The sequence below is a fragment of the Bradyrhizobium sp. S3.12.5 genome (assembly GCF_040548225.1).
Classification (GTDB): domain Bacteria; phylum Pseudomonadota; class Alphaproteobacteria; order Rhizobiales; family Xanthobacteraceae; genus Bradyrhizobium; species Bradyrhizobium cytisi.
The window spans coordinates 1-55078 of record NZ_JBEPRF010000008.1; the positions used below are offsets into that span (position 1 = coordinate 1).

General features: G+C 64.6%; 57 protein-coding genes and 1 pseudogene (1 of these 58 cut by a window edge). 22 read left to right on the forward strand and 36 right to left on the reverse strand.

The features are described 5' to 3' along the window. Positions 1-161 precede the first annotated feature (161 nt). Together ABIC09_RS13015 and ABIC09_RS13020 are read right to left on the reverse strand one after the other, a co-directional pair. Positions 162-305 carry a hypothetical protein gene (locus ABIC09_RS13015; protein ID WP_187435057.1) on the reverse strand — a complete coding sequence of 48 codons (144 nt, stop codon included), beginning with the start codon at positions 303-305 and terminating at the stop codon, positions 162-164. A gap of 171 nt (positions 306-476) precedes the next feature. Continuing rightward, entirely contained in the window at positions 477-1106 is a 630-nt protein-coding gene (locus tag ABIC09_RS13020) for a ParB-like protein (protein ID WP_354033881.1), read from the reverse strand. Between the two features lie 314 nt (positions 1107-1420). Here ABIC09_RS13020 and ABIC09_RS13025 point away from each other — a divergent pair, with 314 nt between their 5' ends. The 6 genes from ABIC09_RS13025 to ABIC09_RS13050 all read left to right on the forward strand — a co-directional run bounded on the left by ABIC09_RS13025 (position 1421) and on the right by ABIC09_RS13050 (position 6240). After that, positions 1421-1765: a hypothetical protein gene (locus ABIC09_RS13025; protein WP_354033880.1), complete on the forward strand. Its 345-nt coding sequence runs from the start codon at positions 1421-1423 to the stop codon at positions 1763-1765. Positions 1766-2030: 265 nt separating this feature from the next. Then, entirely contained in the window at positions 2031-2318 is a 288-nt protein-coding gene (locus ABIC09_RS13030) for an acyl carrier protein (protein ID WP_007592476.1), read from the forward strand. Between the two features lie 10 nt (positions 2319-2328). Next, positions 2329-2799, forward strand: a complete 471-nt coding sequence (locus tag ABIC09_RS13035) for a 3-hydroxyacyl-ACP dehydratase FabZ family protein (RefSeq protein ID WP_354033878.1) — start codon at positions 2329-2331, stop codon at positions 2797-2799. Then, positions 2796-3998 (forward strand): beta-ketoacyl-ACP synthase, encoded by a 1203-nt coding sequence (locus tag ABIC09_RS13040; protein WP_148753121.1) that lies wholly within the window; start codon positions 2796-2798, stop codon positions 3996-3998. Before ABIC09_RS13035 ends, ABIC09_RS13040 begins: the two co-directional genes overlap by 4 nt. A gap of 20 nt (positions 3999-4018) precedes the next feature. Then, positions 4019-5296 (forward strand): beta-ketoacyl-ACP synthase, encoded by a 1278-nt coding sequence (locus tag ABIC09_RS13045; protein WP_148753122.1) that lies wholly within the window; start codon positions 4019-4021, stop codon positions 5294-5296. Between the two features lie 8 nt (positions 5297-5304). Next, on the forward strand, positions 5305-6240 hold the full coding sequence (locus tag ABIC09_RS13050) for a lipid A biosynthesis lauroyl acyltransferase (protein WP_354085364.1): 936 nt from the start codon (positions 5305-5307) through the stop codon (positions 6238-6240). A 100-nt stretch (positions 6241-6340) separates the two neighbouring features. On the opposite strand, the gene ABIC09_RS13055 is transcribed toward ABIC09_RS13050, so the two are convergent. The 12 genes and pseudogenes from ABIC09_RS13055 to ABIC09_RS13110 all read right to left on the reverse strand — a co-directional run bounded on the left by ABIC09_RS13055 (position 6341) and on the right by ABIC09_RS13110 (position 20538). Then, positions 6341-7465 carry a polyamine ABC transporter substrate-binding protein gene (locus ABIC09_RS13055; protein WP_354109508.1) on the reverse strand — a complete coding sequence of 375 codons (1125 nt, stop codon included), beginning with the start codon at positions 7463-7465 and terminating at the stop codon, positions 6341-6343. 7 nt (positions 7466-7472) lie between these two features. Then, positions 7473-8651 (reverse strand): aminotransferase, encoded by a 1179-nt coding sequence (locus ABIC09_RS13060; protein ID WP_148753128.1) that lies wholly within the window; start codon positions 8649-8651, stop codon positions 7473-7475. Between the two features lie 7 nt (positions 8652-8658). Continuing rightward, complete coding sequence (locus tag ABIC09_RS13065) at positions 8659-8985, reverse strand: rhodanese-like domain-containing protein (RefSeq protein ID WP_148753129.1); 327 nt, start codon at positions 8983-8985, stop codon at positions 8659-8661. Positions 8986-9156: 171 nt separating this feature from the next. Beyond that, positions 9157-11085: a potassium transporter Kup gene (locus ABIC09_RS13070; protein WP_354109509.1), complete on the reverse strand. Its 1929-nt coding sequence runs from the start codon at positions 11083-11085 to the stop codon at positions 9157-9159. Between the two features lie 155 nt (positions 11086-11240). Continuing rightward, the gene (locus ABIC09_RS13075) at positions 11241-13139 is read right to left on the reverse strand and encodes a potassium transporter Kup (RefSeq protein WP_354109510.1); all 1899 of its coding nucleotides are present in this window, start codon (positions 13137-13139) and stop codon (positions 11241-11243) included. A 173-nt stretch (positions 13140-13312) separates the two neighbouring features. Beyond that, entirely contained in the window at positions 13313-14140 is an 828-nt protein-coding gene (locus ABIC09_RS13080) for an OmpA/MotB family protein (RefSeq protein ID WP_148753132.1), read from the reverse strand. A 23-nt stretch (positions 14141-14163) separates the two neighbouring features. After that, positions 14164-14937 carry a motility protein A gene (locus ABIC09_RS13085; protein WP_148753133.1) on the reverse strand — a complete coding sequence of 258 codons (774 nt, stop codon included), beginning with the start codon at positions 14935-14937 and terminating at the stop codon, positions 14164-14166. A 213-nt stretch (positions 14938-15150) separates the two neighbouring features. Further along, entirely contained in the window at positions 15151-15975 is an 825-nt protein-coding gene (locus tag ABIC09_RS13090; RefSeq protein WP_354109511.1) for an SDR family NAD(P)-dependent oxidoreductase, read from the reverse strand. Positions 15976-15990: 15 nt separating this feature from the next. Next, positions 15991-16710 (reverse strand): RraA family protein, encoded by a 720-nt coding sequence (locus tag ABIC09_RS13095; protein ID WP_187435058.1) that lies wholly within the window; start codon positions 16708-16710, stop codon positions 15991-15993. A 120-nt stretch (positions 16711-16830) separates the two neighbouring features. After that, positions 16831-17712, reverse strand: a complete 882-nt coding sequence (locus tag ABIC09_RS13100; protein ID WP_148753181.1) for a CDP-alcohol phosphatidyltransferase family protein — start codon at positions 17710-17712, stop codon at positions 16831-16833. Positions 17713-17799: 87 nt separating this feature from the next. After that, a pseudogene (locus tag ABIC09_RS13105) lies at positions 17800-18525 on the reverse strand (phosphatidylserine decarboxylase); the annotation flags it as partial. A gap of 57 nt (positions 18526-18582) precedes the next feature. Further along, positions 18583-20538 (reverse strand): ABCB family ABC transporter ATP-binding protein/permease, encoded by a 1956-nt coding sequence (locus tag ABIC09_RS13110; protein WP_354109512.1) that lies wholly within the window; start codon positions 20536-20538, stop codon positions 18583-18585. Between the two features lie 200 nt (positions 20539-20738). On the opposite strand from ABIC09_RS13110, the gene ABIC09_RS13115 reads away from it, so the two are divergent. Next, on the forward strand, positions 20739-21344 hold the full coding sequence (locus tag ABIC09_RS13115; RefSeq protein ID WP_187435059.1) for an LOG family protein: 606 nt from the start codon (positions 20739-20741) through the stop codon (positions 21342-21344). 3 nt (positions 21345-21347) lie between these two features. Here ABIC09_RS13115 and ABIC09_RS13120 read toward each other — a convergent pair whose 3' ends face one another. From ABIC09_RS13120 to cysS, 4 genes are all read right to left on the reverse strand, one after another. Beyond that, on the reverse strand, positions 21348-21725 hold the full coding sequence (locus tag ABIC09_RS13120; RefSeq protein ID WP_354109513.1) for a VOC family protein: 378 nt from the start codon (positions 21723-21725) through the stop codon (positions 21348-21350). 124 nt (positions 21726-21849) lie between these two features. Beyond that, positions 21850-23448, reverse strand: coding sequence for a citramalate synthase (gene cimA / locus ABIC09_RS13125; RefSeq protein WP_354109514.1), 1599 nt, complete (start codon positions 23446-23448; stop codon positions 21850-21852). Next, the gene (locus ABIC09_RS13130) at positions 23445-23954 is read right to left on the reverse strand and encodes a GNAT family N-acetyltransferase (protein WP_354085373.1); all 510 of its coding nucleotides are present in this window, start codon (positions 23952-23954) and stop codon (positions 23445-23447) included. The genes cimA and ABIC09_RS13130 overlap by 4 nt, the downstream gene beginning before the upstream one ends. Further along, a complete protein-coding gene (gene cysS / locus ABIC09_RS13135; protein WP_354109515.1) occupies positions 23954-25351 on the reverse strand; it encodes a cysteine--tRNA ligase in 1398 nt (465 codons plus the stop codon). Before cysS ends, ABIC09_RS13130 begins: the two co-directional genes overlap by 1 nt. 290 nt (positions 25352-25641) lie before the next feature. Here cysS and ABIC09_RS13140 point away from each other — a divergent pair, with 290 nt between their 5' ends. Beyond that, positions 25642-25947, forward strand: coding sequence for a hypothetical protein (locus tag ABIC09_RS13140; protein WP_148753143.1), 306 nt, complete (start codon positions 25642-25644; stop codon positions 25945-25947). Positions 25948-26089: 142 nt separating this feature from the next. Then, positions 26090-27277, forward strand: a complete 1188-nt coding sequence (locus tag ABIC09_RS13145) for a DUF2865 domain-containing protein (protein ID WP_354109516.1) — start codon at positions 26090-26092, stop codon at positions 27275-27277. Between the two features lie 136 nt (positions 27278-27413). Here ABIC09_RS13145 and ABIC09_RS13150 read toward each other — a convergent pair whose 3' ends face one another. Genes ABIC09_RS13150 through ABIC09_RS13160 form a run of 3 tightly spaced genes read right to left on the reverse strand, consistent with a single transcriptional unit; the run spans position 27414 to position 30942 of the window. Continuing rightward, positions 27414-29171 (reverse strand): NAD+ synthase, encoded by a 1758-nt coding sequence (locus ABIC09_RS13150; protein ID WP_354109517.1) that lies wholly within the window; start codon positions 29169-29171, stop codon positions 27414-27416. 24 nt (positions 29172-29195) lie between these two features. Further along, entirely contained in the window at positions 29196-29549 is a 354-nt protein-coding gene (locus tag ABIC09_RS13155; RefSeq protein ID WP_354109518.1) for a diacylglycerol kinase, read from the reverse strand. 4 nt (positions 29550-29553) lie between these two features. Continuing rightward, on the reverse strand, positions 29554-30942 hold the full coding sequence (locus ABIC09_RS13160) for a class II 3-deoxy-7-phosphoheptulonate synthase (protein WP_354085379.1): 1389 nt from the start codon (positions 30940-30942) through the stop codon (positions 29554-29556). Between the two features lie 181 nt (positions 30943-31123). Between ABIC09_RS13160 and ABIC09_RS13165 the strand changes: the two genes are divergently transcribed. After that, complete coding sequence (locus tag ABIC09_RS13165; RefSeq protein ID WP_354033853.1) at positions 31124-32020, forward strand: alpha/beta hydrolase family protein; 897 nt, start codon at positions 31124-31126, stop codon at positions 32018-32020. A gap of 3 nt (positions 32021-32023) precedes the next feature. On the opposite strand, the gene ABIC09_RS13170 is transcribed toward ABIC09_RS13165, so the two are convergent. Both ABIC09_RS13170 and ABIC09_RS13175 read right to left on the reverse strand, forming a co-directional pair. After that, on the reverse strand, positions 32024-33331 hold the full coding sequence (locus ABIC09_RS13170; protein ID WP_354109519.1) for an ATP-binding protein: 1308 nt from the start codon (positions 33329-33331) through the stop codon (positions 32024-32026). Continuing rightward, positions 33328-33990, reverse strand: a complete 663-nt coding sequence (locus ABIC09_RS13175) for a response regulator transcription factor (RefSeq protein WP_148753150.1) — start codon at positions 33988-33990, stop codon at positions 33328-33330. Before ABIC09_RS13175 ends, ABIC09_RS13170 begins: the two co-directional genes overlap by 4 nt. A 224-nt stretch (positions 33991-34214) precedes the next feature. On the opposite strand from ABIC09_RS13175, the gene ABIC09_RS13180 reads away from it, so the two are divergent. The 3 genes from ABIC09_RS13180 (at position 34215) to ABIC09_RS13190 (ending at position 36236) form a co-directional block, all read left to right on the forward strand. Next, a complete protein-coding gene (locus ABIC09_RS13180) occupies positions 34215-34964 on the forward strand; it encodes a COG4705 family protein (protein WP_354109671.1) in 750 nt (249 codons plus the stop codon). Positions 34965-35087: 123 nt separating this feature from the next. Then, positions 35088-35426, forward strand: coding sequence for a hypothetical protein (locus ABIC09_RS13185; RefSeq protein WP_354109672.1), 339 nt, complete (start codon positions 35088-35090; stop codon positions 35424-35426). An 18-nt stretch (positions 35427-35444) separates the two neighbouring features. Further along, a complete protein-coding gene (locus tag ABIC09_RS13190; protein WP_354109520.1) occupies positions 35445-36236 on the forward strand; it encodes a COG4705 family protein in 792 nt (263 codons plus the stop codon). Positions 36237-36244: 8 nt separating this feature from the next. Here ABIC09_RS13190 and ABIC09_RS13195 read toward each other — a convergent pair whose 3' ends face one another. Together ABIC09_RS13195 and ABIC09_RS13200 are read right to left on the reverse strand one after the other, a co-directional pair. Then, complete coding sequence (locus ABIC09_RS13195; protein WP_354033848.1) at positions 36245-36508, reverse strand: hypothetical protein; 264 nt, start codon at positions 36506-36508, stop codon at positions 36245-36247. Between the two features lie 189 nt (positions 36509-36697). Continuing rightward, positions 36698-38182 (reverse strand): aldehyde dehydrogenase family protein, encoded by a 1485-nt coding sequence (locus ABIC09_RS13200; protein ID WP_354109673.1) that lies wholly within the window; start codon positions 38180-38182, stop codon positions 36698-36700. A 113-nt stretch (positions 38183-38295) separates the two neighbouring features. Here ABIC09_RS13200 and ABIC09_RS13205 point away from each other — a divergent pair, with 113 nt between their 5' ends. Together ABIC09_RS13205 and ABIC09_RS13210 are read left to right on the forward strand one after the other, a co-directional pair. Then, positions 38296-39378, forward strand: coding sequence for a substrate-binding domain-containing protein (locus ABIC09_RS13205; protein ID WP_354109521.1), 1083 nt, complete (start codon positions 38296-38298; stop codon positions 39376-39378). A 73-nt stretch (positions 39379-39451) separates the two neighbouring features. Further along, on the forward strand, positions 39452-39829 hold the full coding sequence (locus tag ABIC09_RS13210) for a winged helix-turn-helix domain-containing protein (protein ID WP_148753155.1): 378 nt from the start codon (positions 39452-39454) through the stop codon (positions 39827-39829). Positions 39830-39949: 120 nt separating this feature from the next. Here ABIC09_RS13210 and ABIC09_RS13215 read toward each other — a convergent pair whose 3' ends face one another. Continuing rightward, positions 39950-40522, reverse strand: a complete 573-nt coding sequence (locus ABIC09_RS13215; protein ID WP_354109522.1) for a hypothetical protein — start codon at positions 40520-40522, stop codon at positions 39950-39952. A gap of 165 nt (positions 40523-40687) precedes the next feature. Between ABIC09_RS13215 and ABIC09_RS13220 the strand changes: the two genes are divergently transcribed. After that, positions 40688-41626 carry a LysR family transcriptional regulator gene (locus ABIC09_RS13220; RefSeq protein WP_354109523.1) on the forward strand — a complete coding sequence of 313 codons (939 nt, stop codon included), beginning with the start codon at positions 40688-40690 and terminating at the stop codon, positions 41624-41626. Positions 41627-41690: 64 nt separating this feature from the next. Here the strand turns inward: ABIC09_RS13220 and ABIC09_RS13225 are convergent, their stop codons facing one another. The 5 genes from ABIC09_RS13225 to ABIC09_RS13245 all read right to left on the reverse strand — a co-directional run bounded on the left by ABIC09_RS13225 (position 41691) and on the right by ABIC09_RS13245 (position 44528). After that, positions 41691-42224, reverse strand: a complete 534-nt coding sequence (locus ABIC09_RS13225; RefSeq protein ID WP_354109674.1) for a TIGR00645 family protein — start codon at positions 42222-42224, stop codon at positions 41691-41693. A 94-nt stretch (positions 42225-42318) separates the two neighbouring features. Then, on the reverse strand, positions 42319-42957 hold the full coding sequence (locus tag ABIC09_RS13230; RefSeq protein ID WP_354109524.1) for a TerC family protein: 639 nt from the start codon (positions 42955-42957) through the stop codon (positions 42319-42321). Then, on the reverse strand, positions 42954-43316 hold the full coding sequence (locus ABIC09_RS13235; RefSeq protein WP_354109525.1) for a hypothetical protein: 363 nt from the start codon (positions 43314-43316) through the stop codon (positions 42954-42956). The genes ABIC09_RS13230 and ABIC09_RS13235 overlap by 4 nt, the downstream gene beginning before the upstream one ends. Positions 43317-43318: 2 nt before the next feature. Continuing rightward, positions 43319-43780, reverse strand: a complete 462-nt coding sequence (locus tag ABIC09_RS13240; RefSeq protein ID WP_354033840.1) for a TerB family tellurite resistance protein — start codon at positions 43778-43780, stop codon at positions 43319-43321. A gap of 367 nt (positions 43781-44147) precedes the next feature. Beyond that, positions 44148-44528, reverse strand: coding sequence for a nuclear transport factor 2 family protein (locus ABIC09_RS13245; RefSeq protein ID WP_354109526.1), 381 nt, complete (start codon positions 44526-44528; stop codon positions 44148-44150). Between the two features lie 217 nt (positions 44529-44745). On the opposite strand from ABIC09_RS13245, the gene pdxR reads away from it, so the two are divergent. Both pdxR and ABIC09_RS13255 read left to right on the forward strand, forming a co-directional pair. Further along, on the forward strand, positions 44746-46200 hold the full coding sequence (gene pdxR, locus ABIC09_RS13250) for a MocR-like pyridoxine biosynthesis transcription factor PdxR (protein WP_354109527.1): 1455 nt from the start codon (positions 44746-44748) through the stop codon (positions 46198-46200). Between the two features lie 74 nt (positions 46201-46274). Continuing rightward, a complete protein-coding gene (locus ABIC09_RS13255) occupies positions 46275-46901 on the forward strand; it encodes an FMN-binding negative transcriptional regulator (protein ID WP_148753165.1) in 627 nt (208 codons plus the stop codon). Here ABIC09_RS13255 and nhaA read toward each other — a convergent pair. Next, positions 46898-48133 (reverse strand): Na+/H+ antiporter NhaA, encoded by a 1236-nt coding sequence (gene nhaA / locus ABIC09_RS13260; RefSeq protein WP_354085392.1) that lies wholly within the window; start codon positions 48131-48133, stop codon positions 46898-46900. The two genes, ABIC09_RS13255 and nhaA, sit on opposite strands and share 4 nt — an antisense overlap. A 316-nt stretch (positions 48134-48449) precedes the next feature. On the opposite strand from nhaA, the gene ABIC09_RS13265 reads away from it, so the two are divergent. Next, positions 48450-48635, forward strand: coding sequence for a hypothetical protein (locus ABIC09_RS13265; protein WP_354109528.1), 186 nt, complete (start codon positions 48450-48452; stop codon positions 48633-48635). Between the two features lie 13 nt (positions 48636-48648). On the opposite strand, the gene ABIC09_RS13270 is transcribed toward ABIC09_RS13265, so the two are convergent. Next, complete coding sequence (locus ABIC09_RS13270; RefSeq protein ID WP_354109529.1) at positions 48649-48957, reverse strand: hypothetical protein; 309 nt, start codon at positions 48955-48957, stop codon at positions 48649-48651. Between the two features lie 355 nt (positions 48958-49312). Here ABIC09_RS13270 and ABIC09_RS13275 point away from each other — a divergent pair, with 355 nt between their 5' ends. The 3 genes from ABIC09_RS13275 to ABIC09_RS13285 all read left to right on the forward strand — a co-directional run bounded on the left by ABIC09_RS13275 (position 49313) and on the right by ABIC09_RS13285 (position 52925). After that, positions 49313-50452, forward strand: coding sequence for a hypothetical protein (locus ABIC09_RS13275; RefSeq protein ID WP_354109530.1), 1140 nt, complete (start codon positions 49313-49315; stop codon positions 50450-50452). A gap of 131 nt (positions 50453-50583) precedes the next feature. Next, positions 50584-51051 (forward strand): hypothetical protein, encoded by a 468-nt coding sequence (locus tag ABIC09_RS13280; protein WP_148753169.1) that lies wholly within the window; start codon positions 50584-50586, stop codon positions 51049-51051. A gap of 230 nt (positions 51052-51281) precedes the next feature. Next, the gene (locus ABIC09_RS13285; RefSeq protein ID WP_354109531.1) at positions 51282-52925 is read left to right on the forward strand and encodes a porin; all 1644 of its coding nucleotides are present in this window, start codon (positions 51282-51284) and stop codon (positions 52923-52925) included. 50 nt (positions 52926-52975) lie between these two features. Here ABIC09_RS13285 and gor read toward each other — a convergent pair whose 3' ends face one another. From gor to rpiA, 3 genes are all read right to left on the reverse strand, one after another. Further along, positions 52976-54376, reverse strand: coding sequence for a glutathione-disulfide reductase (gor, locus tag ABIC09_RS13290; protein ID WP_354109532.1), 1401 nt, complete (start codon positions 54374-54376; stop codon positions 52976-52978). Positions 54377-54455: 79 nt separating this feature from the next. After that, positions 54456-54968 carry a DUF2059 domain-containing protein gene (locus tag ABIC09_RS13295; RefSeq protein WP_148753172.1) on the reverse strand — a complete coding sequence of 171 codons (513 nt, stop codon included), beginning with the start codon at positions 54966-54968 and terminating at the stop codon, positions 54456-54458. 1 nt (position 54969) lies between these two features. Beyond that, positions 54970-55078, reverse strand: the end of a protein-coding gene (gene rpiA / locus ABIC09_RS13300; RefSeq protein ID WP_148753173.1) for a ribose-5-phosphate isomerase RpiA. The gene runs 617 nt beyond the window's last position; 109 of the gene's 726 nt are visible here — the last part of the coding sequence; the start codon falls outside the window, past its right edge — the gene reads right to left on this strand; the stop codon is at positions 54970-54972.

Below are 55078 nucleotides of genomic sequence, written 5' to 3' on the forward strand. Positions count from 1 at the left end.
CGGCCGGATACGCCGCCAGCAATGGTGGCAAGCACTCGTTCCCGAAGGTCCATCGACAGCGGCTTCGCCATGCCCGCCGGCCTCCCGTCCCGGCGGGTAGCTTGAATCACCAAAACGCTGATTTGTGAATCCCCAACGATTCAGTCAGATGGGCTAACGCTCTAGTGCTTCACCATCAGCGGAAGCGCCGGCGCAAAACGCTCGGCGAAGGTCGGCGTCCTGGCCTGGTGAACTGCGGCGAACGAGGCAGAGATTCCGGCCGAAGCCACTGCGAGCAGGGCAATTATGAAAACCAGACGGCGCATTTTCGCCTCCTGTGTGAGCTCGAAGCACAAGAGATGGGGTAGCTCTGTTTCAGGACGGTTTCGTCGGCGCGGAAAATGATGTCGCTCAAGCGGCTGTGATCGGAACTAGCCTATCGGGGCGCATGTCGTAACCAACTCATAAGGGTCGCGACTGGTGCGAGCGCCAGCGCCTCAATCGTCCGACGCCGGGCCGCACCAGCCGGGCAGATAGACCGCGTCCTTGCTCTTGGCCGCGGCCAGCGCCTTCTCCAGTGCCTTGTCGAAATTGGCATCGACCGCCTTGCGCGTCAGCTTGCGGCGCAGGAAGTCGGCCCAGAGAAACTCGGAGAACGGCGTGGTGTCCTTGGCGAAGCCGCCCATGCGGCGAAGCTCGCCGGCGAGACTGCGATAGGGATCGTCCTTGAGGTCGGCGACAGATTTCGGCAGATCGCGGAATGGACGTCGCTCGCCCTTGGAGTCGTAGGGATAGACCCAGCGCTTGTTGTCCATGACGCCCCAGAACGCTTCGCGGTCGACCATGCGGAGATCGCCGACGACGGTCACCAGCACCTCCTTGATGCCCTCGTCGTGCAGCGCGCGGCCAAGATGATGGTGATCGATGACGTAGTAGCGCCCGTCTGGTCCGGCGACGACCGGGATCATATGGGTGCCAAGCAGGTCGGATTGCTTCTTCTTGCCGTGCTCGCGCCAGCGCTTGCGCTTCTCCTTGACCTCACGCATGCCGACCGTCATCTGCGTCGGCCGAAGCGACAGGATCGACACCGGGTGCACTCTCGGCTCGCGCGCGTTGGTGGTGGTCATGGTCGAGGGCCTCTCGTCTGGTGGCGGCTTGCGGTCCAGGTTCCCGATTATGCCATGGGCGTTGCGGCGGCAATATGCGTTCGGAGCATGCGGCGCCATCGTCCCGGTTGTTGTTGCAGCGCAACCCGCGCGACCCCGACGCCGGAATGACAACCCGCTCCGACGAGCGTTCGCAGCGCCTAGGAAAGCGCCTGAAAAATGATCCGGAAAGATAATGCGAATGCGCAATGCACGTGCGCGCTGAGAAGATTTCCTGCAACGCCTGCATCGCCTATGCTATCTAAAAAACGCTGCTTCGGAGTAATCCCCGCCCCATGAAATCCCAGCGGCCCATAACCTCGGACGACGAGCACCGGGTGCTCCAGTTCAGGCCGCGCAAGACAGCCTCCCCCCTGATGCACCGGGGCGGCGGCGTCGTACAGCCGCTGCACGCAACGGCTCCCGAACCGCTCGACCTGTCCCGTTACGAACAGCCCCGCGATCAGCCGGACGACTTCCGCCATCGCATGCTCGCCAATATCGCCGCGCTCGCCTTCACCATCGCGCTGACCGCGATCGGGATTTGGCTCGCCGTCAGCATCGCCGATTTGCGCCGGACCCAGGATTGCGTGCTGATGGGCCGGCGGGACTGCGTCAAGGTCACGACCCCGCACATCTAGGCAGGCCTTGTCGACAGGCCTTGTCGACGGGCCTTGGCGCCGGAAGCTCCCCTGCCGGCAGGCCACCGGCCGAAACCGCTCCAGAACCGGCATCCCCAGGCCTGTCCCCACCCTGTCCGGCTCCATTGAACTCGGGGCGGCGCTCCGATATACGGGCTTTCGACCCGGCCAGAGGGGGTGAGGGCGTCACTCGGGGCGCGATGCCCGCCTGCCGTTCCACTCTGGACCACATGACAAATACCAACAATATATCAAAGGCTTAGTGATGTCCTCCACATTCGATCAGGTCGCTACGATCATCGCTGAAACCTGCGACATCCCGCGCGACACGATCACGCCGGATAGCCATGCCATCGATGACCTCGGCATCGATAGCCTCGATTTCCTGGACATCGCGTTCGCAATCGACAAGCAGTTCGGTATCAAGCTGCCGCTGGAAAAGTGGACCCAGGAAGTCAACGACGGCAAGGCGACCACCGAGCAGTATTTCGTGCTGAAGAACCTGTGCGCGCGCATCGACGAGCTGGTTGCCGCCAAGGGCGCGAGCGCCTGATCGGGCGATCATGCAACTCGAATACTTCCACATGATCGATCGCATCGTCGACCTCAACGTCGACGAGAAGAAGATCGTCGTCGAGGCCCAGGTCCCCAAGGAGAGCACCATCTTCGAGGGGCACTTCCCGGGCTATCCGCTGATGCCCGGCGTGCTCCTGATCGAATCGATGGCGCAGGCCTCGGGCTTCCTCCTGCTTGGCGTCTTGAAATTCGAGCGCATGCCGATTCTCGCCGCCGTCAAGGAAGCCAAGGTGCGCGGCTCGGTTTTGCCGGGCGAGCTCATGAGCATCGAGGCGAGCCTCGTCCATGAAGGCTCGGGCTACGCCATGACCGAAGCCAAGATCAGGGTCGGCGGCAAGCTGCGCGCGAATTCGACGCTCACCTTCACGCTGATCCCCTTCCCCAATGCAGATATCCGCGGATACATGGACGCGGTCGCAAAACGCGTCGGCTTTCCGCAACAGGCCGTATCGCCATGACCGACACTGCTTCGAAGCCCGGCCAGACGGAAGTCTGGATCACCGGCATTGGCCTTGCCACCTCGCTCGGCGAAGGTCTGGACGCCAACTGGGCCGCGCTCCAGGAGAAGCGCATCAATGTCGACGAGAAGGGCTTTGCGCCCTACATCGTCCACCCGCTGCTGCCTGTTACCTTCGACAGCCAGATCCCCAAGAAGGGCGACCAGCGCCAGATGGAAGCCTGGCAGCGCATCGGCGTCTATGCCGCGGGCCTGGCGCTCGATTCGGCCGGCATCAAGGGTAACAAGGATATCCTGTCGAAGATCGACATGGTGGTCGCCGCTGGCGGTGGCGAGCGCGATCTCAACGTCGACACCGGCGTGCTGACCGCCGAGGCCAAGGGCGCCAATGCGCCCGGCTTCCTCAACGAGCGGCTGATGAGCGATCTCCGGCCGACGCTGTTTCTGGCCCAGCTCTCCAATCTGCTCGCCGGCAACATTGCCATCGTCAACGGTCTCGGCGGCACCTCGCGCACCTTCATGGGCGAAGAAGTTGCGGGCGCCGATGCTGCCCGCATCGCGCTGTCGCGCATCGCCTCTGGCGAGAGCGACATTGCGCTGGTCGGCGGCTCGCATAATGGCGAGCGCAAGGACCTCATGGTCCTCTACGAATTCGGTGACTTCAATCTGAAGGACAAGTTCGCTCCCGTGTGGCAGCGCAAGGACCACGCCGGCTTCGCGCTCGGCTCGGCCGGCGCCTTCCTGGTGCTGGAATCGAAGGCGCACGCCGAAGCGCGTGGCGCAAAACCGTTCGCAAAGCTGTCGAGCGTCGTGACGGATCTGGCCCGCCGCAAGCAGGCCGGTGACATGGAAGCGACGCTGGAGAAGCTTTGGGCCAAGCTGCCGAAGCGCGATGGCAAGGGCGCGATCATCTCGGGCGCAACCGGCGCGGAGCCGGCGACGTCGGAGGAGCGCGGCTTCCTGAAGAAGCACGCCGACTTCCCGGTGCGTTCGACCGGCACGATGTTCGGGCACACCATGGAAACGCAATTCCCGCTCGGCATTGCGCTCGCGGCGCTCGCGATCTCGCGCGGCGCGCTGTTCCCGCCGAACGATTCGACCGGGACCGAGATTGAAATGCAGGGGGCGCCCACCCAGATCGTAGTGGTGGGAGCCGGACACTGGCGCGGCGAAGGCATGGCGCTGGTCGAGGCAGTTTAGCTCATTCGTTTGGGGGACACATGACTGCACCACGCGACAAACTCGGGCGTCCCGTTGTCGTCGTCACCGGCATGGGCATCACGACCTCGCTCGGCGCCGGCAAGGCCGACAATTGGTCGAAGCTCGTTGCGGGCGAATCCGGCATCCGCACCATCACGCGCTTTCCGATCGACGGCCTGAAGACCACGATGGCCGGCACGGTAGATTTCGTCAGCGTCGATCCGTTCTCCTCCACCGGCCTCTCAGAGCGGATGGCGGAGCTCGTCACCCAGGAAGCCCTCGAGCAGGCCGGCATCGGCGCCAGGGGCGATTTTCCGGGCCCCCTCTTCCTCGCGGTTGCGCCGGTCGAGGTCGAGTGGCCGCAGCGTCGCGAGCTTGGCCGCGCCGTCGGCGCCCCCGACTTCACCTATGACGATCTGCTGCGCATCTCCGGCGGCGGCAAGTACAGCGCCTATCACCATCGCTTCATGTTCGGCTCGGTGGCCGCGCATCTTGCCGAGGCCTTCGGCACCAAGGGCTCGCCGATCTCGCTGTCGACGGCCTGCGCATCCGGAGCCACCTCGATCCAGCTCGGCGTGGAGGCGATCCGCCGCGGCGAGACCGATGCCGCTCTGTGCGTCGCAACCGACGGCACCGTGAATCCGGAGGCGCTGGTGCGCTTCTCGCTGCTCTCGGCGCTGTCGACCCAGAATGATCCGCCGCAGGCGGCCTCCCGCCCGTTCTCGAAGAACCGCGACGGCTTCGTCATGGCCGAAGGCGCCGGCGCGCTGGTGCTGGAGAGCTATGAGGCGGCGACCGCGCGTGGCGCAAAAATCCTCGGCGTCATCGCCGGCTGCGGCGAGCTCACCGATTCCTTCCATCGCACCCGCTCGTCTCCCGACGGCAAGCCGATCATCGGCTGCATGAACAAGACGCTGGCCGATGCCGGCATGACGCCGGACCAGATCGACCACATCAACGCGCACGGCACCGCGACGCCCGAGAACGACAAGATGGAGTACAACACGACATCGGCCGTGTTCGGCGATCTCCTGCAGAAGATTCCGGTCACCTCCAACAAGTCGATGGTCGGCCATACCATCTCGGCCGCGGGCGCGGTCGAGGCGATCTTCTCGCTGCTCACGCTCGAGCATCAGCGCATTCCGCCGACCATCAACTACGACAATCCGGATCCCACGATCCTGTTCGACGTGGTCGGCAACAAGGCGCGCGATGCCCGCGTCACCGCGGTGATGTCGAACTCGTTCGGCTTCGGCGGCCAGAACGCATCGCTGATCCTGACCCGCGAACCGGCCTGACCGGACGCATGGCGCTAAGCATTAAGGCCCGCGCGCGGGTGGCCGCGAAGCAGGCTGCCAAATCGCTCGGCGGAACGCTGATCGGGGCTGCCACCGTCGGCATGCTGCGCACCACGCGCTATTTCGATCCGGTCAAGACCTCGGACTTTTTCGCGCGCGTCACCAAGACCATCGGCCCGCGTCTGCGCGAGCACCGCATCGGCCGCGCCAACCTCGCCGCCGCCTTTCCCGAGAAGTCGCCGGAAGAGATCGAGCAGATCCTGATGGGCGTGTGGGACAATCTCGGCCGCGTCGGCGCCGAATTCGCCCATATGGACCACGTCTGGGACTACGACCGCGAGCATCCCGAGAACAGCCGGGTCGAGCTGCCCAAGCGCAGCATCGAGCTGTTCGACCAGATCAGGGACGACGGCAAGCCGGCACTGATCTTCACCTCCCATCTCGCCAATTGGGAATTGCCGGCGATCGCCGCCGTCGCGCATGGACTGGACGCCGCGATCCTCTACCGTCGCCCGAACATCGCATCCGCCGACCGCATCATCCAGGAGATGCGTCAGGTCAACATGGGCACGCTGATCCCCGCGGGCCGCGACGCCCCCTTGCGGCTCGCGCAGGCGCTGCAGGACGGCAAGCATGTCGCCATGCTGATCGATCAGTACCTCACCAACGGCGTCGAGGTCACCTTCTTCGGCCGCAAGACCCGCGCCAATCCGATGCTGGCGCGCCTGTTGCGCCAGGTCGAATGCCCGATCCACGGCGTGCGCGTCATCCGCAAGCCCGGCGGCCGCTTCGCCGCGGAGCTGACCGAAGAAGTCCCGCCGGTGCGCGATGCCGACGGCAAGATCGACATCCAAGGCACGACGCAGGCGATCACGAGCGTGGTGGAAGGCTGGGTGCGCGAGCATCCCGAGCAGTGGTTGTGGCTGCACCGCAGGTGGCGGTGATCTTGTTTCGTCATTGCGAGCGAAGCGAAGCAATCCAGGCTGCCGCCGCGGAGGGATTCTGGATTGCTTCGCTTCGCTCGCAACGACGGTTGCGGCCCCCTCACCGACCCGTCTTCACCTTCGTCCACAGCCGATTGATGATGCGCTGGGTGGCCGGGTCGCGGGCGGTGATGACGAACAGCTTTGCGAGCGTCGCGTCGTCCGGATAGATATTTTTGTCGTTCAAGATTTTCGGATCGACCAGCTTCTGGCTGGCGAGGTTGCCGTTGGCATAAGACAAAAAGTCCGAGTTCTTGGCGGCGACATCCGGGCGATAGAGATAGTTGATCAGCTCGTAGGCTTCCCCGACGTTCTTCGCATCCGCGGGGATCGCGAGATTGTCGAAGAACATCTGCGCGCCCTCCTTCGGGATCGCATAGCCGATCTCGATGCCGCTGCTATTGTCTTTCCTGGCTTCGGCGGCGCGGGCGCGCGCCTGCATGATGTCGCCGGACCAGCCGACCACGAAACAGATCTCGCCGGTGGCGAGTGCGCTCAGATATTCGGACGAGTGAAATTTTCGAACCGACGGGCGAACCTTGGCGACGATGTCGGCGGCCTTCTCCAGATCAGCCTGCTTGGTCGAGTTCGGATCGAGCCCGAGATAGTTCAGCGCCGCCGGAAAGATGTCGTCGGCGGAGTCGAGCATGTGCACGCCGCAGTCTCTGAACTTCGCGAGGTTCTCCGGCTTGAAGACGATGTCCCAGCTGTCGATCCTGGCGTCGGGCCCGAGGATCTGCTTCACCTTGGCGACGTTGTAGCCGATGCCGGTCGTGCCCCACATGTAGTTCACGGCAAACTCGTTGCCGGGATCGTAGGTCGCCAGATTCCTGGTCACCATCGGCCAGGCGTTGGCGAGGTTCGGCAGCTTCGACTTGTCGAGCTTCTGGAAGATGTTCGCCTTGATCTGGCGCTGCAGGAAATAGGCGGTGGGCACCACGACGTCGTAGCCGGACTTGCCGGCCATCAGGCGCGTCTCCAGCGTCTCGTTGGCATCGAACGTGTCGTAGACCACCTTGATGCCGGTCTCCTTGGTGAAGGCCTCAAGGACGTCAGGCGCCATGTAGTTCGACCAGTTGTAGAAGTTGACGACCCGCTCCTCGGCTCCCGCCGGAGGCGAGAGCAACGTCAGCGCTGCGGCGATTGCTAAACCAAGGCAAAGCCTGAAGCGGCTGACGTTCGTCATCTTAGGTCTACCTCTTGCGTCCGCGTACCGCGTCCGACAGCCGATCCAGCGCGGTGTCGAGCGTCTGGTCCTTCTTGGCAAAGCAGAAGCGGACCACCGAGGTCACCGGGTCCTGCTCGTAGAACGCCGAGACCGGAATCGCGGCGACCTTGTAATCCCTGACGATCCGCCAGCAGAACTCGGCATCGCTCTCGTTGAGCCCGAGCGGCGACAGGTCGACGGTGAGGAAGTAGGTGCCCTGCGACTTCAGCACGGGGAAGCCGAGGCTCTCCAGCCCCTTGGTCAGGCGGTCCCTGCTCCGGGCCAGATCCTGGCGCATCGACAGGAAATACTCGTCGGGCTTGCCGAGGCCATAGGCGACGGCGGCCTGGAGGTTCGGCGCCGTCGTGAAGGTCAGGAACTGGTGCACCTTGGCGGCGACGCGCAAGAGCGGCGGCGCGGCGCAGACGAAGCCGATCTTCCAGCCCGTCAGCGAGAAGATCTTGCCGGCCGAGCCGACCTTGATGGTGCGGTCGCGCATGCCGGGGATGGTGATCAGCGGGATGTGCTTGTGCGCGTCGAAGGTGACGTGCTCCCAGACCTCGTCGCAGATAGCGATGACGTCGAACTCCTGGCAGTAGCGCGCCAAGAGCTCGAGGTCCTCGCGCGGATAGACCACCGCGGAGGGATTCAGGGGATTGTTGAACAGCACCGCCTTGGTCTTTGAATTGAAGACGCTTTTCAGCATGTCCTCATTCAGCCGCCAATGCGGAGGCTCAAGGCGCACGAGCCGCGGAATGCCGCCGGCCTGGCGGATGATCGGCAGATAGGAATCATAGACCGGCTGGAAGCAGACCACCTCGTCGCCGGGCTGCACCACCGACAGGATCGCCGAGGTCAGCGCCTCGGTGCCGCCGGAGGTCACCATCACCTCGCTCATCGGATCGAGCTTGAGGTTGTGCCAATGGCCGTAATGGGTCGCGATCGCCTGGCGCAGCTCCGGGATGCCCATCATCGACGGATACTGGTTGTAGCCGTTGAGCGAGGCGTCGGCGGCGGCGCGGCGGATGTCCTCGGGGCCGGGATCGTCAGGAAAGCCCTGGCCGAGATTGATGGCGTTGTTGTCGCGCGCGGCCTGCGACATCGCCTCGAAGATGGTGACGGGAAGATCGGCAAAGACCTTGTTCAGCGAAGAGCTCTTGGTCATCGCGTCGTTAGCCACCGACCTTGCTGGGAAGGCCCGCCGCCTTCCAGCCGAGCATGCCGCCGGCCAGATGCTTGTCGTAAGCCAGGCCCGCCGCCTGCGCCGCCAGCGAGGCCGTGACCGAGCGCTTGCCCGAGCGGCAGGCAAACACGACCTCTTTGCCCTGCGGATCCGGGATCGTCTTGGGATCGAAGGTCGAGAGCGGCACGACCACGCCATAAGGGTAGGCCTCGGCCTCGACCTCGTTCGGCTCACGGACGTCGACGAGAAGATAGCGCCCTTCCGCGACACCCTTGGAGACTTCGTCCGGGGTCAGATCCTGTACTTGATTTGCCACATCATCCTCCAACGTCGCAGGGCGCCGCCGGGGCGATCCCGGCCGGCGGGCAACCTCGCCTCTCGGACGCCGAAAATCAAGCGCTACAAAGGCTTGAGCTGCCTTGCGCAAGTTAAAGCTAAATTGCAGCGACTTGAAGTGCGCTTTGAATCCCGGCCCATCATCGTCAGCCTAGATCGTGACCTGCGTACCGACCTCGACCACGCGGCCGCTCGGGATCTGGAAATAGTCGGTGGCATCGTTGGCGGAGCGGCTGAGCGAGATGAACAGCCGGTCCTGCCAGCGCGGCATGCCGGAATGGGCGGCGGGCTTGAGCGCCCTGCGCGACAGGAAGAACGAGGTCGACATGATGTCGAACTGCCAGCCCAGCTTGCGGGCGATCGCCAGCGCCTTCGGCACGTTGGGCGATTCCATGAAGCCGAACTTCAGCGTCACCTTGGAGAAGGTCGGGCTGATCTGCTCCAGCTTGACCCGCTCGGCCGGATCGATGCGCGGTGTCTGCGCGGTCTCGATGGTGAGAATGACATTCTTCTCGTGAAGCACTTTGTAGTGTTTCAGACTATGCATCAGCGCGGTCGGTGCGCTCAGGGGGTCGCTGGTCAGGAATACGGCGGTGCCGGGCACTCGCTGCGGCGGCCGCTTCTCCAGCATCGCCACGAGGTCGGCGAGCGGGAATTCGAGCTTGCGCGACTTCTCGAACAAGAGCCGGCTGCCGCGGCGCCACGTGTACATCATGAGGATCATGAGTGCGCCGAGCGCCAGCGGCACCCAGCCGCCCTCGAACACCTTGAGCAAATTGGCGGCCAGGAAGGTCAGGTCGAGGAACAGGAACGGCGCGATCAGGGCGGCCGCCGACCACGGCGACCACTTCCAGGCCTTCCAGATCACCACAAAGCCCATCATCCCCGTGACGACCATCGTGCCGGTCACGGAGATACCGTAGGCGGAGGCGAGCGCGCTGGAGGAGCGGAACAGCAGCACCATCATGATCACCGCAACCAGCAGCAGCTGGTTGATGCGCGGGATGAAGATCTGGCCGGAATGAGCTTCAGAGGTATGGCGAATTTCGAATCGGGGCAGCAGCCCGAGCTGGATCGCCTGCCGCGTCAGCGAATAGGCGCCGGTGATAACGGCCTGGCTCGCGATGACGGTGGCGGCCGTGGCCAGCACGACCATGCAGCCGCGAATAATGCCTTGCGGGAAGAGCTGGAAGAACGGGCTCTCGATCGCGCCGGGATCGCCGAGGACGAGAGCGCCCTGCCCCAGATAATTCAGCGCCAGCGACGGCAGCACGATGAACAGCCAGGCGGTCTGGATCGGCCGCTTGCCGAAATGGCCGAGATCGGCATAGAGCGCCTCGGCGCCTGTAACGGCCAGGAACACGGCACCCAGCGTCACGAAGCCGATGATGCCGTGGTGGAACATGAAGGACACCGCGTAGAACGGGTTCAGCGCCAACAGCACCTGCGGCTGCTCGATGATCGGATGGATCGCCGCGACCGCGATCACCGCGAACCAGACGCACATCACGGGTCCGAAGAACGCCGCAACGCGGGCGGTGCCGCGCGATTGCACGGCGAACAGGACGACCAGGATCACCACGGTCAGCGGAACGATATAGGGCTCGAACCGCAGCGTGACGTCCTTCATGCCTTCGAGGGCCGACAGCACCGAGACCGCCGGCGTGATCACGGCATCGCCGTAGAACAAGGCGCCGGAGATGATGCCGAACAGGACGATGGTCGCCCCGCCGGTGCCGACAGCGCGCTGGGCCAGCGCCATCAAGGCCAGCGTGCCGCCCTCGCCGTTGTTGTCGGCACGGAGCAGGATCACGACGTATTTGAGCGTCACCACGACGATCAGCGCCCACAGGATCAGGGACACCACGCCGAGAACAGCCGCCGACGTTGGCGCGCCTTCCGCGCCCGAGGCCGCCATCACCGCCTCGCGGAACGCGTAGAGCGGGCTGGTGCCGATGTCGCCGTAGACCACGCCGATGCTGCCGAGCGTCAGCGCGCCGAAACCGGCGGTAGTGTGGGCGTCGCCATGCCCATTGGCCGCCGCCGTTTCCGGGGCGGGAACTGCTACGTCACTTGTCATGGGAGAGCCTGGTGGCCTCTAAAAATGCTTCACTGCACAATGGCGGAGGAGCGCGCGCGGCTTATAGTCCTGCGCTGGTGGCATAGCCTAGCCCGATTTTGGGCCCTTGGCATGCAAATCCGCATGGGTCCGCCAATTGCGTCCCTATGGAAGGCTCAAATGGTGACTTGGGTTCCGACTTCAACCACCCGCCCGGTCGGAATCTGGAAATAGTCGGTGGCATCGTTGGCTGAGCGGCTGAGCGCGATGAACAGGTGATCCTGCCAGAGCGGCATGCCCGACTGCGCCGACGCCTTCAGCGAGCGCCGAGACACGAAGAACGACGTCGACATGATGTCGAACTGCCAGCCCTGCTTGCGCGCAATCGCGAGCGCCTTGGGCACGTTCGGCTGCTCCATAAAGCCGAAGCGCAGCCGGACCTTGGAGAACTTCTCGCTGATCTTCTCCATCTTGAAGCGCTCGGAGAGATCGACCCGCGGCGTGTGCGCGGTTTCGATGGTCAGGATCACGTTGTGCTCGTGCAGCACCTTGTTGTGCTTGAGATTGTGCAGGAGCGCGGTCGGCACGAAGGCGGGATCGCTGGTCAAAAACACCGCCGTGCCCTTGACGATGTGCGGCGGCCGCTTCTCCAGGCTGCGGATCAGATCGTCCAGCGGCACCTCGATCCGGCGCGTCTTCTGGATCAGAATTCCCGAGCCGCGCCGCCAGGTCCAGATCGTCCCTGCCATCGCCACACCGAACAGCAGCGGCACCCAGGCGCCTTCGAGCAGCTTCAGCAGGTTGGCGCTGAAGAAGGTCATGTCGACCATGACGAAGGGCAGGATCACGACCGCGGCCGTCGCGGCGCGCCAGTTCCACAATTTCCAGATCACCACAAAACCCATGATGCCATCGGCAACCATGGTGGTGGAGACCGCGATGCCATAGGCCGAAGCCAGATTGCTGGGCGTGTGGAACAGCAACACCAGCAGCATCACGCCAATCAGCAGCAGCCGGTTGACGCGCGGCAGATAGATCTGGCCGGCATGGCTCTCGGAGGTGTAGCGCACCTCGAAGCGCGGCAGGAGGCCGAGCTGCACCGCCTGATAGACCAGCGAATAGGCGCCGGTGATCACCGCCTGGCTCGCGATCACGGTGGCCGCGGTTGCAAGGCCGACCAGCGGCAGCAACAGATGCTCCGGCACCATGCGATAGAACGAGTGCTCGATCGCGCTTGGATCGGAAAGCACCAGTGCGCCCTGCCCGAAATAATTGATCAGCAGCGACGGCAGCACGAAGAACATCCAGGCCGACTGGATCGGCTTGCGGCCGAAATGGCCAAGGTCGGCATAGAGCGCCTCGCCACCGGTTACGGCGAGGAAAACCGCGCCAAGCGTCACCAGGCCGATCGTGCCGTGCGACAGCAGGAATTGGAACGCATAATAGGGATTGATCGCGGCCAGCACGGACGGATCGTCGGCGATGTGAATGACGCCCAGCACCGCCAGGACGGTGAACCAGATGACCATCACCGGCCCGAAGGCCGAAGCCACCAGCGCGGTCCCCTTGCTCTGGACCGCGAACAGCAGCACCAGGATCAGCACCGTCAGCGGCACGACATAGTGCTCGAACGCCGGCGTCGCGAGCTTGAGGCCGTCGACCGCCGACAGTACCGAGATCGCCGGCGTGATCATGGAATCGCCGATGAACATGGAGGCGCCGACCACGCCGAGCGCGAGCAGGAACCAGCTCCGCCGCCCCAGCGCGCGTTGGCCGAGCGCCATCAGCGAGAGCGTGCCGCCCTCCCCGTTATTGTCGGCCCGCAGCAGCAGCAGGACATATTTGGCGGTGACGACGATCAGAAGCGCCCACAGGATCAGCGAGAGCACGCCGAGCACCATGATCCGCGTCACCGGCTCGCCATGGGCCGCGCCCCCGACCGCCTCGTGGAACGCGTAAAGTGGCGAGGTGCCGATGTCGCCAAAGACGACACCGATGCTCCCGAGCGTGAGGGACCAAAAGCCGGAGGTGACCGGCCCTTCCTGGGTCTCGGTCGATGTGATGCTCGCCGTCATGAGGGTGGAAAACGCTTCGTCCCTGGAATTGATCCGGCGCCTTTTGAAGCTTCCGGCGCGCCTGTCAATCGGCCCCCCACCATAGCAGGCGCGGAGCGAGATGCTGTAACGGCGCGGCCACGTTCGTCGTCTTCGCGACGAACAGCCTCAGGTAAAATGGTAGCGCAAGAGGTTTAGGGCTTCAAGTTCGGCGGCAGCGGCGGATCCTCTCGCATCAAGGTGATGGTGACGCGGCGGTTCGCCGCCAGCGACGGATCGTCCGGGAACAGCGGCTGCGTGTCCGCCTTGCCGGAGACGGCGAAAATATGCGACGGCGGCAGGCCCTCGCGCTCGAGGATCTGGCGCACGGCGTTGGCGCGGTCAGCCGACAGGTCGAAGGCACCGTAGTCGCTGCGGGTCGGCACGAAGCCGGCCGCAGTGTGGCCGGCGATCGAGACGCGCAAGGGGGTCGCCTTGAGGGGCACCGCGAGCTTCTCGATCAGGCGGCGGGTGCGGTCGTAGGGCACCTTGGAGCCGTCAGCGAACATCGAGCGGCCGTCCTGGTCGACGATCTCGAGATTGAGGCCCTGCTTGGTCTCCTCGAACATGATGTGCTTGGACATCTCGGTCAGCTCCGGCAGGTCCTGCAAGGCCTGTCGCAGCGAGGCAGCGGCGAGCGCGAAGTTGCGGTCGACCTTGATCTTGGCGCCGGACGTCTTGTCGCGATCCTCCTGGTCCGGTGTCGGCGTGTTGGAGGCCTCCTCAGGCTGGATGTGGTCGACGTTCTTCAGCCGCGCGCGGGTCGGCAGGCCGTCGGATTCGATGATGCCGGCGTAGCGCGCTTCGCTCTGGACGCCGAAGGCCTCGCGCATGGAGCCTGCGACGATCTTCAGCTTGTTGGCGTCCTGGGTGGAGAATGCGACCAGCATCACGAAAAACGCCAGCAGCAACGCCATCAGATCCGCAAACGTCACGAACCAGCCATGGCCGCCATGTGCTTCTTCGCGTTTCTTCTTTGCCATCGGTCAGGTCCCGACGTCCGGCGTTACGCCGGAACCGGCTCGCCTTCGGCGTGGCGGTGCTTCTCGGGCAGATAGGCCAGAAGCATTTCGCGCACCAAAGTCGGGCTCTTGGAGTCGCGAATCATCAGAATGCCGTCGATGATCAGCGTGCGATTGGTTTCCTCGTCGATCAGCTTGCCATGCAGCTTATCAGCGATCGGCAGGCAGAGCAGGTTCGCGACCAACGCACCATACAGAGTTGCCAGCAGGGCGGTCGCCATGAACGGGCCGAGCTTCGAGGGATCCGACATGTTCGAAAACATCTGCACCATGCCGATCAGCGTCCCGATCATGCCGAATGCAGGCGCGCAGTCGCCGACGGCGCGGTAGATCTTGCTGCCTTCGTTGAGATGCAACAGGAAATTGTCGCGATCGCGCTCCAGATTATCCCTGATGAAATCGAGATCGTAGCCGTCGGCGACGTAGCGGATGCCCTTGGCGAGGAACGGCTCGTCGGTCTCGACCTTTTCCAGGCCGACCGGGCCCTGCTTGCGCGCGATCTCGGCGATGCGGGCGAGCTCGTCGACAAGATCATGGGCCGACAGACGGCTCATCGTGAAGGCGAACTTGGCGCCAAGCGGCAGGCCGTGCATCAGCGCCGAGAGCGGAAAGCGGATCATGGTCGCTGCGGCCGATCCTCCGAAGATGATGATCATCGCATGATCGCTGATGAACATGTGCAGATCGCCGCCGAGAAACACCATCGTCGCGATGACGATCATGCCCGCCAAGAGGCCGGCGCCCGTCATAATATCCATGGGAGTCTCCAAAGCGAACGCAACAACGGCCGTCCTGGCCGGTGGCGCGGTCCAACCCCGAACCGCATCGGAAACCCTAAAGACCCGCCCTTAAAGCCGCGTAAAGGTTAAGTTCAGCCGATGCGACGGAGCGGCGCGGTGCGCGGAAATGACGGCGGCTTTGCCGTTCTGCGACACCAATCTCAACGTTCTGCTAACCATGAATGAGGCGCGTCAGGACGACAGTCCTGTCAGCTCCAGGCTGAGCGCGCGCAGGCGCCTGCGCGCATCGGCGTCATAGGCCTGCGGATTGGCGCGCGCCTCGTTCATGCCGTTGAAGAACAGGCCGCTCTTGCCCGCGACATCGTCGCCCTGGACCAGATGCAGGATGGCAGCACCACCTTGCTCCACCGTCGACATCGGCGTGATGCCGCCGGCGCGTACCATCGTGGTGTTCATATAGGTCGCCGGATGCAACGAATTCACGGTGATGCCGACGTCCTTGAGCTCGGCCGCGAGATCGATCGTGAGCGTGATCTGCGACAGCTTGCTCTGCGCATAGGCGCGCGAGCCGCTGTAGCCCTTCGTGATCATGACGTCGTCGAAATCGATCGGATGCTGGCCGAGCGACGCGACATTGACGATGCGCGAAGGTGCTGCAGCCTTCAGCAACGGCAGCAGCAGATGGACGAGCAGAAAGCCCGAGAGATAGTTCACGGCAAAGCGCAGTTCGTGACCGTCGCGGCTCTCCTGACGCTGCGGACCGCCGTTCTGCGAGCCGATGCCGGCATTGCTGACGAAGACGTCGAGACGCTGATGATCGCGCGTCACGGCGTCGGCGAGCGCGCGCGTGCCTGCCATCGACGACAGATCGGCTTGATAGAAGGTCGGCGCAGTGTGGCCGGCCTTCACGATCTCGTCGATCAGTGATTTTGCACGCTCGACACTCCGACCATGGATCAGAACGCGTGCGCCCTCGGCGGCAAGGCGGCTTGCGACATAGCGCCCGACACCATCGGTCGAGCCTGTGATCAGAACCGTCTTGCCGCGCATGTCCATGGAGCTACTCCGAGATTAGTGGATCTCCGCCGAGCGCTTCAGCGCGGCCTTGAGCTTCTCCAGCGAGAAGTCCGGGCTGCGTGCGATCTCGAGGATCGGCGTCTCGCGGCGGCCGCAGAGTTCGGCGGCCTCGGGAAGCTTCGCGGCGATATCGAGCGGGATCACGATGGCGCCATGCTGGTCGGCGTGGATCAGATCGTCGGACTTCACGGTCATGCCGGCGACGCGCACCTCGCCGCCAAAGCTCTCCGCGTGCACCCATGCATGCGACGGGCCGATCGAGCCCGCGAGCGCCTGGAAGCCCGGGGCCCATTGCGGGATGTCGCGGATCGAGCCGTCGGTGATGACGCCGAGGCAGCCGAGCGCCTTGTGCACGTTGCTCTGCACCTCGCCCCAGAACGCGCCGTAGCCGGCGTCGGGACCGTCGATGTCCTGGATCACCGAGACGCGCGGCCCGTGGCCGGTGCCGACATATTCGTAATATTCGATGCGGCGCTTCGACTGTTCTTCGGCCGGCAGCGACGATTTCAACACCGAGCGGATTGCGACGGTGCGGGCGTAACCGACGATCGGCGGCAAATCCGGGAACGGGCAGACCAGCTGCTTGGTGGTGTAGCCGATCAGGCGGCGCTCGGGCGCCACGATCTCCATGGCGTTGCAGATCGTCGGCGTGTCGTAGCGGCCCAGCGCTTCGAGGACGGAAGCGGGCAGCGGCCCGGTCGCGGTATTGGTCACGGCGTTATCTCCCAGATTGGCGGCTGATTGACGCGATGCCGCCGTCACAGGGCGATATAGCCGAGATCGGGTCTCAACCCAACTCGGGCGCACTCATGGCAGATATCCGCGCGCGATCGCTCAGTGCAGCCGTCCGGGCCGGTCGTCGTCGTGCGGCGGCTCGGACAGGCTCGCCATTGTCGGCGCCGAGGGCGGCGACGAGACCTCGCTCCCCGCAGGGGCGATGGCTTCCATCGCACGCGCCTGGTCGCGATAGGATTTGTAGCCGAGCGGCAGGCCAAGCAGATAGAGTACCGTGCCGATCGAGAGCACGTGCCAGGGATAGGCGATCACAAGCGCGATGAAGAAGATCACCGCGACGAACGCCGGCAGCACCAGCTCCGGCGGCACGCGCATCCGCTTGGTCTTGCCGGAGAACACCGGCAGGCGCGAGACCATCAGGAAGGCAATCAGGAGCGTATAGGCCGCGGTCACCGCCGCCGGTGCGCGACCGAGATCGAGGAAGGCGACGTAGATCGGCAACAGCACGGTGATGGCGCCGGCCGGCGCGGGCACGCCGGTGAAAAAATTGGCGGCGAAAGCGGGCTTGTTCGGATCGTCCATGGTGGCGTTGAAGCGCGCGAGCCGCAAGCCGCCGGAGATCGCAAACACCATGGCGGCGATCCAGCCGGCATTGCCGAGCTCGTGCAGCTGCCAGAAGTACAGCATCAGGCCGGGGGCGACGCCGAAATTGACGAAATCGGCAAGGCTGTCGAGCTCGGCACCGAATTTGGACTGCCCCTTGATCAGGCGCGCGACGCGGCCGTCGATGCCGTCGAGCGCGGCCGCGAACACGATGGCGTAGACGGCGAGCGACATACGCCCCTCGATCGACAGCCGGATCGAGGTCAGGCCGGCGCAGATCGCCAGCAGCGTGATGACGTTGGGCACCAGCATCCGCACCGGGATCGGGCGGAACCGCCGGCGGCGAACATCGGGATCTCTGTAGTCGTAGGGCGTCATTGGCGCGTCCTCACCTGCAGGCGAGATATAGCAAGCCATTTCCCCTTCCGCCATTGCGGCGGAAGGCCCCCGACAGCGGCTTCTTGGTTAATTGGCGCGATAGGAGCGGTTCGGGTCGTCTCCGGTGAGATCGGCCAGGATGGTCTCGCCGGCGATCGCCGTCTGCCCTTCCGAGACCAGCGCCTTGGTGCCGACTGGCAGGTAGACGTCGAGCCGCGAGCCGAACCGGATCAGGCCGAACCGCTCACCGGCGCCGACCGCCTGCCCTTCCCTAACGAAGCACACGATGCGCTTGGCGATGAGGCCTGCGATCTGGATCACGCCGATACGGCCCTGCGGCGTCGAGATGACCAGCGAATTGCGCTCATTGTCCTCGCTCGCCTTGTCGAGCTCGGCATTGATGAAGAGGCCCGGCCGATAGGCGATGCGGTCCACCCTGCCCGCGATCGGACTGCGGTTCACATGGCAGTTGAACACGCTCATGAAGACCGAGACGCGCGGCAGCGGACGGTCGCCGAGCCCGAGCTCGGCCGGCGGCAGCGCCATGGTGATCATCGAGACACGGCCATCGGCCGGCGACACCACGAGCCCGTCGCGCACCGGCGTCACGCGCACCGGATCGCGGAAGAACAGCGCGCACCATACGGTGAGGATGGTGCCAATCCAGCCTAGCGGCGACCACAGCCAGAACAGGACGAGGCTTGCCAGCGCAAAGCCGCCGATGAAGGGATAGCCCTCCTTGTGGATCGGCGGGATCTGACGCTGGATCGAATCGAGAATGGACATCGCTATCTGCCGCTCAGGGGTTGATGGCGCGGGTCGTCTCGCGCACCGGGGTTGTTTAGGCCAGAGTTGGGACCGGAGACAAGCTCACTCCGCGGCCGCTTGCGCCGTGAGGGCGTCCTCGACCGCCGGCGGCTCCCGGTTGGGCGCCTCGCTGCTGTCGGCCATCCGGGCCAGTTTCTCGCGTGCAGCCTCGGCTTCGCGCTGCCTGTTCCACATGCTGGCGTAGAGACCGCCCTGCGCGAGCAGGCTGGCATGGGTACCGCGCTCGGCGATGCGGCCCTGGTCCAGCACGATGATCTCGTCGGCACCGACAATGGTCGAGAGCCGGTGGGCGATCACGAGCGAGGTGCGGTTCTTCGCCACCCGGTCGAGCGCGCCCTGGATCTCGTGTTCGGTGTGGGTGTCGAGCGCAGAGGTCGCCTCGTCCAGCACCAGGATCGGCGGCGCCTTCAACACCGTGCGCGCGATCGCGACGCGCTGCTTCTCGCCGCCCGACAGCTTCAGCCCGCGCTCGCCGACCTGGGTCTCGTAACCCATCGGCGCCATGCGAACGAAATGGTCGATCTGCGCCAGCCGCGCCGCCTCCTCGACCTCGGCATCGCCAGCGTCCCAGCGGCCGTAGCGGATGTTGTAGCGGATGGTGTCGTTGAACAGCACCGTATCCTGCGGCACCATGCCGATGGAGGCGCGCAAGCTCGCCTGCGTGACCTCGCGGATGTCCTGGCCGTCGATCAGGATCTTTCCGCCGGAGATGTCGTAGAGGCGGAACAGCAGGCGCGAAATGGTCGACTTGCCGGCGCCGGACGGGCCGACGATCGCGACCGTCTTGCCGGCCGGCACCTCGAAGCTGATGCCTTTCAGGATCGGCCGCGCCGGCTCATAGGCAAAGCGCACGTCCTCGAAGCGCACCGTGCCGGCGGAGACGACCAGCGGCTGCGCGCAGGGCTCATCCTTGATCTCGGCCTCGCGGCCGATCACGCCGAACATCTTCTCGATGTCGATGATCGCCTGCTTGATCTCGCGATAGACCATGCCCATGAAGTTCAGGGGTTGGTAGAGCTGGATCATCATGGCGTTGACCAGCACGAAATCGCCGACCGTGTTGGTGCCGTTGCGCACGCCGATCGCGCACATCAGCATGGTCGCGGTCAGGCCCAGCGTGAAGATCACGGCTTGCCCGGTATTGAGCACGGCCAACGAAGTGTAGGCGTGGACGCTCGACTCCTCGTAGCGCGCCACCGAACGGTCGTAGCGCTGCGCCTCTCGCGCCTCGGCGCTGAAATATTTCACGGTCTCATAGTTGAGCAGCGAGTCGATCGCCTTGGTGTTCGCCTCAGTGTCGGAATCGTTCATCTTGCGGCGGATGCCGATCCGCCATTCGGTCGCGACGTAGGTGTAATACATGTAGACCGTGACGGTGATCAGGGTTGCGACCACGTAGCGCCAGTCGAACTGCCACAGCAGCACGGCCAGCAGCAGCGAGACCTCGACGATGGTCGGAATCAACTGAAGGATCACCATGCGCACGATGACCTCGATGCCCTCGCGGCCGCGCTCGAGCACGCGCGTCAGGCCGCCGGTCTTGCGCTCGAGATGAAAGCGCAGCGACAGCTCGTGCATGTGGACGAAGGTGATGGTGGCGAGCTTGCGCACCGCGTGCATGGCGACGCGCGCGAAAATGCCGTCGCGCCATTGCGTCAGCACCGCCATCACGATGCGCATGACGCCGTAGCTCGCGGTCAGCAGCAATGGCGAGGCGATCACCCAGAGGTGCCAATTGTCAGGCTGCACCGGCGCGGTGTTAGCGCCAGTCAACGCATCCGTCGCCCATTTGAAGCTGAACGGCACCGTCAACGTGATCAGTTTGGCGGCGAGCAGCAGCACCATCGACCAGACCACCCGCATCTTCAGGTCGACGCGGTCGCCCGGCCAGATGTAGGGCCACAGATGCGCCAGTGTGCCTATCAGGGTGGCCCGCTCCAGCGGTCCGCCTGAGGGATCAGGCACGTCGGGGACGTCTGGCGAATGAGGTGGGCTCATCAAGAAACCTGAAGGCCCGCCGGATGCGGGCGCGTTGCGATTAACTGTTTTCGCTCGTCATATAGAAGCTTCCGGGGGCCAGCGCACCCCGCCAGATGGCGAATCTTCGATTGTTTGTCGCCATTTACCGGTAGATTTGCGGGCGGTCCGAATCACCGATTGGGCTTGACGCCCATTCGCTGCAATGCATCATGGCGCCAATGAGCACGATCAAAACCGTCTGTGTCTATTGCGGCTCCGGTCCCGGAACCAATCCCCACTTCACCGAAGGCGCCAAGGCGTTCGGCAAGGCGCTCGCCGAGAGCAACATCCGCCTGGTTTATGGCGGCGGCTCGCTTGGCCTGATGGGCTCGGTCGCGACCTCCGTGCTCGATCACGGCGGCACCGTCACTGGCATCATTCCCGAATTCCTGCGAAAGCGCGAGAATGCGCTGACCCGCGTGCAGGAAATGATCGTCACCCCCGACATGCACGAGCGCAAGCGGCTGATGTTCGAGCGCTCCGACGCCTTCGTGGCGCTGCCGGGCGGCGTCGGCACGCTGGAGGAGCTGGTCGAGCAGCTGACCTGGAAGCAACTCGGCCGTCACGCCAAGCCGGTGCTGCTCGCCAATTTCGACAATTTCTGGGAGCCGCTGTTCTCGCTGCTGTCGCATATGCGCCAGACCGAGTTCATCCGCGCCGGCCTCTCGGTCGATATCCTCAAGGCCGATCGCGTCGAGGACATCTTGCCGAAGCTGAAGGCCGCCGTGGCCCAGCTCGCCGAGGCGGAAAAGCAGCTCGCCCCGGAAGTGGCGCGCAAGCTTTAAGCCTCACTCGCTCGGAAACGTCACCGCCTCGATCCGGTTGCCGTCGGGATCAAGGACGAAGGCTGCGTAGTAGCGCACGCGGTCGTGCGGGCGAATGTCCGGCGCGCCATCCGATGCGCCGCCTGTCGCAAGCGCGGCAGCGTGGAATGCATCGACATCGGCCGTTGTCTTCGCCCGCAGGCAGATGTGCACGCCGCTCTCCGGCGGCACAGGCGGCATGGCCTCGCGCAGATTGATCCAGAACTCGGGATAGGCCTTGCCGAAGCCGACCGTGCGCGGCCGCGTGACAAGGCAGGTGAGGCCGAGGGCGGCGAGCGTGGCTTCATAGAACTTTGCGGAGCGTTCGAGCTCGCTGACGCCAACGGAGATGTGGTCGATCATTGCTAGCGCTCCCCTCTCTCCTCGTCATTGCGAGCGAAGCGAAGCAATCCAGAGTCTTTCCGCGGTGACAGTCTGGATTGCTTCGCTACGCTCGCAATGACGGCGTTTGTAGCGCCGCCGCGCCCTACGCCGGCGCGCCCGACTTCACGAGCTTGTAGATCACCGAATCCATCAGCGCCTGGAACGAAGCGTCGATGATGTTCGGGGATACGCCGACCGTGGTCCAGCGATCGCCGTTCTCGTCCTCGCTCTCGATCAGGACGCGCGTGACCGCGCCGGTGCCGCCGTTGAGGATACGCACGCGGTAGTCGATCAGCGTCAGGCCCTCGATGTACTTCTGATACTTGCCGAGGTCCTTGCGCAGGGCGACGTCGAGCGCATTGACAGGGCCGTTGCCCTCGGCTGCCGAGATCAGATGCTCGCCTGCAACGTCGACCTTCACCACGGCCAAGGCGACCGTGACGCGCTCACCAAGCGCGTTGTAGCGCTGCTCGACATTGACATCGAACTGCTCGACCTCGAAATATTGCGGCACTTTTCCGAGCGTGCGGCGCGCCAGCAGATCGAACGAGGCGTTGGCGGATTCATAGGCGTAGCCGGCAGCCTCCCGCTCTTTCAGTTCCTCGACCAGTCGCGTCAGCTTCGGATCTCGCTTCTCGTAAGCGATACCGGCGCGGTCGAGCTCGGCCATGACGTTGGAGCGGCCGGCCTGGTCGGACACCAGCACCTTGCGGTGATTGCCGACGGTCTCCGGCAACACATGCTCGTAGGTCTGCGGATCCTTCATCACGGCGGAGGCGTGAATGCCGGTCTTGGTGACGAAGGCGCTCTCGCCGACATAGGCGGCATGGCGATTGGGCACGCGGTTGAGCATGTCGTCGAGCGTGCGCGAGACTTTGACGAGCGTCGCCAATTTCTCCGGCGTGACCGAGATATCGAAGGCGTCGGCGAATTCCCGCTTCAGCTTCAAGGTCGGAATCAGCGAGCAGAGGTTGGCGTTGCCGCAGCGCTCGCCGAGTCCGTTCAGCGTGCCCTGGATCTGCCGCGCCCCGGCGCGCACCGCGGCGAGCGAATTCGCCACCGCCTGCTCGGTGTCGTTATGGGCGTGGATGCCGAGATGGTCGCCGGGGATGTGCTTGGTCACCTCGGTGACGATCGCCTCGATCTCGTTCGGCATGGTGCCGCCATTGGTGTCGCACAACACCACCCAGCGCGCGCCGGCCTCATAGGCGGCCCTGGCGCAGGCGAGTGCGAAGGTCGAATCTTCCTTGTAGCCGTCGAAAAAGTGCTCGCAGTCGAGCATGACCTCGCGGCCGGCGGCCTTTGCCGCTGCGACGCTGTCGCGGATCGAGGCAAGATTTTCCTCTTTCGTCGTCTCCAGCGCGACGCGTACCTGATACGCCGAGGACTTTGCCACGAAGCAGATCGCGTCCGCCTTCGCGTCCAGGAGCCCGGCGACGCCGGGGTCATTGGAGACCGAGCGGCCTGCCCGCCGCGTCATGCCGAAGGCGGTGAAGCGCGCATGGTTCAGCTTCGGCTTGCTGCCGAAAAATTCGGTGTCGAGCGGATTGGCGCCGGGATAACCGCCCTCGACATAGTCGATGCCGAGCTCGTCGAGCATCGCCGCGATCACCTGCTTGTCGGTCAGCGTGAAGTCGACGCCGTTGGTCTGCGCACCGTCGCGCAGCGTGGTGTCGAACAGATACAGACGCTCCTTGCTCATTGCAGCGCTCCCGATGCGGGTCCGGTGCCGAACGTTTTCTGCATGGTGGTGTTGGCGAGCCACTCGTCGTTGACGGTGATGCTATTGCGCTGCATGGCGATATAACCGCGCTTGGCGAAGAAGCCTTCCGCTGTATCGCTGGCGTCGACCGTCAATTTTTCCGCGCCACGGCCGCCGGCGAGCTTTTCCAGCGCGTCGACCAGCATGGTCGCGATGCCCTGCCGTCCCACGGCTGGATGAACGTAGAGCATACGGATGTGATCCTTGCCGCGCAGCGAGGCGAAGCCGACGGGCGAGCCATCCAGCGTCGCGATCAGCGTCAGGTCGGCCGCCAGCCGCTTGCCGAACTCCTCGTCCTCCGCCGCCGCCATCCAGGCTTCCTGCTGCGCCTCGCTGTAGTCGTCGCCGGTCAGCTCCTGGATGCTGGCGGCGAAGATCGCGGCCAGCATCGGAACGTCATCAGGCAAAAACGGCCGCAAGCCGGGTTTGGGATGCGCTTGTGCCATCACGCGAGCTCCCAGGTCGTCACCGGCTTGCCGTCGGAATCCTTGCCGTCTTTTAAGACTATTCCTTCGGCCGCAAGCTGATCGCGAATGCGATCCGACTCCCTAAAGTCTTTTCGCGCCCGCGCAGCCGTGCGCTCCGCGATCAGGCGATCGATCTCGCCGGCATCGATGCCACTCGCCTGGCGCTTGCGGCCCTCCCATTGCGCCACACTCTCGGACAGGAAGCCGAGCAGACGCAGCGACGCGGAAAGACCGGCCGCATCAGACGAATTGCGCAGACCATGCAGCGCCGCGATCGCCTGCGGCGTATTGAGGTCGTCGAGCAGGGCTTCGACCACGGACGCCGCCGGCTTTGACGGCGCGACGTCAGCGGCAAAGCGATACCAATCGTTGAGCGTCTTGGCGCTCTCCTCCAGCGACTTCATGGTCCAGTCGATCGGCGAGGTGTAGTGCGTCTTCAGCATGTTGAGGCGCAGCACCTCACCCGGCCAGTCCGCGAGCAGCTCGTGGATGGTGATGAAGTTGCCGAGGCTCTTCGACATCTTCTCGCTCTCGACCTGCAGAAAGCCGTTGTGCATCCAATAGTTCGCCATGCGCTGCTGGTGGAAGGCGCAGCAGGTCTGGGCGACCTCGTTCTCGTGATGCGGAAACACGAGATCGATACCGCCGCCATGGATGTCGAACTGCTCGCCGAGATGCTTCCAGGCCATGGCCGAGCATTCGATGTGCCAGCCCGGACGTCCCTGCGCGGCGATGCCGGCCGGCGACGGCCAGGACGGCTCGCCGGGCTTGGACGGCTTCCACAGCACGAAGTCGGTCGAATCCTTTTTGTAGGGCGCGACCTCGACGCGCGCGCCGGCGATCATTTCGTCAAGCGACCGCTTCGACAGCGCGCCATAGCGCGGCAGCGTGGAATTGGCCGCGTTCATCGCCTGCGGCGAGAACAGCACGTGGTCCTCGGCAGCGTAGGCAAAGCCGCCGGCAATGAGCCTTTCGATGATCTCGCGCATCTCGCCGATATGCTCGGTCGCGCGCGGCTCGACGCTCGGCCGGAGCGCGCCGAGCGCATCGACGTCGGCGTGAAACTGCTTGCCGGTCTGCTCGGTGACCTTGCGGATCGCCTCGTTCAGCGGCAAGCCGGGAAAATCCCGCGCGGCGCGATCGTTGATCTTGTCGTCGACGTCGGTGATGTTGCGGACATACTTCACGTGCGCCTCGCCATAGAGATGGCGGAGCAGCCGAAACAGCACGTCGAACACGATCACCGGCCGCGCATTGCCGATATGGGCGAAGTCGTAGACGGTCGGTCCGCAGACATACATGCGGACGTTCTTGGGATCGATCGGCTCAAACGGCCGCTTCGTCCTCGTCATCGTATCGTAAAGACGCAATTCCATATGGATACCCGTCGGCTGTTGGCCGGGCGTCCAGTGCTCTCAATGGTTTTGAGAAAAGACGGCTCCAGCCAGCGAATCGCTAGCTCGTAATCTCGCGGCAAATAATGCAGATGGCGAGGAGACCGTTCATGCGGCGACATATGGGCCACGAAGGCGCCTTTCGTCAAGAGAGCCGCGAAAATGCCGCTTTATTTCCGCAATGCGCGGCCGCACCGCCTTGATGGTTCGTCATCCTTAACCTTTTGGGTTTAATTCGGAACCCGGTGGTCCCCCCAGCCCCCGGTGCACCCATGCGATCCCTGCTCGCGCTTGTCTCCTGTGCCTCTCTTCTCGCGGCATCCAGCGCTTTCGCCGAGACCCGCGTCTTCATCATCGCCAACCAGGCCGACGGCTACGGCGTCGACCAGTGCCTGGCCAAGGGCGAGAAGTGCGGCGCGCAGGTCGCCCGCACCTACTGCCAGTCACGGGACTTTGCACAGGCATCAAGCTACCGCCGGGTCGATCCCGACGAAATTACCGGCTCTGTCCCCAAATCCGGCGCAAACTGCTCCCATGGCCATTGCGACGAATATGTCGCAATCACCTGCCAGCGCTGAATTCGCTCGGAGCTGGCGGACCTTAGGACCCGTTTACCGCCCCTGAAACGACGTGACGCTGCCGCAGGAAGCGGCTATTGGAGGGCGCGCTTCGGCCCCCAAATCGCATTGAAAAGTCACTTGGGGCCGTGACCTCGCTAGAATGGCGGATATGCCTGAATTTTTGTCCCTGTCCCGTCCCCGCTCCTTCCTTGCCTGCACCGTGCTTCTGAGTGCGATCGTGCTCGCCACTGACGCCTTTGCACAGGCTGGCCCGCCCGGAGCACCGCCGCCTCCGCCCACCCAGGGCGGGCTCGGGCCGAACCCGATGTGCGTGCGGCTCGAAGGACAACTCGCCGCGCTCAACGGTGGGGCGAGCGGCGATCCCGCGCGCGACGACCAGATCCGCCGCTACCAGGATTCCCAGACCCGCCAGCAAGCCGAGCTCGACCGCGTCACCATGCAGGCCAAGCGCATGGGCTGCGATTCCTCCGGCTTCTTCTCGCTGTTCAACGGCCAGTCGGCGCAATGCGGTCCGGTCAACACCCAGATCCAGCAGATGCGTGCCAATCTCGACCAGATCACCGGCAATCTCGAACGCCTGCGCGGCGGTGGTGCCGGCGGCAGCCCTGAGCGCGACAGCCAGCGCCGCTCGGTGCTGATTGCGCTCGCGCAAAACAATTGCGGCCCGCAATACGCCAACGCCGTGCAGTCGCAGGGCGGCAACTTCCTGAGCAATCTGTTCGGCGGCAATAACGCCAACAATCCGCCGGGCGCGCCGCCCTCCGATCTCGGCGGCCCGCAATCCGGCACCTACCGCACCGTCTGCGTGCGCACCTGCGACGGCGCGTATTTCCCGATCTCGTTTGCGACCGTGCCAGCGCGCTTCCCCGATGACGAGAGGACCTGCAAGGCGCTGTGCCCGGCGGCCGAAGCCGCGCTCTACGCCCACCGCAATCCCGGCGAGGACATGAGCTCCGCGGTCTCGATCAGCGGCCAGCCCTACACGGCGCTGCCGACCGCCTTCAAATTCCGCAGCGAGTTCAACCCGTCCTGCTCGTGCAAAGCGGCGGGCCAGACCTGGGCCGATGCGCTGAAATCGGCCGACGACAAGGCGGCCGCCGAGCAGCAGGGTGACATCATCGTCACCGAAGAGAGCGCCAAGAAGATGCAGCAGCGGCAGCTCACCAAGGGCGCGCCGGCGAATGCCAAGAAGGGCGCAGCTCCTGCGCCGACGACGGCCACGGCACCGGCCGCCACGCCGCCTGCGGATGCGAGCACCGCGGCCACGTCGGAGAACAAGCCGATCCGCTCGGTCGGCCCGAGCTTCCTGCCGCAGCAGCAGAAGTAAGCGGCTCCAAAACTCAGTGTCATGCCCCGCGAATGCGGGGCATCCAGTACACCGCAGCGCCGGCCGGTTCTCACAACATCCGCCGCGGAGTACTGGATCATCCGCCTTCGCGGATGATGACAGCGGAATGGATCGCCTACCCCTCGAACGCGTCGATCGACGCCTTGCTGCCGGGCGAGACCAGCGTCTCGTCGGGCGCGGGCAACTTCTCGCCTCTGTCGCGAAAGCGGTTGGTGATGGGATAGCGGCGGTCGCGGCCGAAGTTCTTCCGCGTCACCTTCACGCCGGGGGCGGCCTGGCGGCGCTTGTATTCGGCGACGTTGAGAAGATGGTCGATGCGGGTCACCGTCTCGCGGTCGAAGCCCGCGGCGATGATCTGGTCGAGTGGCTCCTCGCGTTCGACCAGACGCTCCAGGATCGCGTCGAGCACCTCGTAAGCCGGCAGTGAGTCCTGATCGGTCTGGTTCTCACGCAGCTCCGCAGTCGGCGGTCGTGTGATGATATCGGGCGGGATCACCTCGCCCGCCGGTCCGAGCGCGCCGTCCGGTTTCCATGCATTGCGCAGCGCCGCCAATCGAAACACCTGCGTCTTGTAGATGTCCTTGATCGGATTGAAGCCGCCGTTCATGTCGCCATAGAGCGTGGCATAGCCGACCGACATTTCCGACTTGTTGCCCGTCGTCACCACCATCAGCCCAGTCTTGTTGGAGATCGCCATCAGCAGCGTGCCGCGGGTCCGGGCCTGGAGGTTTTCCTCGGTGATATCGGGCGGCAGGTTCTTGAAGATGCCGGACAGAATGGTCTCGAAACCATTCACCGCCTTCGCGATCGGCAACACCTCGTAGCGGATGCCGAGATGGCCGGCGAGCTCGCCCGCATCGGCAATCGAGTGTGCCGCCGTGTAGCGATAAGGCAGCATCACGCCGTGCACCTGGTCGGCGCCGAGTGCGTCGACCGCGATCGCCGCACAGAGTGCGGAATCGATGCCGCCCGAGATGCCGAGCAGCACACCGGGAAAGCCGTTTTTGGTAACGTAGTCGCGCAAGCCCAGCACGCAGGCGGCATAGTCGGCCTTATCGCCCTCGGGCTGCTCCGCGATCGGACCCGTGCAACGCCAATCGCCGCCGTTTCTGATGAAGCGCAACGTCGTGACGTTCTCCTCGAACGCGGGCAGTTGCACGGCAAGCGAGAGATCGCCATTGAGCGCGAAAGACGCGCCGTCGAACACGAGCTCGTCCTGGCCGCAGACCTGGTTGAGATAGACCAGAGGCAGGCCGCTCTCGGTGACCCGCGCGACCGCCACCGACAGGCGCACATCGTTCTTGTCGCGGCCATAGGGCGAGCCGTTCGGGACCAGAATGATCTCCGCGCCGGTCTCGGCCAGCGTCTCGATCACGTTCTCGTAGTCCTCGGACTCTTCCAGCCAGATGTCCTCGCAGATCGGCACGCCGATCCGCACGCCGCGCACGGTGACCGGACCAGCAGCTGGCCCGCGCGCAAACAGCCGCTTCTCGTCGAACACACCGTAATTCGGCAGATTGCATTTGAAGCGCAACGCGGCGATGCGCCCGCCGTCGAGCAGCGCACAGGCATTGTAGAGCTTGCCGTCCTCGACCCAGGGCGTGCCGACCAGCAGCGCCGGGCCGCCGTCGGCGGTCTCGCGCGCTAGCGCTTCGATGACGGAACGGCAGGCGGCCTGGAAGGCCGGCTTCTGCACCAGATCTTCCGGCGGATAACCGGCGATGAACAATTCCGGAAACAGCACCAGATCGGCACCATCGGCGATCGCTCGCTCGCGTGCCGAGCGAACCTTCGCGGCATTGCCATCGATATCGCCCATGGTCGGATTGAGCTGGGCGAGCGTGACCGCGAATGCGTCGAGACGTTCGGTCATGGCCACCGCACTCCAATTTCGTGGCTAGAGGAATCCCAGACGCTCGATGATCGCGATGATCCAGAACGCGCCGGCCATCAGCAGCGCGACGCCGACCGCGGCGGAGCCCATGTCCTTGACCCGCCCGATCTGCTTGTCGTGATCCATGGTCAGGCGATCGGCGAGCTTCTCGATCGCGGTGTTGAGCAACTCGACCACCAGCACGAAGGCGACCGAGCAGACCAGCTCGACCGCGCGCGTCGCGCTGGCGGCGACGAACCACGCCACCGGCAGCGACAGGAGCAGCGCAAAGATCTCCTCGCGGATGGCCTGCTCCGAGCGGAACGCAAAGGCCAGACCGTTGCGCGAGTTGATCGTGGCCTTCCAGATCCGCAGCAAGGTTTTAGAGCCCCGCTGCAAACGGCATCGGCTTGGCTTTGCCGACGCGTTCCTGCTTCAGCAGTTCGGCGACCAGGAAAGCCATGTCGATGGATTGCTCGGCATTGAGGCGGGGATCGCAAACCGTGTGGTAGCGGTCGTTGAGATCCTCGTCCGTGATGGCGCGGGCGCCGCCGATGCACTCGGTGACGTCCTGGCCGGTCATCTCCAGATGCACGCCGCCGGCGTGGGTGCCTTCCGCGGCGTGGATCGTGAAGAACGACTTCACCTCCGACAGCACGCGGTCGAACGGCCGCGTCTTGTAGCCTGACGTCGAGGTGATGGTGTTGCCGTGCATGGGGTCGCACGACCAGACCACCACCCTGCCCTCGCGCTTCACCGCGCGGATCAGGCCCGGCAGATGGTCGGCGACCTTGTCGGAGCCGAAACGGTTGATCAGCGTCAGCCGGCCCGGCTCGTTGTCAGGATTGAGCACGTCGATCAGCTTCAGCAGCTCGTCGGGCTTGAGCGACGGGCCGCACTTCAGGCCGATCGGGTTCTTGATGCCGCGGAAATATTCGATGTGACCGTGATCGAGCTGGCGGGTGCGGTCGCCGATCCAGATCATGTGGCCCGAGGTCGCGTACCAGTCACCGGTCGTGGAATCGACGCGGGTCATGGCCTGCTCGTAGCCGAGCAACAGCGCCTCATGGCTGGTGTAGAAATCGGTGGCGCGCAGCTCCGGATGGCTCTCGAGATCGAGGCCGCAGGCACGCATGAAGTTGAGCGCGTCCGAGATGCGGTCGGCCAGTTCCTTGTAGCGGCGGGACTGCGGCGAGTCCTTGAGGAAGCCGAGCATCCACTGATGCACGCTGCCGAGGTTGGCGAAGCCGCCGGTGGCGAAGGCGCGGAGCAGGTTCAGCGTCGCGGCCGACTGGCGATAGGCCATCAGCTGGCGCTGCGGATCCGGCACGCGCGCTTCCCTGGTGAAGGCGATGTCGTTGACGATGTCGCCGCGATAGCTCGGCAGCTCGACGCCGTCGATCTTCTCGGTCGGCGACGAGCGCGGTTTTGCAAACTGGCCGGCGATGCGGCCGACCTTCACCACCGGCACCGCGCCGGCATAGGTCAGCACCACCGCCATCTGCAGCAGCACGCGGAAGAAGTCGCGGATGTTGTTGGCGCCGTGCTCGGCAAAGCTCTCGGCGCAATCGCCGCCCTGCAGCAGGAAGGCGTCGCCGGCCGCAACGCGCCCCAGCGCCTTCTTCAGATTGCGCGCCTCGCCGGCAAACACCAGCGGCGGAAAGGTTGCAAGCTGCGCCTCGACGTCGGCCAAAGCCTTGGCGTCGGGATAATCGGGCACCTGTAGCACCGGCTTGCTGCGCCAGGACTCGGGCGTCCACCGCTCGGACATCGCAATCTCTCCGTGAAGCAAAAAGTGCAACCTGATCTGTGGGTTGCGAGGGCCGCCTTATACACAGGCTGGCGCGACACCGCCAGTTGTAAATCCATTCCGCAATGCAAACCCTTGCGGGCAAAGCCGAATTCGCATTTGCTGGGGGTGGCAGAGGAAACCGGCAAGACAGCTTCGATCCATGGACGCGGCACTGGACGACGTTTTCATCGACGAGATCAGCTTCCCGGCGACCGACGGGTATGCGCTGACCGGCACCCTGTTCCTGCCGCGCGGCGCCAAGCGCCATGCCGTCCTGATCAATTCGGCGACCGCCGTCCCGCGAAAAATCTATCGCGGCTTCGCCTCCTATCTCGCCCATCGCGGCTGTGCGGTCCTCACTTACGACTATCGCGGCATCGGCGACTCCCGCCTGCCGGCCATGGTCGGCTACAACCAGCCGAAATCGCTGGTCGGCTTCAAGGCCTCGATGTCGGACTGGGCCGCGCTCGACATCACCGCCGCGGTGAGCTGGATGCGCGAGCGTTACAACACGCTCCCCCTTGCCTATTTCGGCCATTCCTTCGGTGGCCAGGCGCTCGGGCTGATCGCGAACAACACCGACATCTCGCGCGCCGCGTTCGTGGCCTCGCAGGCCGCGACCTGGCGGCTGATGACGTCGCCGGAGAAATACCGCGTCTTCGCATTCATGAATTTCGTCGGCGTTCCGCTGGTCCACGCACTCGGCTACGCGCCGGGCTGGGTCGGCATCGGCGAGGATCTGCCCAAGGGTGTCTTCCTGCAATGGGCGGACTGGGTCTCGAGCCCGCGCTATCTGTTCGATTCCAAACTGCCGGCGCTGGCGAATTTCGCAAAATTCAAGGGCGAGCTGCGCGCGCTGTGCTTCTCCGACGATCCCTGGGCGACGCGGCCGGCGGTCGAGCTGCTCACGGCAGGCTTCACAGCGATCAAGCCGGAGGTGCTGACGGTGAAGCCGTCCGACGTCGGCGCCAAGGCGATCGGCCATTTCGGTTTCTTCCGCACCGAGCACCGCGACACGCTGTGGCGCGGCCTGGCGGAATGGATTCAGGGGGAGTGATCGTCAGGCGGCCGCGGGCAGTTTGACGACGATCCGCAGCCCTGTTCGTCCAGCCTCCGTCATGTTCACCGCTTCTATCGTCCCACCGAGCCGATCGACGATCCGCTTCACGATCGAGAGGCCGAGACCGACGCCATCGCCTTCCGGACGCTGACCACGGAAGAACGGCTCAAAAATCCGGCCGATCTCGTCGGGGGAAACGCCGGGCCCGGTGTCCTCGATTTGAAGCACGGCCGTCGTGTCGTCCTGGTAAATCGCCACGTCGATCCTGCCACCTTCCGGCGTGAACCGGAGCGCGTTGTCGATGAGATTACGGATCATGGCGGCGAGCATGACAGGCTCACCGCGCACCGGTACAAGCTCAGCTCGTGCGAAGCCAAGATCGACGCCGCGGCCGATCGCCTCCCGCAAGAGATCAGCGATCACCCTTCTCGCCGTGCGATCGAGCTCCACGACCTCCCATTGGACGCGATCGGAGGGCGTTACGTCATGCCGTGCCAGCGCCAGCAACTGTTCCAGGAGATGCTTGCTGCGACGCATGCCCTGCCGAAGCGCCGCAAGGCGCTCGCGCGCGGCCGGCGGCAGTTCGACTTGATCGAGATTTTCGGCCTGCAAGCTCAGCGCGGTGAGCGGCGTGCGCAGTTCGTGCGCCGCATCGGCGACGAACCTGCGCTGCTGCTCCATCATGTCGTGCACGCGACGCAGCAAGCCGTTGATCGAGGACACGAACGGGTTGAGTTCGCTCGGGAGGCCGTGAAGCGGGAGCGCCGTCATGTCATCCGCGGGCCGGGCATCGAGTTCGTCTGCCAGACGCACCATCGGGCGCAGCGATCTCGCGATGACGAAGGCGATCACCAGCATCAGGCAGGGGATGAGCGCCGCAATCGGAAGCACGGTGCGGAACGCCATGTCGCCCGCGATCTCATCACGAACGCCCGTGCTCTGCGCCACTGCAAAGCGGCTGCCGTCGGACCGCGTCCGCAACACCACGCGGATCGGCTTTCCGTTTCGCGTCGCGTCGCGCATCCCGTCCTGAAGCCGCCACAGCTGGCGCTGCTCGGGCGTGCCTTGCGGCGCCTTGCCCAGCTCCATCAACCAGACTTCGGAATCCTCATCGACCCCGTGGAGGTCCTGAGTTCCCGTGAGACCACCGCCCTGAACGAGATCTGCGATCTGGATCAGGACGGAGTCCTGGGTCTCGATCGCTTCGTCGAATGCCCACCGGTGCGCAAACACGCCCCCCACAAGACCTGTCAGCAGGACAATCGTCGTCAAGCTGATGAACAGCCGGCCGCGCAACGACTTGGTCATGGCCCCCGATCCACCATCCATCCCATCCCGCGCACGTTACGGATCGCCTCCGTGCCGAGTTTCTTTCGGATGGAGTGGATCAGGAACTCGACTGCATTGCTTTCGACCTCCTCGTTCCAGCCGTAAAGCTGCCGCTCGAGTTCGCTCCGCGACAGGATAGTCCCGGGCCGCGTCAGCAAGGCCTGGAGCAGCGCGAACTCGCGCGCGGTCAGAATGGACGTCTGGCCGTAGAGCGAGGCTTCGCGGGTCGCAGGATCGAGACTGAGCTTGCCGTTGCCAAGCACAGCGGGCGCACCGCTGCCTTCACGGCGAAGCACCGCCCGCATCCGCGCCAGCAGTTCGCGGATCTCGAACGGCTTGACGAGATAATCGTCCGCGCCGAGATCGAGCCCTTCGATCCTGTCGTCAAGCGCATCGCGCGCCGTCACTATGATGACGGGAAGCTTGCGGCCGTCAGCACGCAGCCGCCGCAAAATATCACGGCCGTCGGTATTCGGCAGACCGAGATCGAGCAGCAGCACCTCGTAGGATTCGCTTTCCGCGGCGAGCAGCGCGGTCTCGCCGTCCCTGACCCAATCGACGGCGTAAGCGGCATCCTTCAGCGCCTGCTCGATCGCCGCGCCAATCATCCTGTCGTCCTCGACCAGCAGAACCCGCAAGACTCGATCCTCAACCGCTGGCCATCCGGCCGTCAAGATCATGGCCATTCCGACTTAGCGCAGAGTTAGCAAACGCCAGCAGGCCCAAATTGCGGCGAAGGCCAGCCTGCGCGGAATTTTCTCATCCCTAAGCCGGGGCTAAGTCCCCTGCGCGACGCTCCGACATCACTTCGGCTTTGGGAGATTTGGGCGTGTCGCAACATTCAGGCTTTGGCGCAAGGCGGATGCTGAACAAGGTTCCGGAGGTCACCGCGACCTTCTGGGTCATCAAGATCCTCTCGACCACGGTCGGCGAGACCGGGGCCGACTATCTCGCGGTGCATGTCGGCCTTGGCGCCAGCCTGACCGCGATCTGCATGACCGGCCTGCTGGTTGCCGCGCTGCTGCTGCAACTGAGCCGCCGCGCTTATGTACCCTGGATTTACTGGCTCACCGTCGTCCTCGTCAGCATCGTCGGCACGCAGCTCACGGATCTGCTGACAGACAAGCTCGAGATCAGCCTTTATGTCAGCACCGCCGCCTTCGCCTGCGCGCTGGCTGCGACTTTTGCGGTCTGGTTCGGCGTCGAATGCACGCTGTCGATCCGCAGCATCGTCACCACGCGACGCGAGCTGTTCTACTGGACCGCGATCCTGTTCACCTTCGCACTCGGCACCGCCGCCGGCGATCTTGCGACCGAAGCACTCGGTCTCGGCTTTCAGCTCGGCGTCGTCGCCTTCGGCGCGCTGATCGTGGCGGTGGCCCTCTCCTACACCATCGGCGCCAATCTCGTTCTCACCTTCTGGCTCGCCTACATCCTCACTCGCCCGCTCGGCGCCTCGCTCGGCGATCTGCTGTCACAATCGCGCGAGTATGGCGGCATGGGCCTCGGCACGATCCACACCAGCATCGCCTTCCTCACCGTGATCGTCGGCCTCGTTGCCTGGGTGACGTTCGAAGGCGACGGCGCGCGCCGCGCCGGTCCTGCGCAATAACGCCAATCACAGTTTCAACGCAGCCTGCACGGACGCAGGAGCCACACCAGGAGAAACCACATGATGAAACTCATTCCCGCCGTCGTCGTTTGCCTGCTGACGACCTTCACGGGCGAACCGAACATGCATGCGAGCCAACGCTTCACCTTCGTGCCGCTCGCGGAGGCCGCGACCGCCAAGCTCGGCGATCTCACGCCGTTCCGCAGCATCGTCGTCGATGTCGCCGCACTGGTCGACAAGGGCGACCTGCCCGGCGCCAAGACAAGGATCAAGGATCTCGAGACCAAATGGGACGAGGCCGAAGCCGGATTGAAGCCGCGTGCGGCGGCGGACTGGCACACGGTCGACAAGGCGGTCGATCGCGCGCTGGAGGCGTTGCGCGCTGGCACGCCGGACGCTGCAAAATGCAAGCAGGCCATCACCGATCTGCTCGCGATCATGGATAGCGTCGCCAAGGCCTGAGACGACAACGAGGACACCATGCAAGATTACACGAAGAGCAACCTCGTCAGCGAGAGCAAGGTCCCTGAAGTCACACTCGGCTTCTGGATCATCAAGATCGCCGCCACGACTCTCGGCGAGACCGGCGGCGACACCGTCACAATGACGCTGAACTGGGGTTATCTCGCGGGCACCTGCCTGTTCCTGGCGGCGATGATCGTCCTGGTCGCCGCACAGATCCGCGCGCGCAAATTCCATCCATCACTGTACTGGACGACCATCGTGGCCTCGACCACCTTCGGCACCACGATGGCCGACTTCGCCGACCGCTCGCTCGGCATCGGCTATACCGGCGGCGCGACGCTCCTTCTCACCTGCCTCGTGCTGGTGCTTGGTCTCTGGTATCGCACCGAGGGAACGATCTCGGTCAACAGCGTCAGCACGCCGCGGGTCGAGGTCTTCTATTGGGGAGCGATCACCTTCTCGCAGACGCTCGGCACCGCGCTCGGCGACTGGATCGCGGATACCGGCGACATGGGCTATCGCGGCGGCGCGCTGATCTTCGCAACCGGGCTTGCCGTCATCGCCGCACTCTATTTCTGGACCCGCGTCTCTCGCGTCACGTTGTTCTGGGCCGCCTTCATCCTGACGCGACCGCTGGGTGCGACCGTCGGCGACTTCCTCGACAAGCCGCTCGATCATGGCGGCCTCGCGCTGAGCCGGCCGCTGGCCTCGGCCGTGATCGCGGCGTTCATGGTGAGCTGCCTGCTGCTGATCCCGCAACGCGCGGGACAGCATCCAGGCGATAGTCGAACAGCGGAGCAAACCTGAGAAATCGATTACCGGATGATCGTCGTCAGCGACGAGTAGCGCTTGTTCGGCCTGGCTTCGGCCGCCGAGAACTGCGCGAAGGCTTCGCTGACGCGGGTCGCCGGTGGCGTGTCGCTGGCAAAACGGAATTCCTTCGGTTTCGGCGCGTAGTAGCTGGCGCTGTAATAGGCGTCGTCGAAGCGCGCCTCGCCGACGCCGAACACTGCGTCGCAGACGAACAGGAGCGCGTAGACTCCTGCGACCGCAGCGACGATCTCCTTGAGAACTGACATGCTGATGCCCCAACCTTTTGCGGGCAGGATGCATGTCGGTTCCAAAGCGGAGGTTTAAGCCGCTTCGGTTCTTGTCCGCAGGGTTTGCCGCGCGTGAGCGGATTGCAGACACTTTTATCGATCCCCGAAAAGAGAGCCCGCCTGACCGGACGGATCAGGCGGGCTCCAGGATTGGCCGCTCGGGAGGTATCAGACGGCCAAATTCATCCAGACAGCCTTCGGCTCAGTGAAATTGTCGAGCGCAGCAGTGCCGTGCTCGCGGCCGAGGCCGGAGTCGCGCTCGCCGCCCCAGGGCAGGCGCACGTCGGTGTAGCCATAGGTGTTCATCCAGACCGTGCCGGCGCGAGCCCGCTTGGCGAAACGCTGCAGCTTGCCGATATCGCGGCTCCAGACGCCGGCGGCGAGGCTGTAGGCCGTGCCGTTAGCGATCCGTAAAGCATCGGCCTCGTCCCTGAACTTGATGACGCTGACGACGGGGCCAAAGATCTCCTCCTGTGAGATCCGCATCTCGTGTTCGACATTCGCGAACACCGCGGGGCTGATGAAATAGCCGCGATCGCCGACCTTCTCACCACCGATGACGAGGGTCGCGCCCTCTGCCCGTCCGATATCGACATAGTCGAGGATCGACTTCATCTGCTTCTCGGAGATCACGGGACCAAGCGCTGTCTTGCGGTCAAGCGGGTCGCCGATTCTGATCGACTTCGCGCGCGCGGCGAGGCGTTCGACGACTTCGTCATAGGCCTTCTCCTGCACCAGCACGCGGGAGCCGGCCGAGCACACCTGGCCGGCATTGAAGAAGATGCCGGAGGCCGCAGCCTTGGAAGCCGCTTCAAGATCCGCATCGTCGAAAATGACGTTGGCCGACTTGCCGCCGAGCTCGAGCGAGACGCGCTTGAAGTTGCTGGCCGCGCCCTTCATGATTCCACGGCCCACGCCGGGCGAGCCGGTGAAGGTGACCTTGTCGACATCGGGGTGATTGACCAGCGCGTCACCAACGACACGTCCGGGCCCGGTGACGACGTTGAAGACGCCCGCCGGCAGGCCCGCTTCGAGCGCGAGCTCCGCGATGCGCAGAGCCGATAGCGAGGTCAGCTCGGCCGGCTTCATCACGATGGTGCAGCCGCAGGCCAGCGCAGGTGCGAGCTTCCACATGCCGATCATCAGCGGGAAATTCCACGGCACGATCGCCGCGACCACGCCGACCGGCTCGCGCACGGTGTAGGTCAGGGCATCATCCCGGACCGGCACGACGTCGCCGCTGATCTTGTCGGCCCAGCCGGCGTAGTAGATCAGCGTGTCGACGGCAGCCGGAAAGTCCTGGCGCGCCGTCGCGGAGATCGGCTTGCCGGCGTCGATCGACTCGAGCTCGATGATTTGTTCCGCGTGCTGCTTGAGCAGGTCCGCCCAGCGCAGCAGAATCTGGCCGCGCTCGGAGGCGCGCATCGTGCGCCACGGGCCTTCGAAGGCCCGGCGGGCGGCGGCCACGGCGTGCTCGACATCGGCCTCGTTGCCCTCGGCGATGGTGGCAATGACCCGCCCGGTGGCGGGGTTGAGAGATTTGAAGGTCCGGCCGGAGCTCGCGGGGACGCGGCGGCCGTCGATGAGCAGATGCTGCGGCCGGGACATGAACTCGCTGGCCGGCGAGTGGGCAAAGTCATATGCAACAGACATCATATTTCCTCCGGTTCTAGTATGCCAAGATAGGCGCCTATTGACCCGAGTTAAATATGATATGATGTGCCAATGGACGCCCCACATATGAAGCGTAATTCATAAGGAAGCCGATGCTTCAGATCGAGATCGAAGCTGTCTGGCGGTTTCGCCATGAAGGCAGTCCGCGCACCGCCGTCATCATGATCGGCGTGCTCAACGAGATCCGGAAGACCGGGAAGATCACGAGCGCGGCCAGCGATGCGCAGCTGTCCTACCGGCACGTCTGGAATCTGATCGAGCAGTGGTCCGAGTTCTTCGGCACGCCCCTGGTCGAAACCCGGCGCGGCAAGGGCTCGAAGCTGACGCCATTCGGCGAGCGGCTGGTGTGGGCCGGCGAGCGCATGCAGGCGCGGCTCGGACCGCAGCTCGAAAACCTGGCCCAGGAGCTCGCGAGCGAGATCAAGCCGTTCCTCGAACAGCGGCCCTCCGTGATCCGCGTCCATGCCAGCCACGGCTTTGCGGTCGCCAAGCTGCGCGAATTCCTCGATCGCGAGCCGGGCATCGGCGTCGATCTACGCTATGTCAGCAATCAGCATTCGCTGGTCTCGCTGGCGCAGGGCGCCTGCGACCTCTCCGGCCTGCATCTGCCGCATGGCGCGCTACGCGCCCAGGGCATCAAGGCCGCGCGCGAATGGCTCGATCCGCGCGAGGACCGCATCATCAGTTTTGTGACGCGCGAGATGGGTCTGATGGTCGCGCGCGGCAATCCGCGGCGGATCGCCTCGCTTGATGACCTCACCCGGCCCAACGTCCGCTTCGTCAATCGCGACCATGATTCCGGCACGCGCCTCTTGTTCGACCAATTGCTCGCCGCGCATAGCATCGACGAAAGCAGGATGAACGGCGCGCAGCAGATCGAGTTCACCCATGCGGCGGTCGCAGCCTACGTCGCGAGCGGCATGGCCGATGCAAGCTTCGGTGTCGAGGCGGCCGCCCGCCAGTTCGGCCTCGACTTCATCCGCATCCTCACCGAGGATTATTTCTTCGTCTGCAAGCGCGCCTTCCTTGAGACTGCGCCGATGCAACGCATCCTCGAGATCATGCGCAGCGCCGATTTTCGTGCCGCCGTCGCCACCCTGCCCGGCTACGTGCCATCGGATACCGGTACCGTGACCGGCGTGAAGGCGTTTCTGGAGATGCACGCGGTGCGATGACGAACGGCGCGCTCGCCTTGTCCACAACGGACAAGAGTGGCAATCTGCCAAGCCCGAGCAAAGAGACATCATCATGTCGCGCGCGAGCGCCAAATCCCTTCCCCAGCTGAGCCTTCGCATCGACCTCGACGGCGAGGATCGGATCGGGCCCGGCAAGATCGAGCTTCTGGAGCAGATCCGCGCGCAAGGCTCGATCTCGGGGGCCGGCCGCGCCATGGACATGTCGTACAAGCGCGCCTGGGATCTCGTGGACGAGATCAACCGAATCTGCGGACATGCCGCGGTCGAGCCGCAGGCCGGCGGCAAGAACGGCGGCGGCGCAATGCTGACGCCGTTCGGCGAAAAGCTTGTGGCGCGCTACCGGAAGATCGAGCGCGACGCCGCACGCGCGGTGCACAAGGATCTGGAAGCGCTCAAGAGCGACATCGCACGTTCACGAAAATCCTCGTAGAGGTCAGTTGCGAGCGCAGCGCGCTGGAGGCGTGGTGGCACGTTGTCTCAGCCGTCGACACGCAGCCGGACATCGGATCGCATTTCGACAGCCTGCGAGACTCCGAACTATCACGTCCGGTCAGAAGACCGGCTCGTCCTTCAGCGCCGTGATCAGCTGCTCGCCCTGCGCCGTCAGGCGGTAGGTCACCAGCGGACGGCTCGATGGCGGCTTGCGGTCGGTCTCGACGATGTGGCCGCGCACCATCAGCGCTTCGAAGCTGCCATAGTAGCCGTACATGCTGATCTGGTTCTGCCCGAGCAGCTTGAACTCGCGCAGCAGGCGGATCTCGTTGCCAGAGAGCAGCGAGCGGCGGACGCGCTGCACGAAGCTCGCGCGCTGCTCGAACCAGGCTGGATCGGGCAGCTCACGCGAAGACGGCGCGGCGTCACGATCGCAGGGCCGCGCTTCGACATCGGCTCGCACCGCCGGCGGCGACGGCATGCTGCTGCCGACCGCTTCCCTGGCGTCATCGAGCAACTCGATCGGCCAGCGCCGCTTGTTGTCGACCATGACCGGCGGCGGCACGACATTGTCGCGTACCAGCTGCTCGAAGCGGCCGGCGGTCACGCCGACATAGGCGGCAGCGCGGCGGCGATCGACGAGACGGGCGTCCCGCCCGTGCTCCAGCTCGCAAGCGATATTCTCGTTCACCCCAAAATCCCCTGCCGCATCGTTGCGGCGCATCGCCGCGCGGGCCCGAAAGGGCCCGTCGGCACATGACACTAGACTAGGGTGAAACCAGCGCTCTCAAAAGGCAGAGAAATTCGCACATGTTGCTGCCGTTTCGGCAACGGCTATAGTGCCGCCGGGGGTCCCATGCGCTTTCACTCACCTTCCATCCAATACTTCCATGCCGTCCGCCGCACCGGCTCAATCCGCGCCGCAGCGCGCCTCCTGAACGTCGCCTCGTCCGCCGTCAGCCGCCAGATTCTCAAGCTTGAACAAGAGGTTGGATCGCCTCTGTTCGAGCGGAATGCGCGCGGCCTGACCCTGACGACGGTCGGCGAGATGCTCGCCCGCCACGTCATGAACGTGCTCCAGGACCTCGACCGTTTCCGCTCGGACGTGGCGTCCCTGTCCGGCGCCTGGCACGGCACTGTCAGCATCGCCTGCATCGAGTCCATCACCGAGTCGGTGTTGCCGGATCTGATCGCCTCGCACCGGACACGTGCCCGGCGCGTTAGCTTCACCGCAGAAATCATGGGATCTTCCGACGTGCTCGAAGCCTTGCGCCGGGGCGAGGCCGATATCGGCATCGCCATCGCGCTCAGGCATCCTCCGGACCTGCGGCAGGTCGCGCTGAAACGGTTTCGCCTCGGCGCGCTCGTTGCGCGCGAGCATCCGCTGGCGCGGCGCAAGACGGTGACACTGGAGCAATGCCTCGCCTTCCCCGTCATCCAGGCGCTGCCGGAGCTGTCGATCTACCATCTGCTCCAGCCCTTGATCGCGCAGCTCTCCGAGACGCCGGAGCCTGCGATCCAAGCCAACTCGATTGACCTGATGCGCGAGCTCGCCGCGCGCGGCGTCGGCGTCGCCTTCCAGACCCAGCTCGGCATCGGCCGGCTGTCGCGCGACGCGCAGCTCGTGTTCCTGCCGCTCGACAACGGCGGAAGCCCGGTGTGGTCGGATCTCGGCATCTATGTCCGCGCCGAACGCACCCTGCCCGCTTTCACCGAGTCCTTCCTCCAGGAACTCGTACGCGAGCTCGGCGAGCGCGAGCGCCGCGAGAGCGCGGCCTATCCGCAAGGAGCGTGATGAAGCGCCGCTGTCGTTTCCGCTGGCACGGAGCCAGCGTCTCTGATCAGGCCGGGCCACGCCTTCAAGCGTGACCGTTCTCCTTGCGATGTCCGTTCTCGCTGAGGCGGTCGACCCAGGCGATGCCGATCGCGGAGATGATGAAGGTCAGGTGGATCAGCACCTGCCACATCACGCCGGTCTCGGTGAAATTGCTGCGGGTGGTACCGAGATTGCCTGCCTCGATGAAGGTCCTGAGCAGCGAGATCGAGGAGATGCCGATGATCGCCATCGCAAGCTTGATCTTGAGCACGCTGGCGTTGACGTGACTGAGCCATTCCGGCTCGTCGGGATGGCCGCTCAGGTTGAGCCGGGACACGAACGTCTCGTAGCCGCCGACGATCACCATCACCAGGAGGTTCGAGATCATGACGACGTCGATCAGCCCGAGCACGATCAGCATGATCTGCTGCTCGCTGGCGTCGAACGAGTGCGCAACCAGGTGCCAGAGCTCCTTCAGGAACAGCAGCACATAGACGGCCTGCGCGATGATGAGGCCGACATAGAGCGGCACTTGCAGCCAGCGCGAGCCGAAGATCAGCTGGGCGAACGGGCCGATTTACGGCTGCGGCGAAGGCGCGACCGAAGCTGCTTGGGGTTCAGACGACATGGATCACTCCCGGGAAACAAAGGCAGGAAAACGAAAGCAGGACTTAGAGACTTGCGATAACCGGCGCGAGCTCGAGCGAGCCGCGATAGATCATCTCGATGGCGACGTAGACGATGATGGCGAGGCCGACATAGGCGATCCAGCGCTGCTTCTGGAGCACGCGGCCGAGCAGGTCGGCGGCGACGCCCATCAGCGCGACCGACAGAACCAGGCCGAAGACGAGGATGTAGGGGTGCTCGCGCGCCGCACCCGCGACCGCGAGCACGTTGTCGAGCGACATCGAGACGTCGGCGGCGACGATCTGCAGCGCCGCCTGCCCGAACGTTTTCCGCGGCGCCGGCGCGGCGGTCGCCCCACCGGCATGGCTGAACGCGGGCCGGTTCGCATGCGCAGCCTGCTCGCGCAGCTCGCGCCACATCTTCCAGCACACCCATAGCAGCAGCACGCCGCCGGCGAGCAGCAGGCCGATCACTTGCAGGAGCTGGGTCGCGACGCCGGCAAAGACGATGCGCAGTGCGGTCGCGGCGACGATCCCGACGACGATGGCGCGGCGGCGCTGATCGGCCGGAAGGCCTGCGGCCGCGAGACCGATGACGACGGCATTGTCGCCGGCGAGCACGAGGTCGATCAGGACGACCTGCAGCAGCGCGGTTAGCGCGTCGGCGGTGATGAATTCAGTCATGTTCGATCATTTTTCGGTGTGGACGGATCCAGCCAATGCGGCTTGCGGCGCTCGATCCAGTCGAAGACCTTTGAGCGCGACACGCGCAGCGCCGGCACGTCCTCGGCGAGCAGCGCGAGACCGAGCGGCAGCATCCAGATGCCGAGCACCGGCAGGAAGGACAGCACGCCACCGACGACGAGCAGCGCGCCCGAGGGAATCCGGACCCAGCGGCTGGACGGTTGCAGGAGATAGTCGACGCTGCTCGCAAGGCGCGGCGGCAGCCGCTGAACCAGCGCGTCAAGCCGCGGGTCGCCACCGGCCGGTTGACCGCTGGCGCCCTCGCCTCTCGTCCTTTGCTCGTCCGAAGCAGCACTCATGCTCACGCCTTCTCGGCGGCGCTGACGGCAGCCGGCCCGACCGGCTTCGCGCGCGGCAACACCAGCGTCAGCAGGCGCAACAGCTTGATCGCCTGCACCTCGTGCGGATGCACGTCCTCATCCGCGGCCGCGACGCGCTCCGACAGTTCGAGAAGATGAGAGGACAGCGACTGGTCCGAGACCGGCCGCAGCGTGTCGATCACCACATTGGCGAAATCAGGCTCTTCGAGCCGTTCGGCGAGCTCGTCGAACATCGAAAACAGGCGCTCCTCGCTGATGTGCGGCGCCAAGCCGCGTTCCCTGATGAAGCGGATCACCTCATCGCGCTCGACCGGCGACACGCGCCGGTCGGCCACGGCGACCAGCGCACCGGCGATCACCAGCGCCACCGCAGCCTGCTCGTTGAAGCTACGCGGCTCGGTGATCTCGAGTTCGATCGAGTTGGAAGTGTTGGCGTCAGACATCGTCGCTCCGTTATCTTGCGAAATGACCGCGCGGAGCTTCGATGGGGACGATTTGGTCGGAGAGAACTTAAGAGGGCCCGACGATCGGCCGATCCATCGCATTCGCGCGGGACAGGTCATCCGACATCGCGAGGTTTTGCTGACACAGTCAGCGTCCTCGCCAGAGGGGCCCGGATTCTTGTTCTCCCCAGACATAAAGCCGGGTGAGCCAGAATCAAGGCGACAAGAGTGCGACCAGCAGCCGCATCGGGGTTCCGTCCGCGCCGTCATTGCGAGCGCAGCGAAGCAATCCAGAATCCCTCCGCGGAAAGAGTCTGGATTGCTTCGCTGCGCTCGCAATGACGGAGTGTAGGCGCGAGCATCGGTCCTACCCGACGCGCTCCACAAGATGCGCGCGCGATGGTGACGGATCGAACCGGTCACCGAAATATTGCGTTTCGTGCGCCACTGATCCGTCGCGGAATTCCATGATGCTGACGACGTAGGACGGCACGCCGTCATAGGTCAGGATGAATTCGCTCACCCAGACATCACCGCCGCCGACGATCCGCCGGACCGTGAAGCGCTTTCTGTTCGGCTGCACGAAGCGGCTCTCCTGAATCTTGCGGCGGCCGCGAATTCGCTCGCCGGACTGCGGATAATCGAGCACGGCATCCTCGCGATAGATGTCATGCTCGGCCTCGAAATCGTTGGCATCCGAAGCGTCCCAATGATGCTGGAGCGCCGTCACCTTGGCCTGATCGTCCATCGAGATCTCCCTCTTGCGGTTTCTGCTCTTTAGGTCGGGCCGCAGACAGACCGCGGCAAGGCGGCCTCGCAACTCTAACAACGACTAACGTGCAAAAATGGGCCGCAAGGGAGAATTTTTATCCCTACGGCAAGGCTTACGTCGAAACGCCCGGCGAACGGGATTAGAACCACATTCCGACCCTCGTCGGCCGGACCAATGCCGGCCTGGAATGTGGATGATGCAGAAGAAAACCAATCCGGGCCGCATGGGCGCACGCCAGATCTACGAGGCGCTGCGCGACCAGATCATGTCGCTGGTCTACGGCACTGACGGCCTGCTGCCGTCATCGCGGGCGCTCGCGGACGAGATGGGCGTGGCGCGCTCGACCGTCACGATCGCCTACGAGCAGCTCGCCGCCGAAGGTTTTATCGAGACGCGCCATGGCGCCCGGCCGCGCGTGGCGCGCGCGGTGGTGGAGCGCGGACGCACGCGCGCGACGTCCCGGCCATCGACGCGCAAGGCGCGGCTTTCGACCTTCGGCGAGCGGCTGCGCCAGGACCCGCCTCACTGGTCCGCGCCGCCGCGCGGGCTTGTCGCGAACTTTCGTTATGGCGAGCTGTCGCCGTCGGACTTCCCGGTGCTGGCATGGAAGAAGGCCGTGACGGCTGCCATGGCGCGCAAGCCCGAGTGGCTCGCCTATGACGATCCCTGCGGTGCGCTGCGGCTGCGGACTGCGCTACAAGGTTATTTGTGGCGATCGCGCAGCGTCCGCTGCGACGTCGACCAGATCGTCGTCGTCAACGGCTCGCAGCAGGGCCTCGACATCTGTGCGCGCCTGCTGCTCGATGCCGGCGACCGCTTCGTGATGGAGGATCCCGGCTACCAGATGGCGCGGCACACCTTCGCGGCGACCGGCGCGGTCACGGTGCCTGTCACGGTCGATGCCGAAGGCCTTCAGACCGAGCGGCTCGACGGCATCGCGGCCCGCCTCGCCTATGTCACGCCGTCGCATCAATATCCGCTCGGCGGCGTCATGCCGATCGGCCGCCGGCACCAATTGCTGGCGTGGGCGCGCAAGAACGACGCTTACGTGATCGAGGACGATTACGACAGCGAGTACCGCTACGACACCAAGCCGATCCCGCCGCTGCATGCGCTGGAAGACAGTGATAACGTGATCTATCTCGGCACAGTCTCCAAGACGCTCTCGCCGACCTTGCGGATCGGCTACCTCGTGGTGCCGCAGGCGCTGCGATCCCTGTTCGCCGCCGCCAAGCAGATCATGGACCGGCACACGCCGCTGATCGAACAGGAGGCGCTTGCGGCGATGCTGGAGAGCGGCGCCTATGACAGCCATGTCAGGCGCGTGCGCCGGCGCAACGCCGAGCGGCAGCAGGCGCTGCTCGACGCCCTTCGCCGCCGCTTCGACGATCGTATCAGGATCGAGGGCGCGGCCGCGGGCCTGCATGTGGTGGCCTGGCTCGACGATGTGCCGCAGAAGCGCGAGGATGCATTGATCGAGGCGGCCCGCACCAAGGGCGTCGGCATCTATCCCGTCTCCGCGCTGTTCGCCGGCCCGCGCGGTGCGCGGAAGTCGGTCGGCCTTGTCATGGGTTATTCGGCGCTGGACACCGCGCAAATCGAACGGGGCTGCAGGCTCCTGGCGCAGGCGGTTGCCGAACTGGACTGATATAATCATATAAAACTGGCAGTTTCTTATAGTCCAGATTGCGGCTATCTCTGCAGTCAGAACGGAGACACGCCATGTACATTCCCCCCGCCTTTATCGACGACATCGAGAGCATCCGCGCGACCATCCACGCCTCCCGCCTTGCGAGCCTGGTCACGGCCACCACCGAAGGTCCGGTCGCCACGCCCTTGCCGCTGTTCCTCGACGAGAGCGAAGGCGAGCATGGCGTGCTGTACGGGCACGTAGCGAGGGCCAACCCGCAATGGAAGCAGCCGCCGATCGGCGATGCGCTCGCGATCTTCAGCGGTCCCGACGCCTATGTGACGCCGTCTTGGTACGCGACCAAGCAGGAGACCGAAAAGGTCGTGCCGACCTGGAATTACATCGCCGTGCATGCCTATGGCCCGGTGGAATTCTTCCAGGAGCCGGAGCGCCTGCTCGAAGCCGTGACGCGGCTGACCAAAAAGCACGAAGGCGCGCGTGCAAAGCCGTGGGCAGTCAGTGATGCCCCTGCCGATTTCGTCGCCGCGCAGCTGCGCGGGATCGTCGGCGTGCGCATCCCCGTGGTGCGGTTCGAAGGCAAGCGCAAGATGAGCCAGAACCGGCCCGACGCCGATCGCATCGGCGTCGCGCAAGGTCTCGCGGCAAGCGAGAACCATGGTGATCGCGAGGTCGCAGCCCTGATCCCGCTTCCGGTCTAGTCTCCGGTCTGCTTGCGCAGCCGCTGGGCGTATTCGGCGCCCCATCCGAGGCCGAGCGTCACGGAGATGAGCGAGCCGAGCAGCACGCCGAACTTCGCGGCGTCAAGCAGCCTCTCGTCGGTAAACGCGAGCATGGCGATGAAGATCGACATCGTGAAGCCGATGCCGGCCAGCAGCCCGACGAGGCAGACGCCGCCCCAGGATACGCCCGGCGCCAGCCGGCATCCACCCGCGCGCACCGCAAGCCAGGTCGCACCGATCACGCCGATCGGCTTTCCGGCGCAGAGCGCAAGTCCGATGCCGAGCGCCACGAATTGCGCGCCGCCAGTGAATTCGGTGCTCCTGAGGTCGACGCCGGCATTGGCAAGCGCGAACAGCGGCATGATTGCGTAAGCGACCCAGGGATGCAGCGCCGCCTCCACGCGGATGACGGGCGGCACTGTCTCGGGATCCGCCGAGCGGACCGGCGTGATCAAGCCGAGCACGACGCCCGCAAGTGTCGGATGCACGCCGGCCATAAGGAACCCTGCCCAGACGAGGAGGGCTGGCAGGACGTAGGCAAAGGCCGAGCCGAAGCCGAGCCGTTGAAATCCCAGCGCCATGAGAACACCGAGCAATGCAACAACAAAGCCGTTGAGATCGAGTCCATTGCTGTAGAACAGCGCGATAATGAGAACTGCGATGATGTCGTCGATGATGGCCAGAGCGAGCAGAAAGACCCTGATATTGGCGGGGATTGATCGTCCTAGCAGGGCGAGCACACCGACTGCAAAAGCGATGTCCGTTGCAGTTGGAATCGCCCAGCCTTGAATGCGGTTCGCGACGTTATTGAAGCTCAGGTAGATCAGCGCCGGGACGACGACACCGCCGACGGCGGCCAGCACCGGCAGAATGGCCTGATCGAACCTGCTCAGCGCGCCCTCGTGGATTTCACGACGGACCTCCATGCCGACGACCAGGAAGAAGACCGTCATCAGCGCGTCGTTGATCCAGAAATGCAGAGGTCTGACAAAGCCGAGCTCGCCAAGGCGAAGTGAAATCGGCAGGTTCCAGACGTCGTGATACGAATGGGCGAATGGCGAGTTGGCCCAGAGCAATGCGGCAGCCGCAGCTATCAGCAGCACGACGCCACTGACGGCCTCGACATGCAGGAATTGCTGGAGCGCCGTGAGCGCTCGCTCGACGAAAAACGGGGATCTGGGCAGGTGCCTGCCGGGCAGTTGATCGTTCATGGGCGCACGCATCCTGCGTGGCGGCCCGACCATCGCTTGACCTGTCGCTGCCCTAGTGCAGCGAGCACCCGGGGCTGTTCTACATCGCGCTGCGATTAGCGCAACCCCTGCCCGATGCCATCGTGTCAGCCGGCAGCCGGAACCCTGATGCAGTGCGTACGACGACATCGCCGTCGCGTCGCGATGGATCGCGGCATCGACCATATCGGAGACGCGCACCGGCACCGGACAGCGCGCGCCAGCGCCGTCATAGCGCTCGCGCAAGCTTCGCCGACGAAAATATCTCTTCTGAACTTGCTACGCCGCAGAGGAATTCATGACTGACATCGCCTGGTGCGCCGGTTGCGGCCACAGCCTGGTCCCGATCCTGTCCGAGAAGGGCCTGACAACGCCGAGCTGCTTCTGGTGCGAGGGCATCGACGCGCGGACCGTGGAGATGGCGAAGTGGGCGGACAGCCCGGCCGGCAAACCGGATCGGGCCGCGCCGCACTCCATTGATTGAGCCACGCTCTGCGTCAAGCCCTCGCCACTAGGCGTAGACCGAACACAGACGCGACGGTCGGGGCGGCAGCAGCAACCAGCCTTCGCGTCGGCCGGCGCCGCGGGATGAAGAAACTGTTGACGAGGATCGGCTCGTTGTCGCCAAGCGCGGTTCGCTCCTTCACCAGCCCGCTCATGACCAAGCGCATCTTGATGAGGTCCTGCGCCACGAAGCTGCAGTCCTCATCGCGATTGATCTGCTCATGCATGATCGCTTCAGCCTCGCGCATGCTGACGCGGAGCGCTCTGATCGTTCTGCGGATATCGTTGATGCGGTTGTCCATGGCTGCCTCTCCATCTCGGTCGCAGCATAAGAACAAAACATGAACATATTGTCAATCGCCGTCCTGACGAATTGCGACGCCACCGCCGATCGGCAGAAGGCACAACTGCCCGCGCACTGGCGAGGCTTGCTGACAAATTAGCCAGCTCGAGCCGCTCTCCTGGAAGCGCGAGGCGCTGGCGCTGCGCCGGACGGTCAAGCCAATCGGGCGATCTAACCTAGTGTGCAACCACCGGATTTTTTCCTGGCCGGGCTCGCCGCGTCACCGCGCGGGCCCGTTTGCTGATCCGCAAGCCAACTGGCCCAAAATTCGCAGTGACATTGCAAGCTGGCAATGGCGCAGAGCGGAGAACGTCATGAACGTGCATGCTGCGGGCGATCTCAGGACGACCGGCCTCACTCATCCGAATGGCGCGCCGCTCCGGCTCAACACCCGGGATTTTGTGGCGATCGATCGCGACCGGAATGCGAAGTTCGAAGCGACGTATCGTCCGCAAGCCCTCTACAACCGCGCCAACGAAGGCTTTCACGCCAACAACGAAACCTTCCTGCTGCACGAAGTCGCGACCAATCTGCCGATCTACCGCCCCGACACCGGCCCCACCGACTTCCATCTGCATCTGCCGCCGGGCGGGTTTCAGCTCGTGCTGGTCACCTCGGGCGCCTTCACCTTCGACTATGACGGTCGTTTCTATAATGTCGGCCCGGGCGCGGTGATGCTGCAAAGCGCGATCGTGCATCGCCAGCTGTTCTACACCTGGTCGGGCCTGTCGACCGAAGAGAATTTGAAGACGCCGCAGACGGTGGTGCCGGATCCGATCTCGATGGGCTATTCCGGCAAATTCCTCGAAGCCTTCATCACCGATCCCACCACCTTTCCGAATCCGACCATCGTCGGCCCGGATCAGATCGACGAAGCCGAGACGCCGCGCGTGGCGTGGAGCCATCCGCTGCACGATCGCCCGGCCGATGGAGGCTTCTGGCTTCAGGATCCCCTCGCACTGGATGCACTGTTCAAGCCGCTCGTCGACGGCCCCATCAAATCCGCGTTGCCGGTCTATGTGCGCGATATCGGGATCGAGACTCCAAGCGGCCATCTCGTCACCGGCCACATCATCGCAACCGACCCGCGCGGCCACTCGCTCTTGCCAAAGAGCACGTCGATCGCCGCGGAGGCCGACTGCTTCGCCAAGGGCGAGGTCGTGATCTATCGCGTCATTCGCGGCACGGCCGAATTCAGGAAGAAGGCCGGCGAGACCTTTGAGCTCGCAGCCGGCGATGTCGTGACGGCGGGCAAGGATTCGATCAGCCTCGTCAGCGTCGGCGAAAACACCCAGGTCCTGCGGCTCGGCCTGCTCAAAGGCATGAACGATCTTCGCAGCTGGACGCCGACGCAACGCGACGAGATCGATGGCCTGGCCGGTCAGATCATCACGCAGAAGGACATTCGTCCCCTGCGCACCGAAGGCAAGCCGGTCGGCTATCTGTACGCGTAGGCACGAGGCCGACGCAACGCATCCGGTTCTCTGCGTCGCAGGTCTTGTCTGCTGAAGAGAGCTTGCCCCTCGGCGAATGCTGCTGGTAGTTCATAGGCGATCGAGATGCGCCTGGAGCACCAGCTTCGCCCGTGAGCCCCGAAATCACCAGAACCTGCGGAAGCTGCACCGCCTGCTGTGATGGCTGGCTGCAGATCGAGGTGCGCGGTCACAAGGTACGCAAGGGGCAACCGTGCCCGTTCAGCATCGCCCAGTGCTGCTCGATCTATCCGGAACGCCCGCAGCATCCCTGCCGCGAATTCATCTGCGGCTGGCTGGTCGCGTCGAGCCCGCTGCCGGATTGGATGCGGCCGGATCAATCCAGCATGATCATGCTGGCCGCCAATTTCTTCTGGCGCGGCTTGCCTGTCGACGTCGTGGTGCCTGTCGGTGAGCAGCCAAAGAAGAAGGCGCTGGATTGGCTGACGCGATTTTGCGCCGAGAACAGACGGCTGCTGGTCTACCAGATCGGCGATGAGTGGTTCGCGTTCGGACCACCCGTGTTCCAGACCGACATCGCCAACCGTCTCGCGCGTGGCGAAACGCCGTGGGGCGATTGACCCCAAGGGCCGGAAGCCGCTCGCCTTTTTGACAAGGAACCAGTTCGGCGCACCACAATGCGGCAGATCGCCGCGCGACACGCTTTGTCGGGAATAGTTGCTGATCAGACACAGTCGGGCCGGAAAGGGAGCTAAACCACAAGAGCCCGTTGTATATGGTATCTGGCATACATTAGCTTCCGCTTTATCCCGGGCCCATTGAGAGTCCGCGGCGATAGAGGGGAAACACGATGAGGAAGGCCTTTCTGCTCGGCACAGGCTTTGCGGCACTTTGTGCAACCACGATTAGCCATCCCTTGAATGCTGCAACCATGGATGACGTCATTGCGCGCCTCGATGCGCTCGAGCGCAGCAACGCCAAGCTCGCGAAGGAGAACACGCAGCTTCGCGAACGCGTCAATCACATCGGCGAGTCGAAGGCCGCGGTGACGGCCGTCGCCCCGGCCTCGCCGAAGGGCAATCCGGTTCTGCACGCGGCGGTCGCGCCCTCACCAGCGCCTGCGCCCGAGCACACCGTCGTCAGCATCGGCGGCGCTCCGCTCTACAGCAAGGCGCCCGGCGCCAATCCGTTCATCGACAACACGACCGTGACGCTCTACGGCCACGTCGATCTCTCGGGCGACATCTTCAATGCGGGCGTCTACGACCAGGGGACGAAATTCGGGGTCTCCAGCAACCTCACCTATTTCGGCGTTCGCGCGCGGCACAACCTCGATCCCTATGGCTATCCCGGATGGGCGGCCATCGCGCAGTTCGAATCCCTTGTGGAAGTCGCGGCCGTTCCGACCGAACGCGCGGCGTTCGGCACGCGCGACAGCTTCCTCGGCATGGAAAGCCCCTGGGGCGCGATCAAGGCCGGCAAGGCGGACACGCCTTACAAGAAGGCGACGGCGAAGTTCGATCCGTTCTCGGCCACGCTCGGCGACTACAACTCGATCATCGGCAACACCGGCGGCGACCTCCGCGCCGAGTTCGATTGGCGCGCCGCGCATGCGATCTGGTATGAATCGCCGGTGTGGAACGGCTTCCAGGCCACCGTCATGCTGTCGCCCGGACAGAACACGGCGAGGGACAACAGCGACTTTGCGCTCGGCGATTTCAACTGTCCTGCGACATCGTCGCGCGGCAGCGGCTCGGGCTTCCCGCTGACATCGGCGCCGGAAGGCTGCACCGACGGCTCCTACGGCAATCTCTACAGCGCGTCGCTGACCTACAATCAGGCCGGGTTCACGGGGGTCGCCGCCTACGAATTCCACGAAGGAACCAACCGAACCGGCGACGAGGCGGTGACACCCCTGAGCAACGGCGGCGTTCTGACCGTGCCGGCGGGCGCAGTCGGCATCGCCAACGAATGGGCAGCGAAAGTCGGCGCGGGCTACAAGTTCAACGACATGATCGGAAGCCTGCAGCTCTACGGCATCTACGAGATCATGCGCCGCGAGCACACGGTTGCCGCCTTCAACGAGCGCTCGCGCGACGGCTACTTCGTGAGCGCGACCCAGACGGTCGACAAATGGGATGTCAGCGCATCATGGGCTCACGCCAACGCGTCGCCTGGCTCGCCGGGCACCGGCGTCCTCAATGCCTATCCCACCCCCGGGGTCACGGTCTCCGCTCCAGCCGGTGCCGCCGACTTCGCGCTCAACAGTGTGGACTCAAGCGCGGACCAGTACGCACTCGGCGTGAAGTATCACTTCAGCCCGTTCGTGAGCTGGTACCTGGTGGGCAGCTATCTCCGCAACGGACCCGGCGCACATTACTGCCTCGGCGTCAGCGGGCACGGCTACGGCGTTTGCGGACGCGACGCCAACAACAACGTCGTTGCCGGCAACAAGGCCGAAGCGGTCACCACTGGCATGACGTTCGACTTCTGACCGGAAGAGAAGACAGCGGGGAGCCGGTTGCGGCTCCCCGTCGTGAGCGCCTACTCCGCCGCCTGGCGCACGTGGCGCGCGGTCGGTGTGCGCATCGTCACCAGCTCTTCGGCCGCGGTCGGATGCAGCGCGATGGTCGCATCGAAATCGGCCTTGGTCGCCTTCATCTTCACCGCAATCGCGACGACTTGCGTGACCTCGGCGGCACCATCGCCGACGATGTGACAGCCAAGCACGCGGTCGGTCGAGCCATCGACGACGAGCTTCATCAGCACGCGGGTATCACGGCCCGACATCGTCGCCTTGATCGGGCGGAACGTCGTCTTGTAGATGTCGACGTGGCTGAACTGCGCGCGCGCTTCGGTTTCCGTCAGACCGACGGTGCCGACCTCCGGCTGCGAGAACACCGCGGTCGGGATGGTGGAATGATCGACCTGCACCGTACGCTTGCCGAACACGGTGTCGGCAAAGGCATGGCCCTCGCGGATCGCGACCGGCGTCAAATTGTGGCGATGGGTGACGTCGCCGATCGCGTAGATGCTGTCGACCGAGCTCTTCGAGAAATGATCGACCGCGATACCGCCATTCCTGGGGTTGATGGCGACGCCGGCCTTCTCCAGGCCGAGATTGGCCACCGCCGGATGGCGGCCGATCGCGAACATCACCTGGTCGGACGCGAGGCTCGATCCGTTCGACAGATGCGTGGTGAATTCCTCGCCATTGCGATCGAAATGGCGATCGACCTTGTTCACCGTGCAGCCGGTGAGAATGGTGATGCCCTGCTTCTCCATCTCGCTGCGGACGTGCGCACGGACGTCTTCGTCGAAGCCGCGCAGAATATTGTCGCCGCGATAGATCACGGTGACGTCGGAGCCGAAGCCGGCGAAGATGCCGGCGAACTCCAGCGCGATATAGCCGCCGCCCTGGATCACGATCCGCTTCGGAAGCTTCTTCAGATGAAACGCCTCGTTGGACGAGATCACATGCTCGATGCCCGGGATCGCCGCGCCGTGATTGGGCGCGCCACCGGTGGCGATCAGGATGTATTTTGCGGTGATCTTCCTGTCGTCTGCGAGCAGGCGAATGGTGTGCTTGTCCTCGATCAGCGCCCGACTCTTGACGATCCGCGCGCCCGACTTCTCGACATTGGCCGTGTAGGCCGCCTCCAGCCGCGCGATCTCCTTGTCCTTGTTGGCAATCAGCGTCGCCCAGTCGAAGGTCGCGGACGGAACGGTCCAGCCGAAGCCGGCGGCATCCTCGAGCTCTTGACGGACATGCGAGCCGATCACGAACAGCTTCTTCGGCACGCAGCCGCGGATCACGCAGGTGCCGCCCATGCGGTACTCTTCCGCGATCATCACGCGGGCGCCGTATCCGGCCGCGATGCGGGCGGCACGCACGCCGCCCGAACCGCCACCGATGACAAAGAGGTCGACGTCGAATTCAGCCATTGTCCACTCCGACCTCTTCAACCCAAGCCGCGACGCGCTTTGGGGTTTCCTGATCAGCTATCCTGTCAGATAGGTATTGTCACATTTCCTTGCCACGCTTCTTCATCTCGGCGCGGAACGCGCTCGCGACGACCTCGGAGAAGTTCTGCGCCCACGCGTTCATGACCTGCATGCTGAGGCTGATGGCCTTGGGCTCGTTGGTGATCAGCTTCTGGCCGAGCGGCGACTTATAGAACGCGACGAGATCCTTCAGCTCCTGCTCGGTGAACTCGCCGGCATAGACGCCCACCATGCCATCGCCGATCTCCTGCTCGCGGCCGGCAAGCTGCTTGGTGATGATCGGGGCGAGCTCGTTGAGATCCTTCTGGTAGTTGAGGTTCTGGCCGATCAGCGTGCCCTTGACCTTCTCCACCATGCCGGGCACGGCGTTGGCGTACATCGCGCTGGCATTCTTCAGCGTCAAAATCTCCCTCGCCGCCGCAATCGACGCCGCAGAGGGTGCTGCCGGCTGCTGCGCGGTCGCAGGCGCTGCCCCCAGCGCGAGCGCGAAGGCGAGGCACGCAGCAGGCACGATCTTCAAAACACTCTTCATTCTAGTCTCCTTTCGGCTTTCGCCGTTCAATCACGCGAATTCCCTCGCCACCCGCCAAAACAGCCGAGCTGGCCAAGCCGATGAACAACCCATGCTCGACCACGCCGGGG

Excerpts from the sequence above, each read along its gene's own strand:
- ABIC09_RS13015 (WP_187435057.1), bottom strand. The coding sequence starts at position 305 with ATGCGCCGTCTGGTTTTCATAATTGCCCTGCTCGCAGTGGCTTCGGCC.
- ABIC09_RS13020 (WP_354033881.1), bottom strand. The coding sequence starts at position 1,106 with ATGACCACCACCAACGCGCGCGAGCCGAGAGTGCACCCGGTGTCGATC.
- ABIC09_RS13025 (WP_354033880.1), top strand. The coding sequence starts at position 1,421 with ATGAAATCCCAGCGGCCCATAACCTCGGACGACGAGCACCGGGTGCTC.
- ABIC09_RS13030 (WP_007592476.1), top strand. The coding sequence starts at position 2,031 with ATGTCCTCCACATTCGATCAGGTCGCTACGATCATCGCTGAAACCTGC.
- ABIC09_RS13035 (WP_354033878.1), top strand. The coding sequence starts at position 2,329 with ATGCAACTCGAATACTTCCACATGATCGATCGCATCGTCGACCTCAAC.
- ABIC09_RS13040 (WP_148753121.1), top strand. The coding sequence starts at position 2,796 with ATGACCGACACTGCTTCGAAGCCCGGCCAGACGGAAGTCTGGATCACC.
- ABIC09_RS13045 (WP_148753122.1), top strand. The coding sequence starts at position 4,019 with ATGACTGCACCACGCGACAAACTCGGGCGTCCCGTTGTCGTCGTCACC.
- ABIC09_RS13050 (WP_354085364.1), top strand. The coding sequence starts at position 5,305 with ATGGCGCTAAGCATTAAGGCCCGCGCGCGGGTGGCCGCGAAGCAGGCT.
- ABIC09_RS13055 (WP_354109508.1), bottom strand. The coding sequence starts at position 7,465 with ATGACGAACGTCAGCCGCTTCAGGCTTTGCCTTGGTTTAGCAATCGCC.
- ABIC09_RS13060 (WP_148753128.1), bottom strand. The coding sequence starts at position 8,651 with ATGACCAAGAGCTCTTCGCTGAACAAGGTCTTTGCCGATCTTCCCGTC.
- ABIC09_RS13070 (WP_354109509.1), bottom strand. The coding sequence starts at position 11,085 with ATGACAAGTGACGTAGCAGTTCCCGCCCCGGAAACGGCGGCGGCCAAT.
- ABIC09_RS13075 (WP_354109510.1), bottom strand. The coding sequence starts at position 13,139 with ATGACGGCGAGCATCACATCGACCGAGACCCAGGAAGGGCCGGTCACC.
- ABIC09_RS13080 (WP_148753132.1), bottom strand. The coding sequence starts at position 14,140 with ATGGCAAAGAAGAAACGCGAAGAAGCACATGGCGGCCATGGCTGGTTC.
- ABIC09_RS13085 (WP_148753133.1), bottom strand. The coding sequence starts at position 14,937 with ATGGATATTATGACGGGCGCCGGCCTCTTGGCGGGCATGATCGTCATC.
- ABIC09_RS13090 (WP_354109511.1), bottom strand. The coding sequence starts at position 15,975 with ATGGACATGCGCGGCAAGACGGTTCTGATCACAGGCTCGACCGATGGT.
- ABIC09_RS13100 (WP_148753181.1), bottom strand. The coding sequence starts at position 17,712 with ATGACGCCCTACGACTACAGAGATCCCGATGTTCGCCGCCGGCGGTTC.
- ABIC09_RS13110 (WP_354109512.1), bottom strand. The coding sequence starts at position 20,538 with ATGAGCCCACCTCATTCGCCAGACGTCCCCGACGTGCCTGATCCCTCA.
- ABIC09_RS13115 (WP_187435059.1), top strand. The coding sequence starts at position 20,739 with ATGAGCACGATCAAAACCGTCTGTGTCTATTGCGGCTCCGGTCCCGGA.
- ABIC09_RS13120 (WP_354109513.1), bottom strand. The coding sequence starts at position 21,725 with ATGATCGACCACATCTCCGTTGGCGTCAGCGAGCTCGAACGCTCCGCA.
- cimA (WP_354109514.1), bottom strand. The coding sequence starts at position 23,448 with ATGAGCAAGGAGCGTCTGTATCTGTTCGACACCACGCTGCGCGACGGT.
- ABIC09_RS13130 (WP_354085373.1), bottom strand. The coding sequence starts at position 23,954 with ATGGCACAAGCGCATCCCAAACCCGGCTTGCGGCCGTTTTTGCCTGAT.
- cysS (WP_354109515.1), bottom strand. The coding sequence starts at position 25,351 with ATGGAATTGCGTCTTTACGATACGATGACGAGGACGAAGCGGCCGTTT.
- ABIC09_RS13140 (WP_148753143.1), top strand. The coding sequence starts at position 25,642 with ATGCGATCCCTGCTCGCGCTTGTCTCCTGTGCCTCTCTTCTCGCGGCA.
- ABIC09_RS13145 (WP_354109516.1), top strand. The coding sequence starts at position 26,090 with ATGGCGGATATGCCTGAATTTTTGTCCCTGTCCCGTCCCCGCTCCTTC.
- ABIC09_RS13150 (WP_354109517.1), bottom strand. The coding sequence starts at position 29,171 with ATGACCGAACGTCTCGACGCATTCGCGGTCACGCTCGCCCAGCTCAAT.
- ABIC09_RS13160 (WP_354085379.1), bottom strand. The coding sequence starts at position 30,942 with ATGTCCGAGCGGTGGACGCCCGAGTCCTGGCGCAGCAAGCCGGTGCTA.
- ABIC09_RS13165 (WP_354033853.1), top strand. The coding sequence starts at position 31,124 with ATGGACGCGGCACTGGACGACGTTTTCATCGACGAGATCAGCTTCCCG.
- ABIC09_RS13170 (WP_354109519.1), bottom strand. The coding sequence starts at position 33,331 with ATGACCAAGTCGTTGCGCGGCCGGCTGTTCATCAGCTTGACGACGATT.
- ABIC09_RS13180 (WP_354109671.1), top strand. The coding sequence starts at position 34,215 with ATGCTGAACAAGGTTCCGGAGGTCACCGCGACCTTCTGGGTCATCAAG.
- ABIC09_RS13185 (WP_354109672.1), top strand. The coding sequence starts at position 35,088 with ATGCATGCGAGCCAACGCTTCACCTTCGTGCCGCTCGCGGAGGCCGCG.
- ABIC09_RS13190 (WP_354109520.1), top strand. The coding sequence starts at position 35,445 with ATGCAAGATTACACGAAGAGCAACCTCGTCAGCGAGAGCAAGGTCCCT.
- ABIC09_RS13195 (WP_354033848.1), bottom strand. The coding sequence starts at position 36,508 with ATGTCAGTTCTCAAGGAGATCGTCGCTGCGGTCGCAGGAGTCTACGCG.
- ABIC09_RS13200 (WP_354109673.1), bottom strand. The coding sequence starts at position 38,182 with ATGTCTGTTGCATATGACTTTGCCCACTCGCCGGCCAGCGAGTTCATG.
- ABIC09_RS13205 (WP_354109521.1), top strand. The coding sequence starts at position 38,296 with ATGCTTCAGATCGAGATCGAAGCTGTCTGGCGGTTTCGCCATGAAGGC.
- ABIC09_RS13210 (WP_148753155.1), top strand. The coding sequence starts at position 39,452 with ATGTCGCGCGCGAGCGCCAAATCCCTTCCCCAGCTGAGCCTTCGCATC.
- ABIC09_RS13220 (WP_354109523.1), top strand. The coding sequence starts at position 40,688 with ATGCGCTTTCACTCACCTTCCATCCAATACTTCCATGCCGTCCGCCGC.
- ABIC09_RS13230 (WP_354109524.1), bottom strand. The coding sequence starts at position 42,957 with ATGACTGAATTCATCACCGCCGACGCGCTAACCGCGCTGCTGCAGGTC.
- ABIC09_RS13235 (WP_354109525.1), bottom strand. The coding sequence starts at position 43,316 with ATGAGTGCTGCTTCGGACGAGCAAAGGACGAGAGGCGAGGGCGCCAGC.
- ABIC09_RS13240 (WP_354033840.1), bottom strand. The coding sequence starts at position 43,780 with ATGTCTGACGCCAACACTTCCAACTCGATCGAACTCGAGATCACCGAG.
- ABIC09_RS13245 (WP_354109526.1), bottom strand. The coding sequence starts at position 44,528 with ATGGACGATCAGGCCAAGGTGACGGCGCTCCAGCATCATTGGGACGCT.
- pdxR (WP_354109527.1), top strand. The coding sequence starts at position 44,746 with ATGATGCAGAAGAAAACCAATCCGGGCCGCATGGGCGCACGCCAGATC.
- ABIC09_RS13255 (WP_148753165.1), top strand. The coding sequence starts at position 46,275 with ATGTACATTCCCCCCGCCTTTATCGACGACATCGAGAGCATCCGCGCG.
- nhaA (WP_354085392.1), bottom strand. The coding sequence starts at position 48,133 with ATGAACGATCAACTGCCCGGCAGGCACCTGCCCAGATCCCCGTTTTTC.
- ABIC09_RS13265 (WP_354109528.1), top strand. The coding sequence starts at position 48,450 with ATGACTGACATCGCCTGGTGCGCCGGTTGCGGCCACAGCCTGGTCCCG.
- ABIC09_RS13270 (WP_354109529.1), bottom strand. The coding sequence starts at position 48,957 with ATGGACAACCGCATCAACGATATCCGCAGAACGATCAGAGCGCTCCGC.
- ABIC09_RS13275 (WP_354109530.1), top strand. The coding sequence starts at position 49,313 with ATGAACGTGCATGCTGCGGGCGATCTCAGGACGACCGGCCTCACTCAT.
- ABIC09_RS13285 (WP_354109531.1), top strand. The coding sequence starts at position 51,282 with ATGAGGAAGGCCTTTCTGCTCGGCACAGGCTTTGCGGCACTTTGTGCA.
- gor (WP_354109532.1), bottom strand. The coding sequence starts at position 54,376 with ATGGCTGAATTCGACGTCGACCTCTTTGTCATCGGTGGCGGTTCGGGC.
- ABIC09_RS13295 (WP_148753172.1), bottom strand. The coding sequence starts at position 54,968 with ATGAAGAGTGTTTTGAAGATCGTGCCTGCTGCGTGCCTCGCCTTCGCG.